49 protein-coding genes, 1 tRNA gene and 1 pseudogene (2 of these 51 running past the window's edge) are annotated in these 57671 nt (G+C 55.7%); 24 read left to right on the plus strand and 27 right to left on the minus strand.

The window, feature by feature from the left end:
* The 3 genes from N8E88_RS19350 to N8E88_RS19360 form a co-directional block, all read right to left on the minus strand.
* On the minus strand, positions 1 to 1341 hold the 5' portion of the coding sequence (locus N8E88_RS19350) for an ArnT family glycosyltransferase (protein ID WP_262295097.1). It extends 126 nt beyond the left edge of the window; the window shows 1341 of its 1467 coding nt (coding positions 1-1341); its start codon is at positions 1339 to 1341; the stop codon falls past the left edge of the window.
* A gap of 147 nt (positions 1342 to 1488) precedes the next feature.
* Complete coding sequence (locus tag N8E88_RS19355; RefSeq protein WP_027231091.1) at positions 1489 to 1653, minus strand: DUF1328 domain-containing protein; 165 nt, start codon at positions 1651 to 1653, stop codon at positions 1489 to 1491.
* A 76-nt stretch (positions 1654 to 1729) separates the two neighbouring features.
* On the minus strand, positions 1730 to 2524 hold the full coding sequence (locus N8E88_RS19360) for a response regulator (protein WP_262295098.1): 795 nt from the start codon (positions 2522 to 2524) through the stop codon (positions 1730 to 1732).
* Positions 2525 to 2707: 183 nt separating this feature from the next.
* Here N8E88_RS19360 and N8E88_RS19365 point away from each other — a divergent pair, with 183 nt between their 5' ends.
* The 3 genes from N8E88_RS19365 (at position 2708) to N8E88_RS19375 (ending at position 5076) form a co-directional block, all read left to right on the plus strand.
* Positions 2708 to 2911, plus strand: a complete 204-nt coding sequence (locus N8E88_RS19365) for a NepR family anti-sigma factor (RefSeq protein ID WP_112532194.1) — start codon at positions 2708 to 2710, stop codon at positions 2909 to 2911.
* 11 nt (positions 2912 to 2922) lie between these two features.
* Positions 2923 to 3474: an RNA polymerase sigma factor gene (locus N8E88_RS19370; protein ID WP_112532195.1), complete on the plus strand. Its 552-nt coding sequence runs from the start codon at positions 2923 to 2925 to the stop codon at positions 3472 to 3474.
* A 210-nt stretch (positions 3475 to 3684) separates the two neighbouring features.
* The gene (locus tag N8E88_RS19375) at positions 3685 to 5076 is read left to right on the plus strand and encodes a sensor histidine kinase (protein WP_262295099.1); all 1392 of its coding nucleotides are present in this window, start codon (positions 3685 to 3687) and stop codon (positions 5074 to 5076) included.
* A gap of 8 nt (positions 5077 to 5084) precedes the next feature.
* Here the strand turns inward: N8E88_RS19375 and N8E88_RS19380 are convergent, their stop codons facing one another.
* A complete protein-coding gene (locus tag N8E88_RS19380) occupies positions 5085 to 5306 on the minus strand; it encodes a hypothetical protein (protein WP_114431719.1) in 222 nt (73 codons plus the stop codon).
* 283 nt (positions 5307 to 5589) lie between these two features.
* Here N8E88_RS19380 and N8E88_RS19385 point away from each other — a divergent pair, with 283 nt between their 5' ends.
* The gene (locus tag N8E88_RS19385) at positions 5590 to 6975 is read left to right on the plus strand and encodes an HWE histidine kinase domain-containing protein (RefSeq protein WP_262295100.1); all 1386 of its coding nucleotides are present in this window, start codon (positions 5590 to 5592) and stop codon (positions 6973 to 6975) included.
* On the opposite strand, the gene N8E88_RS19390 is transcribed toward N8E88_RS19385, so the two are convergent.
* The 3 genes from N8E88_RS19390 to N8E88_RS19400 form a co-directional block, all read right to left on the minus strand.
* Entirely contained in the window at positions 6952 to 7371 is a 420-nt protein-coding gene (locus tag N8E88_RS19390; protein ID WP_262295101.1) for a hypothetical protein, read from the minus strand. The genes N8E88_RS19385 and N8E88_RS19390 overlap by 24 nt on opposite strands.
* Before the next feature lie 58 nt (positions 7372 to 7429).
* Positions 7430 to 7768, minus strand: coding sequence for an ElaB/YgaM/YqjD family protein (locus N8E88_RS19395; protein ID WP_262295102.1), 339 nt, complete (start codon positions 7766 to 7768; stop codon positions 7430 to 7432).
* Between the two features lie 247 nt (positions 7769 to 8015).
* Positions 8016 to 8174 (minus strand): DUF3309 family protein, encoded by a 159-nt coding sequence (locus N8E88_RS19400; protein WP_114431723.1) that lies wholly within the window; start codon positions 8172 to 8174, stop codon positions 8016 to 8018.
* Positions 8175 to 8356: 182 nt separating this feature from the next.
* Between N8E88_RS19400 and N8E88_RS19405 the strand changes: the two genes are divergently transcribed.
* The 4 genes and pseudogenes from N8E88_RS19405 to N8E88_RS19420 all read left to right on the plus strand — a co-directional run bounded on the left by N8E88_RS19405 (position 8357) and on the right by N8E88_RS19420 (position 12099).
* Positions 8357 to 10324, plus strand: coding sequence for an AI-2E family transporter (locus N8E88_RS19405; protein WP_262295103.1), 1968 nt, complete (start codon positions 8357 to 8359; stop codon positions 10322 to 10324).
* A 428-nt stretch (positions 10325 to 10752) separates the two neighbouring features.
* Positions 10753 to 10851: a hypothetical protein gene (locus N8E88_RS31875; RefSeq protein WP_410010664.1), complete on the plus strand. Its 99-nt coding sequence runs from the start codon at positions 10753 to 10755 to the stop codon at positions 10849 to 10851.
* Positions 10852 to 10974: 123 nt separating this feature from the next.
* Positions 10975 to 11780: pseudogene (locus N8E88_RS19415) on the plus strand (transglutaminase-like domain-containing protein).
* Between the two features lie 76 nt (positions 11781 to 11856).
* Positions 11857 to 12099: a DUF768 domain-containing protein gene (locus N8E88_RS19420; protein WP_262295104.1), complete on the plus strand. Its 243-nt coding sequence runs from the start codon at positions 11857 to 11859 to the stop codon at positions 12097 to 12099.
* Between the two features lie 4 nt (positions 12100 to 12103).
* On the opposite strand, the gene N8E88_RS19425 is transcribed toward N8E88_RS19420, so the two are convergent.
* The 4 genes from N8E88_RS19425 to N8E88_RS19440 all read right to left on the minus strand — a co-directional run bounded on the left by N8E88_RS19425 (position 12104) and on the right by N8E88_RS19440 (position 18114).
* Positions 12104 to 15349 (minus strand): error-prone DNA polymerase, encoded by a 3246-nt coding sequence (locus N8E88_RS19425; RefSeq protein ID WP_262295105.1) that lies wholly within the window; start codon positions 15347 to 15349, stop codon positions 12104 to 12106.
* The gene (locus N8E88_RS19430; protein WP_262295534.1) at positions 15349 to 16794 is read right to left on the minus strand and encodes a Y-family DNA polymerase; all 1446 of its coding nucleotides are present in this window, start codon (positions 16792 to 16794) and stop codon (positions 15349 to 15351) included. Before N8E88_RS19430 ends, N8E88_RS19425 begins: the two co-directional genes overlap by 1 nt.
* A gap of 13 nt (positions 16795 to 16807) precedes the next feature.
* Positions 16808 to 17593, minus strand: a complete 786-nt coding sequence (locus N8E88_RS19435) for an ImuA family protein (RefSeq protein WP_262295106.1) — start codon at positions 17591 to 17593, stop codon at positions 16808 to 16810.
* Positions 17594 to 17685: 92 nt separating this feature from the next.
* Positions 17686 to 18114 (minus strand): Lrp/AsnC family transcriptional regulator, encoded by a 429-nt coding sequence (locus tag N8E88_RS19440; protein WP_262295535.1) that lies wholly within the window; start codon positions 18112 to 18114, stop codon positions 17686 to 17688.
* 120 nt (positions 18115 to 18234) lie between these two features.
* Between N8E88_RS19440 and N8E88_RS19445 the strand changes: the two genes are divergently transcribed.
* A complete protein-coding gene (locus N8E88_RS19445; RefSeq protein ID WP_262295107.1) occupies positions 18235 to 19338 on the plus strand; it encodes a saccharopine dehydrogenase family protein in 1104 nt (367 codons plus the stop codon).
* Between the two features lie 55 nt (positions 19339 to 19393).
* Here the strand turns inward: N8E88_RS19445 and N8E88_RS19450 are convergent, their stop codons facing one another.
* The 3 genes from N8E88_RS19450 to N8E88_RS19460 form a co-directional block, all read right to left on the minus strand.
* Positions 19394 to 20644: an aminopeptidase gene (locus N8E88_RS19450; protein ID WP_262295108.1), complete on the minus strand. Its 1251-nt coding sequence runs from the start codon at positions 20642 to 20644 to the stop codon at positions 19394 to 19396.
* Positions 20645 to 20784: 140 nt separating this feature from the next.
* Complete coding sequence (locus N8E88_RS19455; RefSeq protein ID WP_262295109.1) at positions 20785 to 21630, minus strand: SDR family NAD(P)-dependent oxidoreductase; 846 nt, start codon at positions 21628 to 21630, stop codon at positions 20785 to 20787.
* A gap of 72 nt (positions 21631 to 21702) precedes the next feature.
* Positions 21703 to 22122 (minus strand): hypothetical protein, encoded by a 420-nt coding sequence (locus N8E88_RS19460; RefSeq protein ID WP_262295110.1) that lies wholly within the window; start codon positions 22120 to 22122, stop codon positions 21703 to 21705.
* A 254-nt stretch (positions 22123 to 22376) separates the two neighbouring features.
* Between N8E88_RS19460 and N8E88_RS19465 the strand changes: the two genes are divergently transcribed.
* On the plus strand, positions 22377 to 22667 hold the full coding sequence (locus N8E88_RS19465; protein ID WP_262295111.1) for a DUF6074 family protein: 291 nt from the start codon (positions 22377 to 22379) through the stop codon (positions 22665 to 22667).
* Positions 22668 to 22731: 64 nt separating this feature from the next.
* On the opposite strand, the gene N8E88_RS19470 is transcribed toward N8E88_RS19465, so the two are convergent.
* The 7 genes from N8E88_RS19470 to N8E88_RS19500 form a co-directional block, all read right to left on the minus strand.
* The gene (locus N8E88_RS19470; protein WP_262295112.1) at positions 22732 to 23046 is read right to left on the minus strand and encodes a PepSY domain-containing protein; all 315 of its coding nucleotides are present in this window, start codon (positions 23044 to 23046) and stop codon (positions 22732 to 22734) included.
* Between the two features lie 137 nt (positions 23047 to 23183).
* The gene (locus N8E88_RS19475) at positions 23184 to 24152 is read right to left on the minus strand and encodes a hypothetical protein (RefSeq protein WP_262295113.1); all 969 of its coding nucleotides are present in this window, start codon (positions 24150 to 24152) and stop codon (positions 23184 to 23186) included.
* A 224-nt stretch (positions 24153 to 24376) separates the two neighbouring features.
* Positions 24377 to 25303 (minus strand): Gfo/Idh/MocA family protein, encoded by a 927-nt coding sequence (locus N8E88_RS19480; protein ID WP_262295114.1) that lies wholly within the window; start codon positions 25301 to 25303, stop codon positions 24377 to 24379.
* A 107-nt stretch (positions 25304 to 25410) separates the two neighbouring features.
* Positions 25411 to 26748 carry an HlyD family type I secretion periplasmic adaptor subunit gene (locus N8E88_RS19485; protein WP_262295115.1) on the minus strand — a complete coding sequence of 446 codons (1338 nt, stop codon included), beginning with the start codon at positions 26746 to 26748 and terminating at the stop codon, positions 25411 to 25413.
* A 37-nt stretch (positions 26749 to 26785) separates the two neighbouring features.
* On the minus strand, positions 26786 to 29464 hold the full coding sequence (locus N8E88_RS19490; protein WP_262295116.1) for a calcium-binding protein: 2679 nt from the start codon (positions 29462 to 29464) through the stop codon (positions 26786 to 26788).
* Positions 29461 to 31227, minus strand: a complete 1767-nt coding sequence (locus tag N8E88_RS19495; RefSeq protein ID WP_262295117.1) for a type I secretion system permease/ATPase — start codon at positions 31225 to 31227, stop codon at positions 29461 to 29463. The genes N8E88_RS19490 and N8E88_RS19495 overlap by 4 nt, the downstream gene beginning before the upstream one ends.
* Before the next feature lie 437 nt (positions 31228 to 31664).
* Positions 31665 to 38966 carry a peroxidase family protein gene (locus N8E88_RS19500; protein ID WP_262295118.1) on the minus strand — a complete coding sequence of 2434 codons (7302 nt, stop codon included), beginning with the start codon at positions 38964 to 38966 and terminating at the stop codon, positions 31665 to 31667.
* 252 nt (positions 38967 to 39218) lie between these two features.
* Between N8E88_RS19500 and N8E88_RS19505 the strand changes: the two genes are divergently transcribed.
* Positions 39219 to 40679, plus strand: a complete 1461-nt coding sequence (locus tag N8E88_RS19505; RefSeq protein WP_262295119.1) for a sensor histidine kinase — start codon at positions 39219 to 39221, stop codon at positions 40677 to 40679.
* Between the two features lie 7 nt (positions 40680 to 40686).
* Here N8E88_RS19505 and N8E88_RS19510 read toward each other — a convergent pair whose 3' ends face one another.
* The 3 genes from N8E88_RS19510 to N8E88_RS19520 all read right to left on the minus strand — a co-directional run bounded on the left by N8E88_RS19510 (position 40687) and on the right by N8E88_RS19520 (position 43118).
* Positions 40687 to 41355, minus strand: a complete 669-nt coding sequence (locus N8E88_RS19510) for a response regulator (RefSeq protein WP_262295120.1) — start codon at positions 41353 to 41355, stop codon at positions 40687 to 40689.
* A 209-nt stretch (positions 41356 to 41564) separates the two neighbouring features.
* Positions 41565 to 42974 carry an adenylate/guanylate cyclase domain-containing protein gene (locus tag N8E88_RS19515; protein WP_262295121.1) on the minus strand — a complete coding sequence of 470 codons (1410 nt, stop codon included), beginning with the start codon at positions 42972 to 42974 and terminating at the stop codon, positions 41565 to 41567.
* 54 nt (positions 42975 to 43028) lie between these two features.
* Positions 43029 to 43118, minus strand: a tRNA-Ser gene (locus tag N8E88_RS19520).
* 342 nt (positions 43119 to 43460) lie between these two features.
* Here N8E88_RS19520 and rplU point away from each other — a divergent pair.
* From rplU to N8E88_RS19575, 11 genes are all read left to right on the plus strand, one after another.
* On the plus strand, positions 43461 to 43940 hold the full coding sequence (rplU, locus tag N8E88_RS19525; protein ID WP_262295122.1) for a 50S ribosomal protein L21: 480 nt from the start codon (positions 43461 to 43463) through the stop codon (positions 43938 to 43940).
* 25 nt (positions 43941 to 43965) lie between these two features.
* Entirely contained in the window at positions 43966 to 44238 is a 273-nt protein-coding gene (gene rpmA / locus N8E88_RS19530) for a 50S ribosomal protein L27 (RefSeq protein WP_112531041.1), read from the plus strand.
* Between the two features lie 117 nt (positions 44239 to 44355).
* Entirely contained in the window at positions 44356 to 44976 is a 621-nt protein-coding gene (locus N8E88_RS19535) for a GNAT family N-acetyltransferase (protein ID WP_262295123.1), read from the plus strand.
* 93 nt (positions 44977 to 45069) lie between these two features.
* Complete coding sequence (gene obgE, locus N8E88_RS19540) at positions 45070 to 46104, plus strand: GTPase ObgE (RefSeq protein ID WP_262295124.1); 1035 nt, start codon at positions 45070 to 45072, stop codon at positions 46102 to 46104.
* A gap of 50 nt (positions 46105 to 46154) precedes the next feature.
* Entirely contained in the window at positions 46155 to 47303 is a 1149-nt protein-coding gene (gene proB / locus N8E88_RS19545; protein WP_410010665.1) for a glutamate 5-kinase, read from the plus strand.
* 3 nt (positions 47304 to 47306) lie between these two features.
* Complete coding sequence (locus N8E88_RS19550) at positions 47307 to 48590, plus strand: glutamate-5-semialdehyde dehydrogenase (protein ID WP_262295126.1); 1284 nt, start codon at positions 47307 to 47309, stop codon at positions 48588 to 48590.
* A gap of 56 nt (positions 48591 to 48646) precedes the next feature.
* Positions 48647 to 49243 carry a nicotinate-nucleotide adenylyltransferase gene (locus tag N8E88_RS19555; RefSeq protein WP_262295536.1) on the plus strand — a complete coding sequence of 199 codons (597 nt, stop codon included), beginning with the start codon at positions 48647 to 48649 and terminating at the stop codon, positions 49241 to 49243.
* A 211-nt stretch (positions 49244 to 49454) separates the two neighbouring features.
* A complete protein-coding gene (rsfS, locus tag N8E88_RS19560) occupies positions 49455 to 49817 on the plus strand; it encodes a ribosome silencing factor (protein ID WP_112531036.1) in 363 nt (120 codons plus the stop codon).
* Positions 49818 to 49932: 115 nt separating this feature from the next.
* Positions 49933 to 50415: a 23S rRNA (pseudouridine(1915)-N(3))-methyltransferase RlmH gene (gene rlmH, locus N8E88_RS19565; RefSeq protein ID WP_262295127.1), complete on the plus strand. Its 483-nt coding sequence runs from the start codon at positions 49933 to 49935 to the stop codon at positions 50413 to 50415.
* Between the two features lie 165 nt (positions 50416 to 50580).
* Complete coding sequence (locus N8E88_RS19570; protein WP_262295128.1) at positions 50581 to 51870, plus strand: efflux RND transporter periplasmic adaptor subunit; 1290 nt, start codon at positions 50581 to 50583, stop codon at positions 51868 to 51870.
* 2 nt (positions 51871 to 51872) lie between these two features.
* Entirely contained in the window at positions 51873 to 53816 is a 1944-nt protein-coding gene (locus tag N8E88_RS19575; RefSeq protein WP_262295129.1) for a MacB family efflux pump subunit, read from the plus strand.
* Between the two features lie 4 nt (positions 53817 to 53820).
* Here N8E88_RS19575 and N8E88_RS31880 read toward each other — a convergent pair whose 3' ends face one another.
* Entirely contained in the window at positions 53821 to 54264 is a 444-nt protein-coding gene (locus tag N8E88_RS31880) for a DUF3011 domain-containing protein (RefSeq protein WP_410010666.1), read from the minus strand.
* Positions 54265 to 54291: 27 nt separating this feature from the next.
* Entirely contained in the window at positions 54292 to 55173 is an 882-nt protein-coding gene (locus N8E88_RS19580; RefSeq protein ID WP_262295130.1) for a LysR family transcriptional regulator, read from the minus strand.
* 129 nt (positions 55174 to 55302) lie between these two features.
* Here N8E88_RS19580 and N8E88_RS19585 point away from each other — a divergent pair, with 129 nt between their 5' ends.
* A complete protein-coding gene (locus N8E88_RS19585) occupies positions 55303 to 56799 on the plus strand; it encodes a CoA-acylating methylmalonate-semialdehyde dehydrogenase (RefSeq protein ID WP_262295131.1) in 1497 nt (498 codons plus the stop codon).
* Between the two features lie 37 nt (positions 56800 to 56836).
* On the opposite strand, the gene N8E88_RS19590 is transcribed toward N8E88_RS19585, so the two are convergent.
* Entirely contained in the window at positions 56837 to 57490 is a 654-nt protein-coding gene (locus tag N8E88_RS19590; protein WP_262295132.1) for a GntR family transcriptional regulator, read from the minus strand.
* Positions 57491 to 57563: 73 nt separating this feature from the next.
* Here N8E88_RS19590 and N8E88_RS19595 point away from each other — a divergent pair, with 73 nt between their 5' ends.
* Positions 57564 to 57671 carry the beginning of a dihydrodipicolinate synthase family protein gene (locus N8E88_RS19595; RefSeq protein WP_262295133.1) on the plus strand. It continues 786 nt past the right edge of the window, so the window shows 108 of its 894 coding nt (coding positions 1-108); its start codon is at positions 57564 to 57566; its stop codon lies beyond the right edge, outside the window.

Below are 57671 nucleotides of genomic sequence, written 5' to 3' on the forward strand. Positions count from 1 at the left end.
CGCGTCAGTCGGTAATCGCGCCAAGGCTTCTTCACCGGCGTCATCATCGCCCTGCCAGACCAGAACAATATCCGAAGCTTCGCCCCTTTCAGGCGGCCAGTGCAGGAGGGCTGCCACATTGCCCGCATCGTCCTGACGGTTGGAGGTGATCCTGGCAGGCGTGGGGTTCTGGGCGCGAATGGCGTCGGCAACGCCGTCGAAAGGAAAGTTGAATCGGGGCGTTCCGAACAGGGCAATGATTGCGACTGCCAGCGGGGCAAGGATGTACATTGCGCCTGAGATAACGAGCACATTGCGTGCGCCGAGTACCTGCGGCAAAGAAAGCGCCAAAAGGATCGCAGTCGGTGCCAGAATCGGGGCCATATAGCGCTCTGCGACGGAATGGTAGTCGGCGATGAAAACCAGCGCGGCGAAGGCGGCGAGGCCAATCAGTATTGTGCGAAGCAGGAGCTTGCGGACATCCGCGGCGCCATCCGGCGGGGGACGTGGATGATCGCGACTCCGACCAATCCAGAAGATTATGAGGGCAAGGCCGGCCCACAGGAAAGTTGAAATCAGGAGACTGGCTAGCCCGTCGATTCCTACCCGCGGAAGATCAAATGATTCCAGGTAGCCGATCGCCTGAGCAAGCTTGTGCATTCTGCCGGCGGTAGCCGCCAAGGGTGCATTGAGGGAGGCGACAATGACAGGTGTAAAAGCGGCAATGAAAATAGCAATCGAGATCCAGATCCGCCGCTGGAACAATTGACGGCGAATGGGTGGCGTCATCGCCGCGGCGATGAGAAAGCTGACCAGAAAAATGAAGAAGTTGTACTTGGCCAGAGCCCCGATTGCGGCCCAGATACCAAACCAGACATATGCGCGCGCGCCCTTTCCCTCACGCAACAGAGCAAAGGCGTGGACGATGCCGATTGATGCGGAAATAACGAGAATAGTATGTGCTGTAGTCTGGATGGACATCCAAACTATCTGCGGCAGAAACGCCGACGCGGTTAACGCCAGTACGCCTGCGCGGTCACCACCCAGCCTACGAGCGGTATCGAAACTAAGCCAGTGATAGAGCCCAAGCAGGGAAAGGCGCACCAGAGCGACAGCAAGAACCCAGTTCCAACCAGTCAGTTCGAGCGCGAGTCGCACCAGCCAATTGTACATTGGCGGATGCGAGTTGCCATAGTTCCAAGCGAACGCAACTTCGCCAACGAATTGCGCCTCATCGATTTCCATGAACCGTGAAAGAAAGAGGCGCAGTATTAAAATGGCAAGGATGTATAGAACGATTGCACGCGGGGCGAGGCGCGCAAGCTTTGACCAATCGATTGGTGGGCCATCAAGTGAGGCCATGCTGAAATTTCGCCAGAACACCCTTGGCTCCACGCTTCATTCAGCGTGACCTACTACAAAAAATGAGTGTGCCGCAATCCCAGGCAGGTGTTATAAAAACACAAAAACCGCCAGTACGAAACCGGCGGTTTTTGTGATTTGCCGCAGCTAAGCGCGGCGTATAATACTGGCGATCAATGAGATCAGCAGCAGCGCCAGGAACACATAGAAAATGATCTGGGCGATGCCCGCCGAGGCACCGGCAATACCGCCGAACCCTAACGCTCCTGCCACAAGTGCTATGATCAGAAAAATTACAGCATAATAAAGCATTTATCATCTCCCTGTCTTGTCGGATTCAAAACGGGCAAGACGCCGTTTTGTTCCCGAGGCAGGAGGTTAACCCGCTCTATGCTTTGGCTTTGCTGCTTTCTTTGAAGAACAGTGCCTGGGTGATTAATGCCTTCACCATATCAGGGTTGAACGGTTTGGTAACAAGGAATGTGGGTTCCGGCCGTTCTCCTGTCAGCAACCTTTCGGGGAAGGCGGTGATGAAAATAACAGGAACCGCATCCTGGCTGAGAATGTTGTTCACCGCGTCGATACCGGAGCTTCCGTCTGCAAGCTGGATATCTGCCAGAATCATGCTCGGATGGGTGGCGGAGTAAATCTTGAGCGCCTCGTCGCGCGTGCGCGCAATGCCGACTACGCGGTGCCCGAGCGTCTGGACCATGTGCTCGATATCCATGGCGATCAGAGGTTCGTCCTCAATGATCAGAATGTCGGTTGCGATCTGTTTTGAAATGCCGACGGATGCTTCATCCAACAGCCCGTAAAGTTCGCTATCCGTCACTTCTAGAATTTCCATCGTCTCTGACTGGCTGAAACCTTCAAGGCTGATCAGCAAGAAGGCCTGGCGGGCTTTCGGCGCGATGGCAGTAAGGTTGGCCGCTGCGTGTCGCTCCCAGCCGAACTCGGATTTCAGTTCGAGAGGGCGAACATTGACGGAGTTGAAATGTTTGATCAGCAGCTTGTAGAGGCTGGCACGATCGGATCCTGTTTGAGGGAAAAGGGAAACGTCAGTGATGAGAATTTCAAGCGTCGCCGCGACATAGGCGTCGCCGGAAGATTGCGAGCCGGTGATAGCGCGAGCGAAACGGCGAAGATATGGCAGATGAGGGGCTATCCGGGTGGACAATGACATTATAGTGATTTCCCTGTTTCGGGTGGGGTATGAGGCGTGGTGAGTTCCTTCCTGAAACACTTTCGCAAAAAAAAGTTCCCTGTAACGGAACTTTCTTCTTTGTCAGGAATTGTCATCATTAATGTGCCTTGGGTACAGGCTCTATTCATACTACAGCGACGAACCACCAGCAAAGATCAGACAATGAACGCCAAAAAGAACTCTATTGACGCTCCTGAAAAGGTGCGAGTTCGCCGCCGCGACATCAAGAATGCTGAAACAGAAATTGGTCTGAAGTTACGCGCGCTTTACGCATCGGTGCAGGAGGAAGAAATACCGGCTCGTTTTCTCGATCTTCTTGAAAAGCTTGATGAGGCTGAACGCAATCATACGCAATCATCCAAATAACAGGCTGTTGAATGGTACATGAATCTGCCGACTTCAAGAGAGATTTGATTGCTGCCTTGCCGAAACTGCGAGCATTTGCAGTGTCACTGATCGGTAATCCGGACAGGGCGGATGACCTTGTGCAGGATACGATTATGAAAGCATGGGCCAAACAGGATTCGTTCGAGCCCGGCACCAATATCAAGGCTTGGCTGTTTACGATCTTACGCAACGAATTCTACAGTCAGATGCGCAAGCGCGGGCGTGAGGTCCAAGATTCCGATGGGATATTTACGGAGCAGTTGTCCGTTCATCCGGCACAATATGGCTCGCTTGACCTGCAGGATTTTCGCAAGGCGCTCGAAAAACTACCCGACGATCAGCGTGAAGCGATCATACTGGTCGGAGCTTCGGGCTTTTCCTACGAGGAGGCTGCCGAAATCTGCGAGTGCGCCGTCGGAACGATCAAAAGCCGCGTGAGCCGCGCCAGAACTCGTCTGCAAGAATTGCTCGAGATTCAGGGAGAGGTGGACTACGGTCCTGATTCGATTGCGACGCAAGTCACCTCAAACAAGTTCGCCTGAGCACGACCCTTGCATTTGCGTCAGTCGACAGGCTTAGGCACCGTCGGCAGATCAAACGGCTCACCCCACCAAGAACCACCCAACGGATGCAAATTCCTGATGCAGGACAATTCTGGATCGCCGGGTTTGCCGGGCACGCTCCGACCATATATCAAAGGTATCTCGAACATACGGAGGGTACATGGTTTGTCGTGGTGGCGCAGAATTGTCATGAGCTTTTCACAGAGGCCGCTGAGAGGCTTGGCGATCGTACTTTCACTCGGCATGATTATCGGTTCGGCCGGCTCAACGATTATCCTCGCGCGCAGTGTCAACAATCAGATCGACGATATCCTCGCGACCTACAGGGTGCGCGAACAGGCGTATGTTTCGCTGTCACTGATGGCCGAGGCTCACAACAGTCAACGCGGGTTCATCTTGACGCAGAGTGCCCCGCTACTCGATCAATATCGGAACGTAACCGCCCGGCTCGACGAGAGCCTCAACACGCTTACGGAAATGACCAAGGGAAATCCGCGGCAGCAGGCTACGGCGACTCGAATCCGTGATCTGGCGAAAGCAAAACAGAGAAACGTGGATGCGGCAATTTCGTTGGCACTTGCAGGGATGAATACGCAAGCTGCCCGTGCGTCCCTCGGATCAAACTTCGGCGTTGGTCAACTCGATGAAATCAACAAAACTGTCGACAGCTTTCTCGCAGAAGAAGATCGAAGGCTGATTGAACGAAACATTGCTGTGGATCGAATGAGAAGCTGGCTAACTATCGCCGCGCTCTCGTCCCTTGGGGGTGCCTTGATTCTGGCTGTCATTCTTGCGAACCGCACCAGGCGTTATGTACGGAAGCTGACCGAGGGACAGTCATTGCTTCTTTCAGAAAAAACGATTCTGGAAAGCATGGTCCAGGACCGGACGGCGGAACTTGAAAAAGCCATGCTCTTGGCAAAACGGGAGCGGGCACGCGTGGAAACACTGCTGCAGGATTCCGACCATCGTATAGGAAATTCGCTTGCGACGGTCTCGTCGCTACTCGGTATCCAGATGCGGGACGTATCATCGGAGGAAATACGCGCAGCACTTGGAGCTGCGCGCGACAGAATTCAGACCATTTCGTCCGCGCACAGGCGTCTGCGGCTTGGCAAGGATCATGAGACCGTCCGCGCTGATGAATATTTGCCGGACGTTATCGCTGACATCAAGCAGTCGACCGCCCATGACCGGGATATCAGGATTGCTGCGCAGCTCGGCCCAATAAACCTCAGCTCTCGCGATGCCACCACTTTGGGAATCATCATCGGCGAGTTGACGATGAACGCTATAAAGCACGCTTTTCCGGGCAACAGGCCGGGAGAAATAAGAATTGATCTTGTGCGCGATGAAGGTGATGTCCTGCGACTGGAGATTGCCGATACGGGGATCGGCATGCAGAAGAGGTCAAAAAAACGCTCGCCTGGACTTGGGTCGCTTATCGTCGATCAGCTTTGCCAGCAGTTCGGTGGATCCGTTTCTTACTCTGTCAATCCGGGCGGAGGCACCTTGGTGAAGGTGGCGCTACCGGGCCTCATGGAGGTAAAGCCACAGGAGGCCACCGAAAAAGATGAGTGAGGCCTTGGTCACAGCGTTGCCGCACCTGTTTCCGGTTTTTCGGCGTTCAACTGGTCAAGGGCAAGTTCGATATCCCGCAAATTTCGTGTCACACCATCATCGGGATCCATACCACTTTCTGTGGCTGCTCGCTGTAGTCCCCGAGCCTCGCTCAACAGTTCTTCCAGTTTGGCGATCTTCTGCACCCTGCTCAGGCTTTCGTCAGAAAGAATGTCATTCGCTTCAAGCATTTCGGCCTCCTTCGATAGCCTAGTGAAAACGAAGGTGCTGCATAAATGTTCCGATCAAGGAACAAAGGCCAAAGGGTTGCGTTCTTGAGGGAGCTGAATAGGTGGGTATGAGTAGGGTGGCCATGCGTGCCATCATGTGGATATGAGATCGGAAAACATTTCAGAAAGCACGTTAGAATTTCTGTCGGGGTCGTCGCGTCGTGATGTTCTTTCGACTTTGAGAACGCTTGAAATTCGCGAACGTGACAGCGAATTTCATTGTTTGACGGAACTCGCACTGTCGATGTCCAACAGCAGAGGCGCACAGATCACGCTTGTGGATGAGAAAAGAAGCCGTGTCCTGTCCTCTGCCGGCCGTCTTGGTATAGCCAACATCTGGGCTATTGAAGCCAGTTCACTGGCGGCACCTGACAGGAGTTGCCTGATCATACTGAACGCTGCCGAGGATGTGCGCTACTCCGAAATCGATGCTGTAACCCATGGGCCAAATCTCCGTTTCCTGGCCGTTGCACCGATCTGTGTCTCCGACGAATGCATTGGAGCCCTCAGTGTCCTGTCAGACGAGCCGCGAACGGAATTCGCTTCAATCCAGCAAGAGCAACTCATGCATCTGGCAAGACTTGCCGGTTCGTTTATCACGCTCAAACGTGAATTCCGCACAGGAACCGATGCCGTGGCAAGGTTGCATCAGGATGAAGATCGCAATTCCATGGCACTTGAGGTTGGCAATGTCGGCAGTTGGGTATGGGATCTGCGCACGGGCAGGTTCACCGGCAACAGGATGGCCTATTCAATGCTTGACCTTAGTCCCGATCAACCTGTCAGCGGCGAAGACGTGTTCAGAGCAATGCACCCAGACGATTTTCCAAGGATGAAATCGGCCTTCACACGCGCACTCGTCAACAATCAGGATTATGTCGGAGAATTCCGCGCTGCGTCATCGGGTCAATGGCTTCTAGGGCGCGGCCGTATTTTCGAACGCGATGCCCAGGGGAGACCGGTGGTTGCCGTTGGCGTCAATATTGATATTACGGACACAAAGAAGGCTGCCGAAAAGACGCGGCTTCTGCTACGCGAGTTGAACCACCGTGTTAAAAACACCTTGGCGATGTTGCAATCACTGGCACGGCAGACGCTCAATCGAACGTCCGATCCAGCCGAGTTCATGGAAGCGTTTTCGGGACGCCTTCGGGCCATTTCGGAAGCACACACATTGCTTTCTGATCGGGAATGGAGCGGCATCAGCCTAGTCGATCTAATTGCCAAGCAAGTGGAGCCTTATGCGGGTTTTGATCCTCGGCAAATCGAACTCTCAGGAGAGGACATGGTACTGCCGCCGGACCACGCGCTCGGGCTTGGCATTGCGCTGCACGAGCTTGCGACCAATGCAGCGCGACATGGGGCCCTTTCCGTCGCCGACGGTCGCGTGCGGGTGTCATGGCAGATAGAGCCCGGTCTCGATGAGTCCCGCGTTACAATCCATTGGGTCGAATCCAACGGTCCAAGAGTGCTGCCTCCCGAAGTGCGAGGGCTCGGTGAAAGACTGATCGAACGCAGCCTTGATAAGGTTCTGTCGAGCAGCGTCAGGTTGAGCTATCCCGAAACTGGCATGGAGGCGTTGATTTCCATGCCAATCCGCGATCACTCAAATATCCTTGCCCAGAGATGACGTGTCTTCAGGACGCCGACTTTTCTTCTTCTTTGGTTTCGTCAGAAGCGACAGACCTCCGAAAGCCACGAGAGGAACTGCCAGCATCATGAGCGCGCGCGATCGCAGAACAACCGGTGCTGCAGCTAGAGCTGCCACTGTGAGAAGAGCGGACGTGTCAACCTTTGCACGTTCGCGCTGGCGATTTCGCGCGGCGCGTTCGACAATCTTCATGACGATGTAAGTAATGATAGCCAAGCCGAATGCGCTACCGGCGAGGATCAACGATGCGCGCATTTCGCCGTAGCGCTCGGCAAGGGTGATATAGGCAGCCACAACCAGGAAAATCACTCCGATAGTTGCCAGCACCGCGATAATGCCAGTGAAGACAGCGTTGCGCTTCAGTCTGCTTATCACGAGGCCAACTTCACCCGCGGCGACGCTGGTAAAAAGTGGAGCTAATAGTTTGAGCATGTCAGCGGCGGGCGATCAGGGCGAGAAGAAAACCGACACCGGCGGCGACCGCAATCGTGGTCAAGGGGTGTTCACGAACAGTCTCGGTGAGCTGGTCTTCGAGCTCGCGAGCCTGCAAACGAAGGTCTTCCAACGTTTCCTCACTGCGGACTTTTGCAGTTTCGTAAGAACTTGCTGCGCTGCGCGTGGCGTCCTTGGCAGAACTCTTCCCTATCTTGGCAAGGGTTGCTGCAATATTCGCGATATCCTCCTTCAGAGCCGTAACCTGGGCTTGCAAATCCGAATTGCTATCGGTCGCGTCGTCAACCGCTTTGCGAATTTTTGAAGAAACCGTAGCCATGGAAAAACTCCTTGAGAAAACTTCGGGATATCAGTCGAGAACTGTGGTCTGCAGTATTTGTTCCACGCATTGGAGACCGCTGCAAGCGGTCAACCTTTTTCAAGCTTATGAGAGATAGCCCATAAACCACAAAATCAGGATGATCGGAAGTGGCAGACCAATAAGCCAAAGCAAGACACCGCGTAACATTGTAAAACTCCTTTTAAGCTGTCGGACGATCGCTCGTAATGAGAGTCTAAAAACTGCGTCAAATTCTGCCCATCAGAAGCAAAATCAACAGAACGACCAGAACTAATCCGACGAGTCCGGAGGGACCGTAGCCCCAATTCCTGGCGTGAGGCCAAGTTGGAAACACACCGATAAGCGCCAAGATGAGAATTATGATCAGAATTGTCGTTAGGGACATTCCTTCCTCCCTCGCCTCGAAAACTGCACAGCTCCGAAACACACGAACGAGGATTTGGTTCCCACGTGATCAGCTTGAACCAGGGCCAGGAAGGAAAATGCAACCAAATTGAGCCGACTTCGTTCCTGTCGCGGGGTTTCAACGGAGATGGATTTTTATGGATGTCATACCGGTAGGTTTTTATGCCTTCTGAAGAAGCCGGGGGGACATCGCGTGCCGTCGAACGGGTAACCCAACGATCGATCTATACGCCTGTTTCGGCGAATGCGGCGAATCGGTTTCCACCAGTTATTGTCGCGATTGCCGTTGTCGCAGCGCTTTATTTTGCCCGCGACATTTTCGTGCCATTGGCATTGGCGTTGCTTTTGACCTTTGCGCTGTCACCGCTGGTCACCCGCCTGCACCGTTCGGGTGTGCCGAAGGGTGTTGCTGTATTGAGTGTTGTGACAACGGCGTTTCTTGTGATCTTCATTTTCGTCAGCATTGTTGCGAGTCAGCTCACTGTGCTGGCGCAAAACCTGCCAAGCTATCAATACAATATCGAGACGAAGATCCGCACGATCAAGGACGCGCAGTCGGGCAACAGTATTTTTGATCGGGGAGCACGCATGTTCAAACGCTTCAGCGAGGAAATTGGCCGATCGGACGAAGTGCAACGCTTTGAAAGCGACAACCGAGCAGCGCCCAAACCAGACCCGGCGCGACAACCTCCCCAAAATGTTGCACCGCCTGCCCCTCTACCACCCTTGCGCGGAACAGATCCTGACAAACCCGTACCTGTGGAAATCCGCAATCCACCACCAGATCCCTTAAGCCTGCTACAGACCTTTGCCGGACCGTTGATCCAGCCCTTGGCGACAATCGGCATTGTCATTGTGGTGGTCATTTTCATGCTTATGCGGCGTGAAGATTTGCGCGACCGTTTCATCAAGCTGGTGGGAGCAAGCGATATTCACCGAACGACAACTGCTCTGCATGATGCCGGCAAGCGCGTCGGTCAATATTTGCTGATGCAGCTGATCATCAATATCAGCTTCGGTGTGCCCATCGGGATCGGGCTATGGTTCATTGGTATTCCCAACCCGATGCTATGGGGCATGCTGGCGATCGTTCTCCGTTTTGTGCCCTACATAGGGCCAATCATTGCAGCTGCGTTTCCACTTATACTGTCGCTGGCGGTCGATCCGGGTTGGATGACGCTCTTCTGGACGGCCGCCTTGTTCATCATACTGGAGCTCCTCAGCAACAATATCATGGAGCCGCTTCTCTACGGTTCCAAGACCGGTCTGTCCCCCGTTGCCATCTTGATGGCCGCCATTGTCTGGACCTGGATCTGGGGACCGATCGGATTGATCCTGTCGACACCGCTCACCGTGTGTCTTGTCGTTCTTGGAAGACATGTGCCGAAGTTCGAGTTTCTCGATGTTCTTCTCGGAAATGAGCCGGTGCTCCTTCCGCCGCAGCAGCTATATCAACGGCTGTTATCTGGCGATCCGGATGAAGCAACAGAGAAAGCAGAGGAATATTTGCAGTCAGCGACCGTTATGGATTACTACGCTTCGGTGGCCATTCCTGCGCTGCTGCTCGCCGAACACGATCGAGGCCGGGGTGTGCTTGACGAGCCAAGGCGCAATCGTGTGGCGCAAAGCATGATCCTACTCGTCGAAAACCTTTCAGAATACCATGATGTTGAAGACGAAGGAGTGAAGGAAGCCGAGGCGGAGGCCAAAGTCAAGAAGGCCGACGCTGACGGAAAACAGTCCAAAATTGAAAAGTCGAAAACGATTGTCTCTGCAGGTGGACGCGGCGACCTCGATGATGCCGCAGCCGTTGTTCTTGGTGATATTCTAGAGCGCAAGGATTTTGATATTCGAGATATCTCCCATGACGAGCTTGAGGCGGTCAATATAGGCAAGCTTGATCTTAGTGACGTCAGCACCATCTGCATAAGCTATCTCAACACGTCTTCGGTCGCTCACGCACGCTATCTCGTCCGCCGCCTTCGGCGGCGGAACGCGCGTATACAGATCGTTATCGGATTCTGGGCGGAAAACGCGGATGACATCGACGGTGAGAAGATCGTTGGATCAACACGCAACTGTTTTTTTGTTTCGTCGATTGAAGCGATGATTCAAGAGATTTGCGAGTGAGCGCCTCCGGGAATTTTTCGAACCGATCCCAGGTCGTACTCATAAAATCTGACGGAATGTCGAACGGTTCGGTCGTGGGGAAGACCCGCCTTCACGGTTCTCCTTGAATCGTCTTGCCGTTTCAGGCGCCTACGAGTTTACGACCAAGCTTTCGCGGAACCAACAGCGAGCTGTCTACGTTTCCATCCAGCTGATCGAGCTTCGATCGGTAACTGGAGACCCGGTGCCTGTTCCCCCGTGGGCGCCGGGTCGTTTGCTACCGCAATAAAATGATTAATTTTCAAATGCTTGTAAAGTTTGAACCAGCGGAACAAACGCAAAACCCGGCCGTTTAATGGGTAGTACCAGCGACAAACTTTCCGGCGCAGCCAAACAAGGCTGCTGGCCATGTCAGGCAGGCTGCCGGTAAGGCGACCGGATCGAAGGAAATGCAGGCGAAGGGCAAAATGCAGGCAATGAAAGGCGAAGCACAGCAAGCCAAGGGGCGAACCAAGGATGCTGTGAAAAAGGTTGTCAATAAGGCCTGATCGCCTTTGTCACCTCGAATTTTAGCCGGTCCCTTGTCGGGGCCGGTTGCTTTTCGTTTGATAGTCTGTCGTGCTGTGTTTTTATGTTGAAATCAGACTTTCAAGCTTTAAGGAAAACGGCCGATGAGGATTAATGTGGGGTGTGAACTGACGTTCGAGTTTACGCAGGAAACGCCTCTGATTGCCATTTTGAATGTGCATCATTCGCGTTTTGCCGATCTGGAAGGCATCGAGACGTTCCAGACCACATTTGGCGCCAGGGTCGACGGCTATCACGACCAGTTCGGCAACTGGTGTAATCGTATTCTCGCTGCACCGGGCACTTTTTTTGCTCCACAAATGCCGTCGTCAACGACAGCGGCATGCCAGATCCTGTGGTTCTCGATGCTGTTCAGCACCGGGTGCAAGATCTTCCGGATGAAACGCTGGTCTACCTTATGGGCAGCCGCTATTGCGAGACCGATTTGTTGAGCGAGGAGGCGTGGCGCCTGTTCGGCCACGTACCGGAAGGCTGGCAGCGTGTTCAGGCAGTGTGTGATTTCGTGCACAATCACATTGTGTTTGGCTATGAACATTCGAACCCTACCCGCACGGCATCCTCGGCGTATTTCGAAGGCCGCGGTGTGTGCCGTGATTTCACGCATCTTGCAGTTGCCTTTTCCCGCTGCCTGAATATTCCGACGCGCTATTGCACTGGATATATAACCGATATCGGCATACCATCACCACACGCGGAAATGGACTTTTGTGCGTGGATGGAGGTTTACCTCGGGGGTCAGTGGCACGCTTTTGATCCCCGTAACAATCAGCCCCGAATAGGCCGGATCAAGGTGGCGCATGGGCGCGACGCGGCAGATGTGCCCCTGACGAATATTTTCGGGCCGAATGTTCTGACGAAATTCAAGGTTTGGGCCGGCGAAGCTGTTTAATCCGTGTTTTTCGCAACCTTCTGCGCTTCCCGCAGTTTTGTACGGGAGACATTGGCGACGCCAAGGAGGAAAATGCATGAGCCAAAGAGCGATCGATTTCGTTAATAATTGGATCGACATCAATGTCGATGCCAACAAACCGGCAGATATGGCACATCACGATCGTCGACCCAAACAGCTGGCCGAGAAATGTGCCGCTGATGCGGAAGCTGCGGGTATTTCCGAATCCGAGATCAAGGATGGTCTGGGTGACCTGGAAATTTGCATGATCACTGCGATAGACCGGGCTGCACTGGCCAAGGAAAGCAAGCAGGCTTGAACGGTCAGTGAAAATCTCTTGATCTTGGTAAAATACGCACCTTGCGTGGATGGCTGGCCCGTGGTCGATCCGGGACCGGATGTATCACTTCGTCGCTATGGGACACAGGTAGGATGGTTCGTTGTTCGGAGAGACGATAGAGATCTCCGGTCCGATCGAACAGTTTTCTGGCAACAATGTGGACGACATTGTCGGCGCTCTGAACAGTTCCTTCGATCATGATCAAGCGTGATCCCATGACTTCCTTGCGATATTTTTCCAGTAGTTTTGCCCAGACAACGATATTGGCTATGCCGGTTTCATCCTCAATTGTCATAAAGACAACTTTGCCATTGCCGGGCCTTTGCCGGACAGTGATCACGCCGGCAAGTTTGACGCGTCGATTATTGTTCAGAGTGTTTGCCTGCTTGCATGTTACAATGTTTTCAGCCGCCAACACTTCACGCAGGAACTGCATAGGATGGCCTTTGAGCGAGAGCCGCGTCGATTCATAGTCGGCAATGACATGTTCGGACATTTTCATTTGCGGTAGCCTGGTCTCGGCTTCCCTTGCCAATTCATTTGTTTCAGCAGCCTGGAATAGTGGCAGTGTTTCATTGTTGGGGAAACGACGGACCGCCCAGAGTGCTTCACGGCGATCGATTTCCAGCGAACGGAACGCATCGGCATCAGCAAGGAGAATAAAGGCTCGTCTTTCCAGTCGCGTCAGACGGCGCAATTCTTCAATGTCACTGTAGTGGCGCTTGCGTTTTGCACAAATCTCGTCCGCCCAGGCTTTCGAAAAGCCTTCGACTTGTCGAAAGCCCAAACGCAAGGCAAGATTATTCTTGTCGATGCGTTCCAGCGTGTTGTCCCACTCGCTGAAGTTTATATCGACGGGACGTACCTCGACATCATGCTCGCGTGCATCGCGGATGATCTGTGCGGGAGCATAAAAACCCATCGGTTGTGAGTTCAAAAGTGCCGCAGCGAATGTCGCTGGATGGTGGCATTTGATCCAGGAGGAAATATAAACGAGGATCGCAAAACTTGCCGCATGGCTTTCTGGGAAACCATACTCACCAAAGCCCTTGATCTGGTTGAAGCAGTTTTCGGCAAAGCTTCGCTCATAACCACGGCGAACCATACCTTCCACCATTTGTTTCTCCATCTCATGGATCGTGCCGACATTGCGGAATGTGGCCATGGAACGGCGCAATTTATTGGCTTCGTCGGGGGTGAATTTTGCCGCCTCGATGGCAATGCGCATGGCTTGTTCTTGGAATAGAGGTACACCAAGGGTTTTTTCAAGGACATTGCGTAGTTCATCCTTATCGCCCTCGTCAGGGGAAGGAGATGGATAGTGGACTCTCTCTATTTTACTGCGCCGGCGCAGATAGGGATGGACCATATCGCCCTGGATTGGACCAGGACGAACGATGGCAACTTCGATTACCAGATCATAGAATTTTCTAGGCTGAAGACGCGGCAGCATATTCATTTGTGCGCGGCTTTCCACCTGGAACACACCAAGGGAATCGGCATTGCAGAGCATGTCGTAAACGGCGGAGTCTTCCTGGGGGATCGTTGCCAGTTCGTAACGGTTGCCCCCATGAAGATGAATGAGATCAAAAGCCTTGCGAATGCAGGTCAGCATACCAAGTGACAGCACATCCACCTTCATGATGTTCAGTTCGTCGATGTCATCCTTATCCCACTCTATGAATGTACGGTCTTTCATGGCCGCAGGACCGACAGGGACGGTTTCGTCCAAACGCTCCTGCGTCAGTACAAATCCGCCCACATGCTGGGAAAGGTGGCGTGGAAAACCAATCAATTCGGTCGCCAGCCGGACGGCACGCCGTATCATGACATTATCGGGATCCAGTCCAGCTTGCCGAACCTCGTTCTTTTCAACCGCCGTACCCCAACTGCCCCAGACCATATTGGCCAGCGCAGCAGTAACGTCTTCTGTCAGTCCCAAAGCCTTGCCCACATCACGGATAGCGCTGCGCGGTCGGTAACTGATGACAGTGGCCACGATAGCCGCACGATTGCGGCCGTAACGCTTATAAACCCATTGCATCACTTCTTCGCGACGTTCATGCTCGAAATCGACATCGATATCCGGTGGTTCTTTCCGCTCCGCCGAGAGGAACCGTTCGAACAAGACGTCCGTGTGTTTTGGATCAACTGCTGTGATAGCAAGACAATAACAGACTGCGGAATTGGCAGCGGAGCCGCGGCCCTGGCAAAGAATATTCTGCGAGCGGGCATATTTGACGATGTCATAAACCGTAAGGAAATAGGGCGCATATTCAAGCCCTTCGATTATCGCCAGCTCCTTCCGTAGAATCGCACATACCTTTTCCGGAATGCCTTCAGGATAGCGCATTGCAGCACCTTTCCACGTTTCCTCGGATAGATATTGTTGCGGTGTCTTGCCTGGTGGCACAGGTTCGTCAGGATAGTCATATTTCAGCTGATCGAGCGAAAAGAAGATCGGCTCAACGAAACGCTGCGTTTCCTGAAGTGCTCGGGGGAAATGCCGGAAAAGTCGCTGCATTTCATCAGGCGATTTCAAATGACGTTCCGCATTCTTTTCCAGCTTGCGTCCGGCCGTATCGATCGTGACGTGCTCGCGAATGCAGGTCAGCACATCCTGCAACGGCCGCCGTGCAGCGGTGTGATAAAGCACATTATTGATCGCCAGCAAGGGAACTTTGACCTCAGCTGCAATACGCGCCAGCTTTTCACCATACCGCCGGTCTGCACCTTGATGCGGCATGGCAAGACCAAGCCAGACTGAGTCTGGTGCTGCCATTGAAATTATCTTGAGGAAATCAGCAAATTTCCTATCAGAGTGATCTGGAGGAATGACCGCTATTTGGAAGCCCCCTGCACGGAAGATAAAATCCGCAAATACCAGATGGCACTCACCCTTGATTTTCGCCCGTTCCTTGCCTTCACTCAAAAGACGGCAGAGCTGACCATAGGCGGCGCGGTCGCGTGGGTAGACGAGCAGATCTGGCGTGTCGTCGATAAAGACCAACCTGCATCCAATAAAGAGATTCAATCGTATTCCTGCTTTTTCCTTGAGCTCATTATGAGCCTTATAGGCCCGCACCACACCTGCCAGTGTGTTGCGGTCAGCGATGCCTATACCATCGAGCCCGAGTATGGCTGCAGCCTGCACCAGTTCATGCGGTTGCGAGGCGCCCTCAAGAAAGGAAAAATTACTGGTGACAGCAAGTTCCGTGTAAGGTGGCATCAGGCGAAAATCCCGTGCAGAAACCAGCGCGGTGTGGGATCGCCACGCTCGTACAAGCCTTCGCGAAACACCCAGAAACGACGGCCTCTATTGTCTTCGAGGCGGTAATAATCCCGCGTCAGCGCGCCGGCATGTTCGCGCCACCACTCGGGGGCGATGCGTTCCGGTCCCTCTGCCAAGATGATAATATGCTGAACCAGGCGCCAGGTGAATCGTGCCGGGGCGGCATCAGGGACTTCAAACGTCGCATCAATCCGCTCGGGTGGCTGAAACAATCGGATTGGCCGCTCTGGAGGATTGCCAGGATTATGTTCTGATGCCCGTTCAAATACTACGTCCTGTCTTGAGGAAGCGGCAGATTCCAGTGAAACCGCCCGTTCGGGAATATATGTGTCGACAGGCAGCGGGCGCAGCACACGGGAATTGCCAAGACGGATGGAAAGCCGATCGACAAGCGTGTTGATCTCTTCTGTTTCCTGCGCCCTGTTGTCGAGGCTTTTTTGGATCGCTTGGCTCTGTTCCACACGAATAGCGGCAAGCCGGATGATATCAAAACCATAACCGGCATCGAGCGGATCGCTAAGTGTGGAAAGCCGCTCTTTCAATAGTCGAAACATGCTTTTTGTTTCGGTAATGGGGTGTCCGGCGTGAATACTGATGCGGCGTACATTGCCATCGGCGCGAAAGAAGCTGGCTTCGATCTCGCGGGCACCCTCAACTCTTTGTTGCAGGCGACGGAAAAGTTCGTCGCTCAAAGACAGAAGAACGTGTTCCACGGATTCCATGGCGATGAGGGATTCCGCCATACGCCGCTCGACCATGCAGACAGGGACGATACGGCGAGGGGTAATAGGTTCGTCCTGACGACCGAACAATGCATCGAGACGACTGACAAGATTTGCGCCAAAACGCGCCGTGAGTGCAGCTCGGGGCAAGACATCGATATCACCCACGCTGCGTAAGCCTGCACGCTTGAGACCGGCGAGATGTTTCTCTTCGATATCGAGACTGATAAGAGGCAAGGCGTATAATCGGCGCGTCTCGTCATTCCGGTCGACGATGCCGCCGGGCGAGTGCCGCGCAAGAGCACGTGCTGCAGCGGGATTGCTTGCAAGCGCAGTCCGGACGATCACGCCATTGCGCTGAAGACGCTTATGGATATCTTCAATAAGCTGGCTTTCATCGCCAAAAAGATGAATGCAGCCGGTCAGGTCGAGAAGGAGGCCATGAGGCTCATCAAGTGCCACAAGCGGTGTATAGCGATCACACCAATCGGCCAGTTTTTCAAGCAGGGCAACATCCTTGCGCGGTGAGGCGAAAGCGATATCCAGCTTTTCAAATTGCGCGCGTGCATCTGTCAGAGCCATGCCCTTGTAGAGCCCCGCCTTGGCTGCCTTTTCATCGACAGCCGTCAGCCGCAAGGCATTGGCAAGTTTGTCCACCACGATCTGGTGTTGATCAGTATGGGCGCGTCCCGGATTTTCGCGTTTGAGGCGGTCGGTAGGAAGGTGCGGAAACCATAGTGCCAGAAACCGGCTCGATCTGTCTGAAAACATGATCATCACTTTCCCATTGCAGGATCCAATGGCCTGTCATTCCCTGTCTGTTGCGTATGAGCGTGGCGTCGAAAACCGGATGGCCTGGTGCATTGGCGCCACTTGATTGTGAAGGTGCGGCCCTGATCAACCAGCGTGTGATGGCAGCATTTTCGCTGGGGTATGCACCCAATCGTAGAAGAAAAGCCGGCACATCGGTTTGTTGCGCAGTCAGCAGCAGTTTGCGTGAGGCGGTCAGATCCAGACACTTCGGGTTGCTCCAAGGCGCAATAATGACGGCACCCGTGCCACGAATACCGAGACTGTCCGAAGCAGCTTTCAAAACATCCTGCGGGGAGGCGCATCGCACGATAATGAGGCGTTGCGGATCAAGCCCGATATTTTGCAAGCCGGGAGCATATGGGAAGCCATTCTCTTGCGCTGCAAAATCTTCTTCCAACCATAGAATAGGGCTTTGATCCGGGGAAGCGCGCAGGACAAGGGCAATGGCGAAACCGGTCGCCGCACCTGCGTCGCCAGCTTCTTCTGCGAAGATTTCATGCACGGCACCACGCTGCATACCCTCGTGGAATACGCGGTCGATTTCATTGTCCCCAAGGTCAAAGGTGGAGCGCTGCGCAGCATGCGCATTCCTTTCTCCAAGAGAGGCTATGTCGCGTCTCAACGCCGTAAGATCGACGGTTGTCACTACGGTAGCCTTTCAATGTTCATGATATGTTCTATTATGGAATCCGATGACAGCAAGAGTCAAGCGGCATGTGTCAGGTTGTGGGTGCGCCATTATCGATCGATACGGGTGGAGAGAATAATCGACGACATGGTGCGTTCGACACCTTCAAGAGCGCCGATCTCGTCGAGCAATTTGTCCAGTTCCTGTATCGAAGGTGCTTCAACGATAACGATCATATCGAATTGACCGCTAACAGAATGAAGCGTTCTGACCCAGGCGATTTTCCGCAAGGCCGCCTCAACCTTCACAGCCAGTTTCGGCAAGGCCGTCACCAGCACATGCGCCTTGACCAGGTTCTGTTCGTATTCGGGGGAAAGCTGAACGCTATACCGCCTTATCATACCGCGTTTTTCCAACCGCTCGATGCGGCTTTGCACAGTGGTGCGTGATACGCGCAGCTTGCGGGCAAGCTCGGCAGTCGAGGCTCTCGCATTCTCGCGCAGCAATGAAAGCAGGGCATGATCGGCTTCTGACAGCATATTGACAAATCCCATCGGCATATCGCCAAAATTATGGCGTTGTTTCGTCAGTTTACAGACTTCATTTCGCCGAGCAATATGCGAAATTCATATAAAGTTTTTATATGCGAGGGGAATCACATGAAAGAGATCGTTGTCGTTGGAGCAGGGAAAATCGGCGGGACCATCGCCAATCTTCTGGCTGGTACGGGAGATTATCGCGTAACGGTCGTCGACCGGTCACACGCCCAGCTTGATGCTTTGGACGTATCGCCGCTCGTTGAAACCGCCTGCATCGAGATTGCTGAAGCCGGAGCGCTTGAAAGCGTTCTCAATGGCAAATTCGCCGTGCTGAGTGCAGCCCCGTTCCATCTGACCACGCGCATAGCAGAAGCTGCCGCCAAATCGGGCGTGCATTATCTCGATCTGACCGAAGACGTGGCCAGCACGCGCATCGTCAAGCAGCTGGCAATGACTGCCAAGACCGCTTTCATTCCCCAATGCGGCCTTGCTCCGGGTTTCATCTCGATTGTAGCCAACGATCTGGCTAAGCGCTTCGATACGCTGGAAAGCGTGCGCATGCGCGTCGGCGCACTGCCGCAATATCCATCCAATGCGCTGAACTACAATCTGACATGGAGCACGGACGGGGTCATCAACGAGTATTGCGAACCGTGCGAAGCGATTGTCGATGGCGAGTTGACTGAGGTGCCGCCGCTTGAAGAGCGCGAGGAATTCTCGCTCGACGGGGTGACCTATGAGGCGTTCAATACGTCAGGCGGCCTTGGCACATTGTGCGAAACGCTCCTCGGCAAGGTGCGAACACTCAACTATCGCACCATCCGCTATCCGGGGCACGCGGCCATCATGAAGGCGCTGCTCAACGACCTTGGACTGCGTGACCGCCGTGACGTTTTCAAGGATATCCTTGAAAACGCCTTGCCATCTACCCTCCAGGATGTCGTCGTGATTTTCGTTACGGTCAGCGGCCGCAAGAAGGGCCGCCTTCTTCAGGAAACCTATGCCAACAAGGTCTATAGCGGCCATATCGGGTCGCAGCTATATAGCGGGATACAGATCACGACGGCGTCGGCCATTTGCGCCGTGCTTGACATGCTTGCGAACGGCGCCTTGCCGCAGCAAGGCTTCCTCAAGCAGGAAGATATTGCGCTCGACGCGTTTCTCGCAAATCGTTTCGGTAAGGCCTATGCGCAGGCGGAATCAGCTGGACGGCTGGTTGCCTAACCCAGAAACAAAAAGGCCACCTTGGGTGGCCTTTTTGCTATTATGAACTCAATGATCAGACCCATTCGCCCTTGCGCATCACGGGGATAGCCGAACCGTCCTTGTTGATGCCGTCCACGTCGATCTCGCCAGAGCCTATCATCCAGTCGATGTGAATGAGGCTCTTGTTGCCACCTCGCTCCGCAACTTCTTCGGGCGTCAGGTTGCCGCCATTGATGAAGCATTTCGAATAGCATTGGCCGAGCGCGATGTGGCTTGCAGCGTTTTCATCGAAAAGAGTGTTGAAGAACAACAGGCCCGATGCTGAAATCGGAGAGGAATGAGGGACAAGCGCGACTTCGCCGAGACGGCGCGCACCCTCGTCAGTGCCAAGCACCTTGTTGAAGACTTCCTCGCCTCGCGTCGCCTTGGCTTCGACAATCCTGCCACCCTCGAAGCGAACCTGGATATTTTCGATGAGCGTCCCCTGGTGAGAAAGTGGCTTGGTGCTCGAAACATGGCCATCGACCCGCAGTGCGTGGGGTGTCGTGAAAACTTCTTCGGTGGGAATGTTCGGGTTGCAGGTTATGCCGTTCTTTGCGATCGAAGCACCACCGTGCCATTCATGTTCATCGGCCAGCCCGACAGTGAGATCCGCGCCTGGTCCCTTGAAATGCAGTGCCGAGAAGGTGCGCTCATTTAGCCATTTTGTCCGCTTATGCAAGGCGGCATTGTGATCACGCCAAGCGCTGACAGGATCGTCCAGATCGACGCGTGATGCTGCAAAAATTGCGTCGGCGAGCATGGTTATGGCTACTTCAGGGTCCTGGTCTGGAAATACCTGCTTTGCCCAGGATGGATTCGGGTACGAAACGATGTTCCAGTTGACTTCGAAATTGGTGATCTTTTCCAGCGCGGGCTGGTAAGCGCGGGATTGCGCCCGGTTCGCACGAGAGACCTTCTCCGGATCCTCCGACGAGAGCAGCATCGGATTGTCGCCGGCAACTGCAAGCCGGGCTGTATTGGCAGAAAAGGCTTTCGCCATGCCCTCAAACAGCCAGCCTGTGGCGCGATCGAAACTTTCGTCTGGCGCGTTGCGATAGCGCATAAGAGTGGCTTCTTCGTCGCTGTATAGCGATGTCACGAGACCCGCTCCCGCCTTGTAGGCATGTTCTGTTATCCGCCGCACCAGAGGCACAGCGGCAAGCGGGGCGGTGATCAGGAGATCCTGTCCAGGCTGCAACTGCAAGCCAATTTTGATAGCTACTTCTGCCAGGCGATCGAGCTTGACGCGATCGACGGCGGGGATTTTGGGAGATGAGGTCATTATGGATCCAACCTGGTCAATGAAAGGTTCTCGTCAGCATAGAACCGGATCAGTCCCGGTATCAAGCGACCGATCTGGAAATTGCTCTTTCGCATTTGATGGGTCCACAATATCCGAAACTGTGTCCCAGAATTAGCGTGTCAGATATCCTGATTGAGAAAATCAGCGAATTCGCTCTGATAGTCTGGATGCCAGCGCGACAAAGGTGGACGGTTCTTGATAATATCGTTGGCTGCCCAGAGGATGCGCCGCTCATCGAGGCTACGGGCTACATCGTTGTCCGGGCAAAGGATATAAAAATCGCCGGCTGACACACGCTCCAGCATGAAATCGACCGTTTGTTCCGGCGTCCATGCGCCAGCTGGCTTTTCTGTGCGATCTCCTGCAGTCAAGGGCGTATAGACAAAACCAGGAATAAAGAGATGAGCCGTTACGTGGCAGTCCTTTGTGTTACGTAATTCATGTTGCAAGGCTTCAGTGAAGGTCTTTACGCCCGATTTCGAGACATTGTAAGCAGGATCGCCTGGCGGAGTGGTTATGCCCTGCTTGGAGCCGGTATTGATGATGAGGCCCGGTTTGCCTTGCCGGATCATGTCCGGGCCAAAAACCTGGCTGCCACGGATGATGCCGAAAAGGTTTACGGCGATGATCCTGTCCCAATTGTCTGGCTCGAAAATACTGCTGCCAGGCTGGATGCCTGCATTGTTCAAGAGGACGTCAACGCCGCCGAATCCGTCATTGACCGTCTGCTGTAGTTTGCGCAGCTCCTCGACATTGGTTACGTCCGTGGCGACGGCCACCACATCGCCAGTGTTGGCGAGTTCAGATACCGCCGCATAGGCATGGTCGAGTTTTTCACCGGCAAGATCAGCAATGGCAACCTTTAAACCCATCGTGGCGAAGCGCTTTGCAGCCGCAAGGCCGATGCCAGACGCGCCTCCTGTGACTACGGCTACATGGGAAGGTGAAAAGGCAGGATGTGCCATGGAATTCGTCCTTTATCGTTAGGTAGCGCTAGCGCGCCAAGCTAACGAAACATGAGAACAGAAGTGTAACAATTAGCCGAAATTTGGAACACGCAGATAATGCGCAAGCGGCGTCACCTGTTCCTTGTCGCGTAAGTCTGCCTTTCGCTCGGCGGAAGCATCCTTTTGCCGGCGCGCCTCGAGAATTTCCTTTTCGGAACTTTCGCCCATACAGAGAGCCTTGAGCAGGACCATTCGCGCGCTGTCGGCGATACCCGAGCGATTTTCGTTGAGAGCAATATCGAGAATGACCCTGCGGAAATCCGTCGGCCCGACAAGTGTTACGGCACGTTCGCGCCGGACATTTTCAGCGTCGATCAGCGCATATAGTTTGTCACGAAGGTTAGCGCCGACATTCTCGTACTGCATGGAGAGATCCGGTGCAGCCACAGCAAGCTTTTGCTTCTGCCGTTCGCGGTGCCGTCTCTGCCGTTCTGCATTACTCAGTGCCATGGTCGATGCCGTAATGAATGCGAATCACTTTACATGAAGTTGAATAGGCATGCGTGCCGTAGCGGGCAACATTATGGTTTTGTTACACACAATCTGTTCGCTGGCTTGTTACATAACTTGTTACGTAACCAATCATAGGGAGTTCGCACGGCATGACGGGCCGCACAGCTGAACACATTGTTAGGAACCTTCGCCTTATCGTTGAGCGAATCAATTGTAAGCGCGGCGTTGCCGAACTTGGGAAGAGTATGAGTATGTTCGAAGCTGAATCCCCGATCTCCTGCCAGATCATTGCGTTCCCACTGACGAAGCGTATGGCGAAAATACGCGACGTGGCGGCGAAGCTCATGGAAAAGACTACGGATCGGCAGGCGGAAGCCTATCGTAACCAAATTGCCGATACCCTGTTTCGGCACCTTGAGCGGATTGGCGTTCCGGAGGACGAGCAGGATGAACAGGTTGGAGCATTCTTCACTGCAGTCGAGCTGGAACTGTCGCGTCTATATGATCTCACTGAAGACTATGGCGATACATCAGCCTACTGAGCGACTGACTGTAGAATATGGCAAAGCCCGCCACTTGCGGCGGCGGGCTCTCGTTATGTTCAGCTTATTGCACAGAAATAACGTCGCCAGTACGGCGATCCACACTGACGCGGATATCGTTTCCGCGCCGATCTATACCCTCAACGACAAATCTTGACCTCGTGCGTCTTACGTCGTCAACGTCGCGAAGACCTTCGCTTCTGGCGATACGCACCGCTTCGCGCTCACTGATGTCCGAAAAACGGCGATAATCCCGTTCCGGCCGTGGCTCTTGCAGCCGAACACCGTCAGGGCCAATCTGAATGGACTGAGCAAAGGAAGGAGCCGATGTCATGGCGGCTAGCGCTGTTGCTCCTACTATAAGCAGTTTTTTCAACATAACAGTGTTCCTTTTTTCAAATCAAATATCCCGCCCATTTGATAAGGTTAACGTTCACCAAGGGGCGGAGTTCCAACTTTTGGGAAAATGCAGGATTGCGCCCAAGCCACAATACGAGGCGTGATTGCTAACCAGACTTATCTGCAGCGTTTCAAGCGAAAGCTGTCGCCGCTTTCGAGCGAATACCAGGTGAGGTTTCTTTTTGTCACATCCCGGAGCTCGAAGGCATAGCCGTCGCTCAGTTCCACCCGGTAGCTGTTGCCATTTCGTTGGACATTCCTGATAGGCGTTCCGTCATATGTCCTTGTATTGAAATCCCAGAGTCTGCCTCGGCAGCTACCGTCAATCTGATCCCACCTGCCGACGAAAGTCATCTCCACTGCGGGTTTGACCGCTGGCTTGATGGCAGGCTTTGCCATGTTCGCTGCAACTTCGGCAGCTCTTTTCGCGTCGGCGTCCGCGGCCGTTGCCTTTGCATCGGCGGCTTGCTTCTGCTTTGCGTCGTCAGCGGTTTTTTGGTCCGCGCGCAGTTTTTCGATGCGCGCGTCAACCTTGGCAATATTATCGACACCAAGCACGTCGGCACAGTCAAGGAGCGCCATCCGTTTGGATACCAGGTCCTCAAGGCCGGCAGCGTCGGCGCTCGACTGCAGATCGTGGCAAGTAGCGGACCGCTTTTCGGCCTGCGCAGCCTTTTCCTCGGCCGCCTTCGCATCGGCGAACGTCTGCTTGATGGCCGCCATGTGCTGTTTTGAGTCCTCAATCGTCGCTACTACACCATCGACGAATGTAGCGGCCGGCGCGCAGGCTGATTGATCGACTTTCAAATGTTCCGCTGCAGAGCGATCGGCGTCTGCGATAATATCCGTAGCTTGTTCGTTCCCATTCATTTCCTGGCGGAATTCCGCCTCTTGCGTGGCGGCATCGGCGAGGGGCCGAGTGGCAAATGGATGATCGGCAAAGCAATACTGGTCGATGGCTTTGGCATAGGCGTTTGCCTTCGTAAATTTAAGCGCCTGAATGGCATCCCGCGTTTTGTCATCAACGGCATATGCTGCACTTGAAAAGGCGGCACAGATAATGGCTGCGGTAACGAATTTCTTCATGGTTGCCAATCCTTGCTCGGCGCCTGTTCGCCAGGTACGAATTGAAATGCGCTGACCATGAAAATGTTCATGGGCTGAATGATAAAATCCCGCTGAAATATGGTTTGATTTTGTTCGCGCCGCATGAGAGCAGCAACGATCGCTCAAGGCCCTCGCATTTGCCACGCGTAATCGGTTGCTGCGTGGATCAGCTCCACGCGGTATTGGACAAATTGCGTCTGATGCTAATCGTGGAAGGGTGCAACGAAGACACGTTTGCCGAGCATGAAAGAGTCGGCGACATGCCGAAGCGGCGCAAGATCGACATCGGATTCCCCATTTTTGATCAGACTGGCGAATTGACGGTAAAGTGCTGCGTATTCCGTCTCCGACGAAACTGGAACAACCGTGTCGTTGATCGTGAGCTTTGAACCACCTTCAGCCAGCACCATCTTTCCGGCAGACGTTTCGGCAATAATGTCCCACGTTTGTTCACCGAGTTGCCGCCAATCGAATTCCGCGTGAACAGGAATATTGTCACTGTTCGTGAAATTAAGGTCGGCTGCGATAGGCGCATGCTTGTTTTCCGGAAATTCCAACGTCGCATTCCTGAGAAAAATGCCCGTCGGCAAGATATGCGTTATAATCGATAGCGCATTTATGCCGGGGTCGAAGACGCCGAGACCGCCGGCTTGCCATATCCAATCCTGATTGGGATGCCAGTGGCGGACATCTTCTTTCCAGATGACGTGGACGCTTTGGACATTCGTTGATGCCAGAAAAGACTTTGCAGCTTCAACGGCAGCAGCATATCGGGAATGCCAGCTGGCGAAAAGTGAGATCCCCTTCTCAATGGCAAGAGCTTCGAGGTCAGTGACCTCGCTCAGCGTTGCCCCAGGCGGCTTTTCGAGAAATACATGCTTGCCTGCGCAGATCGCCTTGTAGGCAGCATCGTAGCGGGCCTGAGGAGGCATGCATAACGAAACTGCGTCGATGAAGGGGACTGCGGCCAGCATCGCCTCTATCGTCGGAAAATTCGGAATACCGTCGACCGCGCTGTTACGGCTCGTCGTAGCGACAAGCTGCAAGTCTGTATTGCCGGCAATTGAAGGCAGGTGCTGATCGCGGGCAATTTTACCAACGCCGACAATTGCTAGGTTGATTGGTGGCATAGTGAATCCCTTTTTGAAGGGGTTTAGCAATCGAATATGCCGTTAACAAGAGGCGCCCGCGATGGAAAAACGGATCTCGCGAATGCCACCTGAATCACCAGGCCTCATCATTGCTCACGGAAGGCCCGGTTAAACTGATCGGCGAGCGGCTTGGACAGGAAGGACATCGCTGTACGCTCTTCTGTCGAAACAAAGACTTCCACGGGCATACCAGGCAAAAGCTTGCTGTCACCGAGCTTTTCAAGCTCGTCTGATGGCACGACGACGTCGGCCAGATAATAGACCTGACCGGTCGACGGATCGCTGCTGGTCGCCGCGGAAACATAGGCGATTCGGCCATGCAGTTCCGGTGTTGTGCGCTGGTTGAAGGCCGAAAAGCGCAGTTTGGCCGGCTGTCCGACGAAAACCTGGTCGATATCGGTCGGTGACAGTTTCGCCTCTATCTTCAGCGCGGCATCTGCGGGGACAAGCGTCACCAGCTTCTCCGCGGGGGTAATCACGCCACCGATGGTGTGAACTGCGAGTTCGTTTACAGTACCCGACAACGGTGCGCGGATATCGGCGCGCGCCAGCCGGTCCTCGATCGCCACCCGGCGTTCCTTGAGTTCGGAGAGCTTTGGCTCGATTGCGCTCAGTTCACGCTGTGCTTCGGTGCGTGCGGTTTCATCGATGGCTATAATCTGCAGGCGGATTTCGCCCATGCGGGCTTTGGCGCGCGCGATATTGGCTTCAACCTCGCCCCGTTCGCCGAGGAGCTTCGCCATTTCGCGGTCTATTATATATTTGCGCGAGGTCTCGATGAGGCGTTTGTCTGTCAAGCCCTTGATCTTGCCGTGTTCGGTCTTGACCAACGCAATCTCGTCGATCTTGGCGTCGCGCTGCGATTCAAGCCCCTTGATTTCCTCGCCGAGCTGGTCGATGCCGAGGACCAACTGCTCCTTCTGACTCTCCCGATTCTGGCGATTGCCGTCAAACATGCGCTTTTCACCAAAGAACACATGTGGAAAGTCCCCGGTTCGCGCGCTCAGTTCCGCCGACATCATGATGGCGTCGAGATTGTCGCGCTCGGCCATCAGCCGGGCCTGTTTCGCCATTAGTTCGACCAGCTGCGTGCGAACAATCGAAAGTTCCGCGCGCGTTTCGGCGTCATCCAACCGCAGCATGATTTGACCCTTCGTGACAAAGTCACCTTCCCTGACCGCAATCTCGCTGATGATCCCGCCGTCGCGGTGCTGGATCGACTTCAGGTTCTGATCGACCTTGACCATGCCGGGTGCGATGATCGCCCCTGTCAGCTGTGCGGTTGCCGCCCAGCCGCCCGCACCGACGAAAAGCATCAATCCAAGAGTAACGCCCGCAAAGACCCGAGGGCCCACGGCGAAACTGTTTCCAGCATCGATCTGAGGTCCCTGGCCTATGTCTTTTTGTTTTTGTCGCCCGAACATCTTTTACTCCCCACTCGCGTCACAACGACGTCTTTACTCAAGGGTTTTCGACGATCATCAACATGTGATGACCAGTCAGATTGATAGTCATTTCATAGTATTCATCGCGGTCCATATCGACCTCTATCAGCGTTTTTTGCAGTTCATCCGTCCCTTCGTGACGAACGCGGATCGGTAAGGGTTGCGCGTCGGCCTCCGCGCCGTAGGTATCCTCGAATCGATCTTCCAGACTGTCGATGACATCTTCGAAGATCTCATACCTGGACATCTCGATGCGATCGCCAACCATGAAGTCGAGAATCTGGTGAATGACTTCGGCACTGGAACTCCCTTCCGGGATATGGAATTCAAAAGTGTCGGCGCCACCGCCGCCCTCAAGCACCATGGCGGTGGTTCCGACGATCACCTGATCGTTGCCTGTGCTCCCGACCACCTGTTCGAAGCCGGAAATCACATCGTGCCCGATATCGAAGCCTGTCGCCGCGCCCGAATCCAGATCGATGAGCACGCCTTGCGCCGACTGCGAGTAGTCGAGCGTGTCGGATCCAGCCTGACCTGAGTAGATGTCATTGCTGCCATCAGCCGCCGCTTGTACTATATCGTCGCCGGTGCCAGCCAACACGCAATCCGCCCCTTCGCCGTCTGCGATCACGTCGTTGCCAGCACCACCCGATAAGGTATCATTACCGCTTCCTCCAGAAATCATATCGTCGCCTGCGTTTCCGAAGATGCTTTCGCTGGCCGTGCTGCCGTTGATTTCGTCGGCTCCCGCACCCGCATTGATCACCTCAAAATTGGTAATGCTGTCCGTACCGATTTCCGCGCCGCTGGCGTTGGCGGCAACGACATCGATGACCACGGTCATCAGGGCGGCCGAATAATCGAGCGTGTCGATGCCTTCCCCGCCGTCATAGGCATCATCGACTATATCCAGGGCGGCTGTGACCGTGTCATTACCGGCACCGCCGCTTACAGAGTCTTGCCCCGCGCCATCAGACAGGTGATCATTGCCCTTGCCGCCAGACACAATGTCGGCGCCACCCCGGCCATCGATCACATCATCGCCACCATTGCCGTGGATCTCCTCGGCCGCATCGCTGCCTTGGATGTCATCCTGTCCCGCCCCAGCCAGCAAAACCTCGAAGTTCGAAATCGTGTCCTCACCAATCTCGGCGCTGGATGCAGTACCTTCGTCGACATCGATCGTGCTTCCGTACAGGACTGCGGTATAATCGAGCGTATCGACGCCAGGGCCGCCGTCATAAACGTCGGGCACCTGATCGGTATCAACCAAGACGGTATCGTTGCCATCGTCGCCGCGCACAATGTCCTTGCCAGGGCCACCACTGAGAACATCATCGTCGAGGCCACCGTCAAGAACGTCGGCACCGGCCTGGCCAAAAATGTTATCATTGCCGCCGCCGCCATCCAGGCGGTCATCGCCTGCATCGCCATGGATCGTATCGCGGCCGAGATCACCGGCAACGCTGTCATTGCCCTCACCACCAAACAGCAGGTCGTCATCCTCTCCGCCGCTGATCGTATCATCGCCACTTTCGCCGAAGATGGTGTCGCGACCTTCCTCGCCGAACAGCCGGTCGTTGCCGCTGCCGCCGAAGACCTGATCGTCACCGAGGCCGGCCAAAACGATGTCGTCGCCAGCGCCTGCAAAGATGAGATCATTACCGCTGCCGGTGATGATATGGTCATTGCCATTGCCGCCATTGACCGTGTCGTTGCCGCCCCGGCTGTCTATATTGTCATTGCCGTCACGCCCGTCGATGTCGTCAGCGCAGCTTGTTCCGATGAGGATATCGTCGCCTTGGGTACCGATAATGGGCGGTGCCTTCAGCACGGAGAACTGGGCCGTCTGCAGAATCGACACCTTGCCGTCGCTGATCTGATAGGTGACGGTCACGGGACCGAGCATCGCCGCATCGAAATACCAGCCGCTCGGCGTTTGCGTCAGTGTCCCCGACGACACGGAAACATTCTCGATGCGGAGCGCATCGCCATCCGGATCAGATGCACCGCGCAGGAGATCGGAAAGCCCGATCAGGGCGACGGCACAACCAAAGACATCCGCCAGATAGACCGGCCCGTTGACCTTGGGCGCGCGATTGACCGCTTTCTCCTCGTCCGTATCGTCATCCTCGTCTTCATCGATATCCTCGTAAGGATCGACGTCGTGCACCGGCGCAACCTGAACGTTTGCGCCACCCCCACCCACACCGCCGCTGCCAATATTTGATACCCGGCCACCGCGCCAGGCATTGTCGTTTGCCGCATGGAAGGAGAACGATACCCCGCCGAACTTCTTCAAGAGAGCCGAGTTTGGCAGGTTGAGCTTTTGAAACTCGATCATCGGGGAATCGGAAAGCTCATAGCGCCAGTCTCCGCTACCGAACAATCGGCCACCGGAACCTGGCTTCTCCTTTGCTGGTTCTTCGACTTCCGTCATCACTTCGGGAGCGCCAGCTGCTGAAACCTCAGGCGACCCGGACTGCTCGGGTGCTTGAGATTTAGCTTCTTCTTGCGTGTCGCCACTTCCGAGCCGCGGGAACGCGCTTTTCAGGTAAAGTGCAAGCCCGGTGAGAAACACCGTAAAGAACAGCGGTGCATTGGACCGTTTGTCCTGGTTCTTCAGGGCATAATGTTCATGTGACTCGTCCGTTTCCGGCTTGGTTGTTTTGGTACCTTTGACATCGATTATCATGCTGAAACCCTCGATGTGACGCGCGGCGCATTTTGTGCGGCAGGCGCGGGTCGGTTGACTGTTTCTGCGGGTGCGGATGATTTGAGAATCTCGTCTTTTGGTCCGAAAGCCACCATCTTGCCGTTCTGTATGACGGCGACCATGTCGACTGCGGCCAAAGCGCTTGGCCGGTGCGCTATAACGACGGCTATGCCGCCGCGTTCGCGTATGGCCTTGATCGTCTGGGTCAAGGCCATTTCGCCTTCACCATCAAGATTGGAATTTGGCTCGTCCATGACCACGATGAAAGGATTGCGGTAGAGGGCACGTGCCAAGCCGATGCGCTGCCGCTGGCCAGCGGAAAGTGAAGCGCCCTGCGGACCAAGTGCCGTACGATAGCCGTCCGGCATGCGCACGATCATCTCATGAATCCCGGTGATCTGGGCCGCTTCGACGATCGCCCGTGCATCCACCTTGGGTTCCAGGCGCGAGATATTCTCTTCGACGGTGGCATCCAGCAAGGCTACATCCTGCGGAAGATAGCCCATGTATTGGCCAAGCTTGCTGTCCGACCACTGGGTCAGTTCGGCGTCATCCAGTCGCACGCTGCCGCGTAGCGTCGGCCAGATACCGGTCAAAGCCCGGGCAAGCGTCGTCTTGCCGCCGCCGCTCGGTCCGATGATGCCTAGCGCCTGGCCCGCATTGATCTCAAAGCTCACATCGCTCAGAAGCACGCGGCCAGACCCGGGTGCGGCTACCGTGATCTTTTCAACCTTCAACGATCTAATAGGAGCCGGCAGGTCCATCGGTGCCTCGATAGAAGATAGTGCGACGACGGTTTCCTTGAGCCTGCCAAATGCCGTGCGCGCAGCGACGACACTCTTCCAGTTACCAATCGCGAGATCGACGGGCGCGAGAGCGCGGGCTGAAGCAACCGACGCGGCGATAATTGCGCCAGCGGACAACTCACCCTGGATCGTGAGCCACGCGCCCAGGCCAAGCACTGCAGATTGCAGGATCATGCGAAGTACACGAGAGATCGCTCCAAATGTTCCAGTGATGTCGTTTGTGCGTGTCTGAAGTTCGAGGTGATCCTGATTGGCTTGATTGAAGCGATCAACCGCCCTTCCGGCAAAACCCATCGCCTTCAGAATATCGGCGTTGCGGGCGTTTGAATCGGCGATCCCGTTGCGGGCAATGGCGGCCTGATGGGTTGCGCTTGCCAAGCGGCGTGTCATCAGCTCGGTAGCAATTGTCAGCATCGACAGGACGAAGGCTCCGGCAAAGGTGAGAGCGCCGAGATAGGGATGAAGCATGTAAACAAAAATTAGGTAGAGCGGCATCCACGGCAGGTCGAACAGCGCAACCGGACCCTGGCTGCCGAGGAAGCCGCGTACCGTATCGACATCGCGGCCACGCTCCAGTGCCTCGGCCGTGGAAAAACCAAAGCGGGGCATATCGATAGCCACTTGATGCGCCATCGGAGCGATCCTGCTGTCGAGACGTGCGCCAATACGCACCAGCACCTGCGAGCGGATAATATCGAACATGCCCTGGAACAGATAAAGACCGATGGCCAGAGCCGACAAGGCGAGAAGCGTTGGAACGCTGCCGCTCGTCAGGGCGCGATCGTAAATCTGCAGCATGTAGAAGGAGCCGGTCAGGGCGAGAATGTTGATGACGCCGGAGGTGGTGAAGAGAAACACGAATATCCCGCGAAAGCCTTGCGTCAGCTTCTCGGCATTTTTCCGCTTGGTGCCAGTCAATGGGGTTTTCGAGCGCATTTTTTCTTACCGTTTCTTGTTGAGGCTTTAGGCGGAGCGGCCATGGGTGGACCGCGCTCGCCAGTTCAAATCCAATATGCTGGGCCTGCCTGTCGTTTGACGCCCCGCCACTTCTTGGACGCCCTAGTCGCGAGGCGCCTCATCAATACTTCCGCAGCAATCGTTATGACCGCCATGACCAACGCAGCAATCGGGCCAAGAACTGACGGGTACGCACAGACTGCGAGGAGATAGAGAGGGAGCCAGGGCAGATGCAGCGTCTTTATCAGGCTAGCCGCGCCCAGAACGCCGGCATTGCGATGCTTGAACGGCCTATGGCGAGCCACGTTGCTCGCAGGGTTGGCAAAATCAGATCTTGAACGCATTCTCGTGACCCCCCTTTTGTTATTTGTATAGGGCGGCGAGCCGGTTATTGCGGCTCGCCGTCAGTTCACGGACTACAGATGGAAGTCCGAGTTGGTCAGGTCGTGGTTGCCCTTAATGCTCAAACGCAACTCTGCCCCGCTATCGCCATCGACGCTGCCCTGGACGATCGTATATTCGCCGTCCTCGCGGGTTTCATGCGTGACAACTAGTTGTGCGGCACCGCTTAACGTCGAGCCTGCAACCAGCGTGAAGGACTGGTTCCCGCCGGCGCCGCCATTGGCATCGATACCGCCAAGATCGAGCTTGTCTCCTGGTTGGAAGCCCGCGATCGTATCTCCGTCTGCATCACCTGCGGAGAGGAAGCGGAAGGTGTCATTGCCTGCGCCGCCGTCGATGACATTGACGGCACTGCTTGCAGTGATCGTATCGTTGCCGGACCCGGTCACGACATTTTCGACATTCCACAGTGTGTCATTGCCCGATTGACTGCCCAATGCGCTTCCCCGGCCGGCAAAGCCCGTTCCGAGGTCGACTGTGAGGTTGGCTGTGATCGCTGCCATGTCGAGCGTATCGCTGCCGGCATCGCCGTAGTAGTTGTCATTCCCGTCGCTGGCTTCAGCGACGAACATGTCGTTGCCATCTCCACCATGCGCGGTGTCGTTGCCGGAACCGGTATTGATCAGATCGTTTCCAGCATCGCCGAAGATGCGGTCTGATCCGGCATCGCCGTAGAGCATATCGTTGCCAGCCCCGCCGAGAACATCATCGCTGCCAGCACCGCCGAAAGCCATGTCATCCCCGTCCTGTGCACTGATGAAGTCGTCACCTTCATCGCCGCGGATGACATCTGCTCCCGCACCACCCATTACTGTGTCGGTGCCGCCAAGCGCGATGATCGTTTCGCCATTGGCAGTGCCAAGCAGAACGTCCGCATTGGCTGTACCTACAACCGGAGCACCTGGTGAGTCCGAACCTGGAGCTGGAACATCGTCATCATCATCCACCGGATCCCCGCCGATCTGGGGCATGCCATCGGGCGCAGTGAACTTGATGGTTTGTTCACTGCTGGTCAGTGTCGTGACGCCATCTTCTATCGTTGCTTCATAGTCTGCGATGGTCGCCCCGTTTGGCAGTTCGATCACGTCCTGAGGACGGAGGTTGCCGACGATCGTGTCGTTGCCTCCGTTGGACCTGAAGACGATGCGGTGTGCCGAACTCAAGGCCGAGATGTCGACCGTGTCATCGCCTGTGTTCCCATCGATGGTGATGGTGCTGAAGTTCAGGCTCGTAAACGGCGTATTGAAGTTGCCGATAACCTGGATCGTGTCGCCGTTGTTCACCCCTCCATCCGGCGTATTCGGATTGTTGCCGTTGTTGGCAGTGGTATTGAGGGTGTTCACGGAGATTTCTTCGATATTATCGAGTTCGGCAATGATGGTCGTCGTTAGCCCGACGGTGCGGGTAATGATGATCTCAGTGTTGGCTCCGGACACCGCGATACCGGCCAAGATAGCTTCGGCCCTTGCGTAGATCCGGAATGTCTCGGCCGTTCCGACCACCCCGTTCACGATAAAGGTGTCGATGCCACCGGCTTCGCCGTTGACCATGTCGAAGCCATCGGTAGCACCCGCCGCATTCCAGATGATGGTATCGTTACCGGTGCCAGCGAGGATGATGTCGTCGCCCGTGCCGCCGCTGATCGTATCGCCGCCGTCACCGGCATTGATGTTATCGTTGCCACCACCGCCATTGATGGTCGTCCCATTGAGGTCACCGACGATGATTTCGCTGCCGGCGCCGCCATTGATGGTGCCCGTCACCTGAGTGACCGTTACCGTCGTTGTCGGATCGGTCAGCGCACCATCACTGGCTACGTAGTTGAAACTGCCTCCGGGTCCGCCGGTATTGGAAACCGTCACCGCAGTAGCTCCAAGTGTGGGCGCGTTGAGACCGTTCTGGCCGCCCACGGACGTGATTGTCACCGGAGAACCTTCGGGGTCCGTGTCATTGGCGAGAAGCGCCGACAGGGCGATGGAAAAATTCCCGGCAGCGACATTGGTAATAACAGTGTCGTTGTTTCCGACCGGCGCATCGTTCGTGGCGGTGACGGTGACCGTCGCCGTGGCGACGTTGCTGTTCAATAGCCCGTCATTGACTGTAACCTGAATAATTCTAGCGCCAGGAGTCGGGTTATCCGAAGAGTTCGCATACCGTACTTGCTGGATCGCCGTCCGGTAGTTGGCGATGGAGGCTGTACCCGAGAGGTTCAGAGTGATCTGACCTGGTACGGATGAGTCCACCGATGAGGTAATGCCACCCGGAAGGCCGCCGAGCACCGACAGGACATCACCAGCACTGGCATTGGTCAGAACGACCTGGGCCGAAGCCATAGTCGTACCGTCATCGGTGATCAGTGCGCCAGCTGCGATGGCGACGCCGAGCCCGTTTTCCGCGTAGCTCGCTTGGTAGTTGTTACCCGGAGTGCCGGGGACGGTCGTGGTTGTGCTTGTGGTAGTTGCTATATTGAAGTTGTTGATCCGAACTTCTTCGCCCACCGTGTTGATCGCAGAGGAAACAAATCGGATGGCCGAGTTCGCCCCCGCTCCCGTGAGATTCAGGTTCAAACTGCTCGATCCCGCACCGGTGAATGGATTCCCGGAGTTGCTGCCTATCGTTTGCAGCACCGTGAAATTTCCAGGCGCAAACGACCCTGATGCTGAGAACTGCACCTCAATCGTCTCGCCGGCGTCGATACTGTTACCGTTGTTCAGCCGATCATAGTCAAACGATAGTGTCGCAGTCGTCAGGCCGCTGAGATTGACCGTTCGTGCAATCGACGCCCCGTCGCCGCTGAGGAAGCGCAGTTCGTTAGAACCGCCAAATGCACCGGCATCCAACTGGATCTGGCCGGCAGTCACGCCGCCACTGTCATCAGCCTCCACCCAAGGCGTTCCCGCCCAGTTCACGGTGCCGTTGCTGTTGTTGAAGGCTGCTGTATCGAAGAAATCACGATATGCATTAGGAACGGATACGGTTGTCGTCGTGGTGACATCGCCGTGAAGATCCAGCGTCGGTGCTTGTAGCGAGATGTCCTGATCGGTGAAGTCCAGAATCTCGACATTACGGATGGTATCGGTGCCGTCGGTCGCAAGACCGCCGGTATGGGCCACCGTGATGGTTCCATCGGTATTGAAGTCGATATCGTATTCGTCTCTCGCGCCAGAAAACACCGCACGATCGACATCGGCAATGCCGTCGCTGTCGGGATCGTCATTACTGTTCTTGATCATTCGAACGATGCCCAGCTGGCCCGGATTGATCGAGCCGTTGAACATGCTGGCGGCAAGTGTCGTCATCGACTTGTGCAGAGCGATCGGCGTACCCGCGTGCTCGGTATCGCCGGCGGCGTAGACGGCGATCTGGACGTCGAGATACTTGTCGCCGTCGATGATGTCGTCGCCGGCATTGCCGGTGATGGCATCGCTGCCGTCACCGCCGAGGATGATGTCGCCACCATCAAAGGTCGTCACGCCGGCGCCGAGAACCTCCTGCAGGCCCTGGATAAGGGCGATGCCCTCTGCATCCAGCACACTGCCGCGATAACCCGTGGTGCCGCCGTTAGCCAGCGGTGCACGATCCGCGGCCACGTCTTGCGTGCCCTTCAGTACGTCATTGAACCTCGTGCCGGAGAGTCCTTCCATCGACTCGTACTCGTCCAGCGCCGCGTTCTGTGGGAGGGTCGGTGCTTCGTCAAAGATGATCGGGATGGACAGGTCGGCGTTCACCCCGACCAGATTATCCTTGTAGGTCGCCCAATCGAAGCCGGACATGCCCACCATCTTGCCGCGGCCGGCGCTGCCGACCATGACGTCGTCGCCACCCTCGCCGATATACTCGTCGAAGCCGCCATCGCCGAGGAACACGTCGTTCCCATCGATGCCGTCATGGGCGAAAATCTCGTCGAAGTTGTCGCCGGGGGCACCATCGAAGGTGCCGGTTTCGATCCAGTCGTCCCCCTCGTTGCCGAGGATGCGTTCGGCATTCTTGTTGCCGTAGATGAAGTCGTTGCCGGTGCCAGCGAACACTTCCGAGCCCGCATCGGTCCCAAGGAAGATAAAGTCCTGGCCGTCATTACCCATCACCAGGTCGAGGCCTGGCCCGGCGTGCACCACGTCATTTCCCTTGCCGGCCTTGATGTTGTCGTCGCCGCCGGAGTCCTTGATGATGTCGTCGCCATCGCCACCATTGATGATGTCGTTTCCGAAGCCACCGTCCATGTTGTCATTGCCGCCATCGCCGAACAACGTGTCGTCGCCGATGCCTGCAATCAAGAAATCTGCCCCGTCAGTGCCACCAAGCACCACATGGTCGTCGCCGGTGTAGCGGAGGTAGTTGGTGTCGGCTCCGGGCGTAGCCGGGTTGTTCCGGATGACGAGCTGCGTGAGGATGCCACTGCCGACCGGGTCGAGGCCACGGTTGTCGGCGCTTTCATCCACCGCCGTGCCGGGGTCGTCCTGCAATATGCCGTCGAGACCTGCGTCCTCGCCAAGGTCAGGATTGTATTGCTTGGTCCGGTCAACCTCAAGGATGAGGCCTGGCGTCGAGAATACGTCCGAAGGCAGATGCGTCGCGTCGGTATTGCGCATGATCATGGCGGCGAAGGAGTTGTTCTCCATCTCACCGAACAGATGCAGGCCATCTAGCCGCTGCAGGTAGTAGAAGCGGTCACCGCTCTGCAGGTTCTCCATCTGCACTTCGAAGACGAAGTTGAAGGTCGAGCCAAGCATGCCGCCGAACGGCATGGTCTCTTCGGCCAGGCCACCGATCCAGAGATCGACATTGTTGAGGCCGCCGAGCGAGCCACCGGCATAGGCGCCTGTGGCGTTGAGGAAATCGAGAGCGTCAGCGGGAACCGCCATGCCGCCGACTGACACGCCGGTGATGATGGTAAGCGCTGCGTCGCGCTTCTCCTGGAGCGTGTCGGCGGTTGTAATCAGCGTATGCGTGCCGTAAGAGGCGATGAAGTTAATGATCGAGGCTTCATTCTTGAGGTGCCCGGCAAAATCGACCCAGCTCTCATAGGGCTTGAGCAGGACGTTCTGGTTGCTTGCCTCGTAGAATTCAGCGCGGGCAGTATTCAGCGACGGTACGCCGGTATCACGGCCGCGTGCCAGATTGATAGTCGCGAGGTCGAGCGGCAGCCCGAGCAGGTTGTTGCGCAACGCGCTGGTGACGAACTCGTCGATCTGGTTGCCGACCTGGCGGGTCATGCCGCGGATGATCGAGCCGGCAGCGACCCCGTCGTCGATCGTGCCCCCCGGCCCGTTAAACGCGGTCGGGTTAAGGAAGCCCTGGATCAGACTGATGTGATCGGGCGTGAAGGTCGGGTCGAACTGGTCGATCGACTCGGTCAGCATCGAGTGGCCGAAGCGGTAGACCACGTGGGCGAATTCGGCCACGATCGACGGATTGAGCGTGGTGTCGAAGCCATCCGGAACCAGGAAGACGTTGATATTGGGCTGGATCTTGCGGGCGAATTCTTCGAACACGAGGTGCTGGTACTGCATCTCGGTGCCAAACTTGGCAGCCTGGAACAGGCGTGCGCCATCCCAAATCAGTCCAGTTGCGTCTGCCGGAACACTCGTCACATCGACTGCAAGCCATTCGTTGAGGAAGGCCACTGCCTCGGCCTCCGACCCGCCGCCATCGAGAATGGCCTGGGCGTCGGCAAGGGTAACTTCTTTGGTATGTTCGACCAGCCGGTTGTGCTCGGCATGGAAGACATGGTGGACGGCGGTCAGGCCGATATTTTCGTTGACGCGGCCGTCGCCGGCGATGAAGTGCGCGTCGAGCAGTTCGTTGTCGTACTCCCCGTCGATAGGAATGTTGCCGCCGATTTCGGTATCGCCATCGGCAAGGCCTTCCGGCGCCGCGCCGTGAGCGATATCGGCAAGGAACGCGTGATTCGTGCGAATGGCGGTTGCCAAGCTGACCGGAGCGGCCGGCGTACCCGAGATCACGATGTCATCCGAGGTATTAGGAATTCCGTCAGCTCCGATGCCGGTGATCACCTGCGCGAAGCCTGTTGCCGGATCGGGAATGAAGTTGCCGTATTGATCGGTCCTGAGCAGCGGAACGCTGCCGACATCGGCGTCAGTCAAGTCGATGCCGAGCATTGTGCGCGCCTGGGCCTTGACTTCGGCCCAGGTAGCCATGCCGCCATTGCCGCCCTCGATCAGGTTGCCAGTCGCAACCGTCCGTCCGGTCGCGGCGCTGGTTTCATATTGCCGGATGAACACCTGATGCGAGGAATGCGACGTATAGGTCTGGTTCTGGTCGACATAGGAGGTAGTCGTATTGACGGGACGGCCGTCGTCGAGGCTCTCGTCCACGCCGACGGTCGCAGGGTTGTCACCGAGGAAACCGTCAGCTCCGGGTGAGGTCGTGGCGCGCGTTAGAATCATGAAGTTCGGCGGATTCGGGTTCTCCGCAGTCGGTGTCACATAGAGCGGGTCGTCCGGCTGCAACGGGATCATCACCGCGCCGTTGCCGCCCTTGTTGACAAGGTCGAGACCGTGATCGAAGAACTGGCCGAATAGTGTGAACCAGGAGTTGAATGGAGCCGATAGACCCTCGTCCGGCGCAATATTGGGAAGATGGACGTTGGCGCCGTCCAACTCGATGCCATTGGCTGCGAGCAGTTCGTACAGCCCACCGGTCCCGCCGGCTGCGGCATCGAGGGTTGCCTGCGCAGCCGCGAGCGCTGCGGCCGCGTCGGCGGCCGCCGTCTGCAACCCAGTATTCCCGGGGTTAGCGGCTGCAGCGGCCGCTGCGGCGGCTTCAACGCGCTGGGCATCGGCAACTGCCCTGAATTCGTCTTGAAGGGGAGCATAGGCCGCCGAGATCGTCGCGGTGATTACCATGCCGGGATCATTGTTGCCGGCGCGCTGAAGCGCCGTCAGGATCGCCGCAGGATTGCCGAGCGTCTGGTCGACTATCAGGTTGGAGATCGTGCGAACTTCAGGATCGATGACGTCGCCCGGATCGGCAAATGTTCCCGGACCATCGACATCGTTGCCCGGGGTATAGGTGATAGGAATTGGTCCCGATGGTCCCGCGCCATCAGGATCGACCATCACGGTCCGGTATTGCGGGGCAAGCAGCTCGAGGAACTCCTGGTCGGCGGCACCCCACTGTTCCTGACCCGGCAACAGATGGTTGTAGCTGCCGTCGACGGTCCGCAGTCCCCAGGCCAGATTATAGGTGGGGATCAGGCCGCCTGGGCCGTACAGCGGTGTCCCCGCAGCATGGGCCTCTGCAATTTTGATCTGCGCCAGGATGAAATCCAGATCCGAACGAATATAGCTGACCATGTTACTCTCCCATTAGACACAAGAAATCGCCGCGTCGGGCGATGTTTCCGCTTTACGTCTGCTCATGCCGACGCATTTACTTTGACCCTCAACTTGGTTTCTCTTGACCGTTCGCAGAACAATGGAACAAACTGGTTCAAAATAACTTCGGCACGAGTTTCGATAGTCGGATGATGTCAAGGGGGAGGCAAACTTGATAGTTCGGAAGGTCCAGTCAAAAACACAGACTTTCGTCGGCGGAAAGGTGGGACTTTGGGCCCGAGTCAAAATGTGACCTATGGCCCCAAGGATGAAGGTAGTCCTTCAAAATCCAACACCCTGTTCCGATATTGGCACAGCCTGGGTTTGACAGCACAATTTCTTATTGTGGCGGCGCTCATCGTCTGTGGATCGATGGCGGTACTGGGTGAGTGGCTAAGCTCGCAGATCGCCGCGAGCCAGCTTCGAAGCCGGGCAGAAGCGGGTGCTCTCTACGTAGAAGGCTTCCTTGCCCGCCATGTGGAAGAGGGTCCCGCTGGATTAAATGTATCCTCAGATCGCCAAAAGGAACTCGATGACTTGCTGATCGGGACAGAGCTGGCCAAGCGTGTCGAAGGTTTCAGGATCTGGCGTCAGGACGGCACAATTATCTACAGCACAGACAAATCGCTTATGGGAAAGCGGCTACCATCGGCCGACATCGACAAGGCGTTTGCCGGGACAGTCGTTTCGCAACTCGAAGTTGGACACAATGATGCGGGAGATATTGAGCACAGCGGTGATCGCTCGTTGATCGAGATCTACGCTCCCATTTATCGCGCAGGCTCACGCGAGGTGATTGCAGTAGGGGAACTCTATGAAGAAGCTGAAGAGTTTATTGTTCAGCGCAACCGGGCTCAGCGCCATACCTGGGCTATTGTCGGTGCGACTACCCTCGCAATCATGGGTCTGCTTTTTCTCATAGTCAGGCGCGCGAGCAATGTCATCGAAAGCCAGCGAATAACGCTGAAGTCCCAGTTGGCCAACGCGCAAGCATTGGCTGAACAGAACACAAAACTTCGAAAGGCTGCCGACCACGCCCGTATGGACGCGACCAAATCCAATGAGACGCTACTCAACCGCATTGGCTCTGATCTGCACGACGGACCGGTTCAACTGCTCAGTCTTTTGATCCTCAGGCTTGGAGGCAGTTCTTCCGGCCCGGGGAAAGGTTCGGATTTGCCGAAAAGTACGCCTCAGGAACTTCATCCCTCACGGCTGGCGAGCCAAGTGCTTATGGAGCTGCGCGAACTCTCGACGGGACTTGTTCTGCCAGAGATCGAGAATATGCCGCTCGAAGCGGCGCTTCGTGTTGCTGTGGAACGTCACGAGTATACGACCGGTTCCGTCGTCAGCGCGAGCTATGATGGCCTGCCTGAAAACGTCGCGCATCCATTGAAGATTTGCCTCTACCGTGTTGTTCAGGAGGGGCTGAATAACGCGTTCCGGCATGCTGGGGCACGTGAACAGCGTGTAACTGCTTCGGCCGAGGACAATGTAATTACCGTTATTGTCAGTGATGCGGGACCAAGTGCAAAACAAGATATCAAGACAATGGGACGCAGACATCCTCTGGGGCTTCAGGGTATTCGTAACCGCGTGGAAGCTTTTGGCGGTTCGGTGCAGTTCCAGCAGCGCGGCGGTGATGGCACGCAGTTGATCGTATCTGTCCCGCTGGAAAGCAACTCGGCCTAAGAACGTTCTAGTGGCGCGACATTGGTTCCCTTTGGCCGCCGACCTCGAGCTTCTGGGCGGCAATGAGAACTTCCAGCCGATTTCGGGCATGCAGTTTCTGCATCAGAATTGTCATGTAATTCTTGACGGTCTTCTCTCCGATGCCCAGCCCAACGGCAATTTCGCGATTTGTAAACCCTCGCAGCAGTAGGCGAACGATCTGCTCCTCACGTATGCTCAACTTGATGGGACCCGCAGACATCCGTCGCAAAGAAGCAATTCTCAAGGCCTCGACGACCTTGCAGGCAAAACTTGGAGTGATGTAGGTTTCGCCACTATGGGCCGCCCTTACGCCTTGAATGAGTTCTTCGGCGCTGCTGCCCTTCAAGATATAACCGCTGGCACCGGCGTTGAGAGCCCGCACTGCATAGTCGCTTGCAGTCATGGCGGTGAACGCCACCACTTTCGTGCCGCCTGATTTCGTGACGATCTCGGTAATTACATCAAAGACGTTGCCGGGCATGAACAGGTCGAGGACCATAACGTCCGGACGCAGCTTTTTGTTTATTTGAAGCGCATCATCGGCAGTTGCCCCCTTGGCGACGACCGTAAAATCGTCATTCACTTCAAAGAGATTGACCACGCCTGCCAGCAACAGCGGATGGTCGTCGACCAACGCGATCGATATTGAACCCATGATTATGCCCTCACTTTGCCTTTGCGGCTTTTGTGGCTGTATTAGGCACTTATTTGGCCGTTCTGTCCTTAAACAATTGGGACTAACCAAAATCGATGGCCTGAAAGCATTGAAATAAGGAGGTGGCGGGAACTGACAGGGATTGCGTCAAATCTTCCTATGTCGTCGCCCACAGCCGGTGACATGGCAAGCGGATATGAGCATTGGGTTCAGGGAATCGTAAAGATACTGATCTGATCCGTGATGCCGCGAAGAGTAACGGTTTGCGACATCGGCTTGAGACCACGATCCATAAGGACATGGGAAACACGCGGATCGTTGAGAACCGAACCAGTGGCGAATATCTCGTGCGAGGTTGCAAGGTGCTGGACCCGCGAAGCAATGTTAACAGTTTGCCCGAAATAATCCTGGCGCTCGTTGAGGCTGACAGCTATGCACGGCCCTTCGTGAATGCCGATTTTCAAGAGCAGGTCTTCGCTGTCACGTTCCTTGTTTAGTCGCAGCATGGCATCGCGCATCCGCATCGCCGCTACCAATGCCCGGTCGGGTGTTGGAAAGGTCGCCATTACGGCGTCGCCGATCGTCTTTACAACAGCACCTGCCTCTGCGCCGACAATCTCGTTGAGTACGCCAAAATGGGCCTTCACAAGATCGAAGGCAGCCAGGTCGCCCACCCTCTCATAGAGCTCGGTCGAACCGCGAAGATCTGTGAAAAGGAACGTCAGGCTGGTAATACGAAGCTTCTGGTCGACGTCGATGGTATCGGTGCGATAAATATCGCGGAATGTCTGATTCGAAAGTAGAGACTTGGCGGTAAGGAAGGGGCGGCGTTTGCCCAGCATTGTGTGAAGAGCATCATTGGCCAGGCACACCGATGGGAGCGTGCGAACGTCGGTATGATTCTCGACTGATATCCGCAAGGGGCCCGGCCGCAAGGTGATGGTCTCGCTGTGACGATGCGCGCGGTCAAATACCAGCGATACGGTCTGCCGCTCTTTGGTCGGTTCGCCCGTCAAGTCCAAAAATTGAGCGGCGTGGGTTACCGGTTCAAAGACGATAATGAAGGCTCGTGGCAAATGCAGCGATATAACCGCCTTTTCTCCGGGGGGCAGCTCAAGCGACTCAACAATGAACTCGTCGACTTTTTCCTCAAAATCGTCGTCCGGTAAATCGACTCCCGAGCCCCAGTACACCTGACGGAAATATTCTACGACGGGCAGTTGGTGGGGATTGTGGGCCTCGATATGGCGTATACGCGGCGTTACGGTGAAGGTAACTTCTACCATTTCGTCGAGCGTCGGCTCGTAGCCTGCAGCACAGAGCGCACAGGTGTATTCATCGCTTTGCACGGTCTTGAGCGAGGTATTTGCATCAAGAACGCCGCCGCAGCCAGGGCAAAGAACATTCCACGACATTTCGAACAGGCCGAGACGTGATGCCTGCAGGAAGGCGCTGATCGTCTGCTCTTCGTCAAGTTGTTCGCTGGCTGCGAAGGCCAGCGCATTGATGCGGCTTAGCTTGCGATCCGGCGCTTCGCGCACGAGCCGTTCCAGGGCATCGACAACGCGGGGCGTGGCCGATTGACGGAGCATTGCGAACAAAGGCTGAGCTTCACTCATAGAAAGTATTCTACACCGAAATCGGTGGGCGGACAGCGAATTCGTGGCAAGTGATGGCGGAGAGGGAGGGATTTGAACCCCCGATGGAGTTGCCCCCATGCCGCATTTCGAGTGCGGTGCTTTCAACCACTCAGCCACCTCTCCGCGTGAGGGATATGATATCCCCGATCCATTTGCCGGATGTGGAACCCGGCTGATGCCGCGATGCCCCGAAGGGCTCGGCTTGAGCGTGCGACCGGCTAGATAGCGGGCAAAGCTTCAGGATACAAGAGTAATTTGCGTTAAATTTCTTGACTCAGCGCCGAACCTGATCCTATAAGCGCCCGTCAACTGGCGTGGGGGATTCTCCGCGCCGTTTGTTTTTGAATTCGGGCGCCTTTATTCGTATGCGTAAGAGTGCCTTTCGATCAATCTGTCACGACTGACAAAAAGACGGTTATTGCCGAAAAACGGCACTAAACCGAACCGAACTCCGAAAGGGAAAAAATGTTCGCAGTCATCAAGACCGGTGGTAAGCAGTATCGCGTTGCCGCCAATGACCTGTTGAAGGTCGAGAAAGTTGCCGGCAACGCCGGTGATATCGTTGAATTCGCCGAAGTTCTGATGGTTGGCATCGGAGCTGATGCAACTATCGGTGCTCCTGTTGTCGGTGGTGCGCTGGTTACAGCCGAAGTCGTCGAGCAGGGCCGCGCACGCAAGGTCATCGCCTTCAAGAAGCGTCGTCGCCAGAATTCCAAGCGTACGCGCGGTCATCGTCAGGAGTTGACGACGATCCGTATCTCGGAAATCCTGACCGATGGCGCGAAGCCTTCCAAGAAAGCTGCTGAAAAGCCGGCGAAGAAGGAAGCTGCTCCGAAGGCTGAAGCTGCTGCTGCGGACGCAAACGAGACGAAAGCCGCCCCAAAGGCCAAAGCTGCGCCGAAGAAGGCTGCTGCCAAGACTGAGAAGCCCGCATCGGGCGAATAAGAACAAGATTTAGAGGAGCAATCCGATGGCACATAAAAAAGCTGGTGGTTCGTCACGCAACGGTCGTGATTCCGAATCCAAGCGCCTTGGCGTGAAGAAGTTTGGTGGCGAGAAGGTTCTTGCTGGCAACATTCTCGTGCGTCAACGCGGAACCAAATGGCATCCCGGCGTCAACGTTGGCCTGGGCAAGGATCACACCCTGTTTGCACTTGAAGCAGGCACTGTTTCCTTCCGCACCAAAGCCAACGGCCGTAGCTACGTGTCGATCGTCAACCCGATCGCCGAAGCAGCAGAATAGCCGGTCCTGCTTGAAGCACCGGCGTCCCATCGGACCCGGTGTATGGCAACTGCCAAAAGATCAAAGGGGAGATGGGATAACCACCCATCTCCCCTTTCGTGTCTGGAGGATAGACAAATGGTTGCTGAAATACTGGAAGACGATGAGGAACGGCTGGATCTGATAGACTGTCCCGTTCTCGTTACGGAACGTCTCGTTCTGCGAGCGCCACGTAACGAGGACGTCGATGCAATTGCCCGTCTCGCCGATAATCTTCACGTAGCCGAAATGCTTTCCCGCATGCCGCACCCCTACACGAAGGAACATGCGGTAGATTTCGTACGGCGCGCCAATGCGGGCGAGATCGGCAAATGCGTCTATGCCATTACATTGGCGCAATCGGGCACGTTCATTGGTTGCTGCGGTATAAATTATCGTCGCAACAAGGATGAACATGCGCCTTACCGCAAGGAAGAGTTGGAGATCGGCTACTGGCTGGGCGAATCCTACTGGGGCAAGGGTTATGCAACCGAAGCCGCGCATGCGCTGGTCGATCTGGTGTTCAGGGCAACACAGGTCGAAAAGCTCTATGCGTCCTGCCGCGTCTCCAATATAGCATCACGCCGGGTAATCTATAAAAGTGGTTTCCAGTATACCAACACGGGTATGATGGATTCGATTACTGCCGGGAACGTTCCTGTCGAGCGTTATATGCTTGACCGGAGGACGTGGATTGGTCTGCGCAGCTGGACATCATGATTTCTTACTGGTCGTCTCCAACATCGAGACGACCAGTTTTCATTTCGAGGATTTTACTGTAATGCCTCGGAGCATCAAAAGGACTGAACTTTCATGAAATTCCTTGATCAGGCGAAAGTCTATATCCGTTCCGGCGACGGTGGTGCCGGTTCGGTGTCGTTTCGGCGCGAGAAGTTTCTCGAGTTCGGCGGTCCCGACGGTGGCGATGGCGGACGTGGTGGCGATGTCTGGGCAGAAGCAGTCGATGGCCTCAACACGTTGATAGATTATCGCTATCAGCAGCACTTCAAGGCCAAAACCGGCATGCACGGCATGGGGCGCAACATGACCGGCGGCAAAGGTGCCGATGTTGTTCTGAAGGTACCGGTTGGAACGCAAATATTCGAAAACGACAACGAAACTCTGATCTGCGATTTCACTATTGTCGGCCAGCGATTTCGTCTTGCAAAGGGTGGCAATGGCGGCTTCGGCAACGCGCATTTCAAGACATCGACCAACCAGGCGCCTCGCCGCGCCAATCCCGGCCTCGAAGGCGAGGAGCGCAATCTTTGGCTTAGGTTGAAGCTGATCGCCGATGCCGGGCTTCTTGGCAAGCCCAATGCCGGGAAATCAACGTTCTTGGCCAGCGTCACTGCTGCCAAACCAAAGATTGCCGATTATCCGTTTACAACGCTCCATCCCAATCTGGGCGTTGCGCGCATCGATGCCAGAGAATTTGTCATCGCAGATATTCCTGGCCTGATCGAGGGCGCTCATGAAGGGGTGGGGATTGGTGACCGGTTCCTTGGGCATGTCGAGCGTACTCGCGTCCTTCTACACCTTGTTTCGGCACAAGAAGAGAATGTCGCGGAAGCCTATAATACCGTCCGGACGGAACTCGAAGCCTATGGAGCGGGACTAGCCGACAAGCTGGAGATCGTGGCGCTCAGTCAGATCGATACGCTTGACACTGCGGCGCGCAAGAAAAAGGTTGCAGCGCTCAAGAAGGCGGCCGGCCGAGAGCCGATGCTGTTGTCATCCGTCAGTCGCGAGGGCGTTGAACCAGTGATGCGCGCGCTGTCTGCAATCATTCTTGAATCGCGTCAGTCGGAAACTCCTGTCGAGGCCGATAACCGCTTCAAATATTGAGTCGTAAAATGTCCGTGGAATCAGTCCAACTTCGAGATGGCGAAGAGCAAGTGAATTCACTACCGAAGCTTGCGTCCTATCGCCGGATAGTTGTCAAGATTGGCTCGGCCTTGCTCGTTGATCGTGTCACCGGCCTCAAGCGTGATTGGCTTGAGAGCCTTGGCACCGACGTTGCGGCGTTAAGCGCATCGGGCGTCGAGATGCTGATTGTATCCTCCGGTGCGATCGCGCTTGGCCGGACGGTGCTAGGGTTGCCCAAGGGCGCATTGCGGCTCGAAGAAAGCCAGGCCGCAGCTGCCGCCGGCCAGATCGAATTGGCCAAAGCTTATGCCGAGGTCTTGAGCCACCACAAATTGCGTGCCGGCCAGATTCTCTTAACCCTTGCCGATACTGAAGAACGCCGCCGCTATCTCAATGCGCGCGCGACAGTAGGGACTTTGTTGCGATTGAAGGCAGTTCCTGTCATCAACGAAAATGACACGGTTGCGACCACCGAAATCCGCTATGGCGACAACGACCGGCTTGCTGCACGGGTTGCGACCATGATGGGCGCGGACCTCCTGATCCTGCTTTCAGATATCGATGGGCTCTATACTGCGCCACCGCACCAGGATCCGCATGCGCAATTTTTACCTGTCGTCGAGGCGATTACGCCCGATGTCGAAGCGATGGCTGGTGCAGCTGCATCGGAATATTCGCGCGGCGGCATGAAAACCAAGCTGGATGCGGGCAAGATCGCGAATGCCGCGGGAACGGCCATGATCATCGCATCGGGCACGCGGCTAAACCCGCTGGCCGCCATCGACCGAGGTGAACGGTCAACGATGTTCAAAGCCAGCTTGACGCCGGTCAATGCCTGGAAAACCTGGATATCCGGCAATCTTGAACCATCCGGGCGGCTGGTGATCGACGAGGGTGCGCTTGTCGCTCTCAAATCCGGCAAGTCATTGCTTGCTGCCGGTGTTCGCGAAGTTGCGGGCCAGTTCACACGGGGCGATACAGTCGCTGTGTTCGGACCCGATGGTCGTGAGGCTGCTCGCGGACTTGTTGCCTACGACGCTGCCGATGCCGTAAAGATTGCGGGGCGCAAGACCAATGAGATTGGCACGATTCTCGGTTATGATGCCCGTTCCGCGATGATCCATCGCGATGATCTGGTGGTGCGTGCCGCAAAGCGCGCTGCGACGGCCAAGGAGTAAGAGATGTTGCGACGAGTGGATAAAGACCTGCCGGTTGCCGAATTGATGGCCGAAATCGGCCGCAAGGCACGCGCCGCCGCGCAATCTCTTGCCACTGCGTCTCCTGACAAGAAGACCGAAGCGCTCGCAGCAATGGCAAACGCAGTTGATAGGCGTGCGACCGGTATTCTCGAAGCCAATGACCGCGATATCGAGAACGGCAAAAAAGCGGGCATGTCATCGGCGTTATTGGACCGGCTCAAGCTTGACCATAGCCGGGTTGCCGGGATTTCCGCGAGCATTCGTGCAATAGCCGGTCTCAGGGATCCGGTTGGAGACGTCATTGCCGAATGGGATCGCCCGAATGGCCTGCATATCGAACGCGTCCGCACTCCCCTCGGCGTTATTGGCGTGATCTACGAGAGCCGACCGAATGTAACTGCGGATGCAGGTGCGCTATGCCTCAAATCCGGTAACGCTGTTATCTTGCGCGGCGGGTCGGATTCCGCGCATTCATCAAAGGCTATCCATGAAGCCTTGCTCGAAGGACTAGCAGCTGCTGGCCTTCCGGAGGCTGCGGTCCAATTGGTGCCGACCACCGATCGTGCTGCCGTTGGCGAAATGCTCAAAGGTCTCGATGGAAATCTCGACGTGATCATTCCGCGCGGCGGCAAAAGCCTGGTTGCCCGGGTGCAAGCTGAAGCGCGCGTGCCGGTGTTTGCCCATCTTGAGGGACTTTGCCATCTCTACATCGATGCCTCTGCTGATTTGGCAATGGCGCGCAAGATTGTCATCAACGCCAAGATGCGCCGTACCGGTGTATGTGGTTCGGCCGAGACGCTGCTTGTCGACAGGCTTGTTGCACCAACCCATCTAGTGCCACTGTTGGAAGATCTACAAACTGCGGGCTGCGAAGTGCGCGGAGATGGTGCTGTCAGAAAGTTTTTTGCCAATGTAAAGCTTGCGACCGAAGAAGATTGGTCCACGGAATATCTCGATGCCATCATTTCGGTGAAGCTGGTTGATGGTGTGGACGGCGCGATACAGCATATCAATCGTTACTCCTCGCATCATACCGAAGCTGTCGTTGCCGAAGACCCTCGCGTCGTGGAGCGGTTTTTCAACGAGATCGACTCGGCCATTCTTTTGCATAATGCCTCTACGCAGTTTGCTGACGGTGGTGAATTCGGCATGGGCGCCGAAATCGGAATTGCAACCGGCAAGATGCATGCCAGAGGTCCAGTGGGGGTCGAGCAATTGACCTCGTTCAAATACCGTGTGCGCGGTAACGGCCAGATTCGTTCGTGACAATAAAGGCAAGCTTGCAAAAGACCTTTCCAGGCGTCAGTGAAGCGCATCTGCGCATGCCGTTCGTTGAAAAGGGTATGACGGTGGGGCTGTTTGGCGGTTCCTTCAATCCGCCACACGCAGGTCACGCGCTGGTGACTGAAATTGCACTGCGCCGCCTGAAGCTCGACCAGCTCTGGTGGATTGTCACGCCGGGCAATCCGTTGAAGGATACGCGCCATCTGGCGCCATTGGCAGAGCGCCTGGAACGCTGTGAAGAACTGATCCACGACTCCCGCGTCAAAATTACGGCATTCGAAGCCGCCCACAATATCCGCTACACGGCCGACGCGCTGGCTATGATCAAAGGTCGCAACGCCGGCGTGCATTTTGTCTGGATCATGGGCGCGGACAATCTTGCGGACTTCCACCTCTGGCAGCGCTGGCAAAAGATCGCTTTGACATTTCCGATTGCGGTTATCGATCGTCCGGGATCCACTTTGGCTTTCCTTTCATCCCGTGTGGCCAAAACGTTCGGTTATGCCCGTATTGATGAAGATGATGCGTCGATCCTGGCCCGTTCACACGCGCCAGCATGGACTTTCATTCATGGGCCGAGGTCACTGCTATCATCGACGGCCATTCGCAACGGCGTGATGAAACCAAAGACGTGAAGCAACGTTTCAGCGATGTGGCCCTAATTTGGAGCATGACAGTAGCAGCGAGTTAGTTCGATATGACGTCTTGAAACTGTCATGCGACTCTGCCTATCTTATTGGTGTGCAGTATGGGTACAAAACTGCGTTGCGTTGTTCTTAAGGGAAAGGAAATACACTGAGAACAGCATTTCAGAAGAAGGATGCTTTGGCACCTTCACCGGCAGAGATGAACGGTATCAATTCCGTATCTCTTGCCCTTCAATCGGTCCTTGCCAGTCTTGAAGACGCAAAGGCTGAAAATATTATCCCCATCGACCTTCGAGGCAAGTCCGTCATTGCTGATCATATGATCATCGCATCGGGACGTTCGCATCGTCATGTAGCGGCGGTTGCAGACCAACTTTTGCGTGCTCTGAAAGAGAGCGGGCATGGCAACAATGCCAAAATCGAAGGTCTTTCTGGCGGCGATTGGGTGTTGATCGACACAGGCGACATCATCATCCATATTTTCCGTCCCGAAGTACGTGAGTTCTACAATCTCGAAAAGATGTGGCAGGCTCCCGAACTCGACGGAGAGACCGTTCACTAGCAGGCGGATCGGAGTGTCGACCAACACGACGCTCTGAACGGTTGATAGACATCACCGGTCGCAGACCGGAGGAGTGCTTTCGGCCCAACTATAGGCCTGAAGGCAGGAGTGTATAATGCGAATTACTGTCTTTGCCGTGGGCCGGATGAAGTCTGGCCCCGAACGGGAGTTGGCAGATCGCTATTTGGACCGCTTGAAAAAGACGGGTGTTCCGCTCGGGCTGGAATTCACATCCGTTGTCGAAGTTGCCGAAAGCAGAGCGCCGCAGGCGGAACTGCGCAAGCAGGAAGAGTCTGCGAAAGTTCTGGAGGCACTCGACCAAGGCGGCGTCCTCATTCTGCTGGACGAGCGCGGGAAGACGATGCCCTCAGAGGCCTTTGCGGCATCGGTTGCGCGGTTTCGTGATGATGGCAAGCGCCAGCTCCTCGTGGCGATTGGCGGTCCTGACGGACACGACGCTTCACTGAGGGATCGTGCCGATATCGTTTTGGCACTTGGCGCGATGACGTGGCCGCACCAGATCGTTCGCATTCTTGTCGCAGAACAACTTTACCGGGCAACGACAATCCTCGCGGGTCATCCCTACCATCGCATCTGAAACCCATTCAGCTCGCATTCATGCCCACAACTCATAATGGCGCTCCAGTGATCATTACGAAAATATAATGATCTCAATACTTTTCAGGCGAACCGCTCATCTCCATTTCTTGCTAAGATGGATCGGGAAAAGTGTCGTTCGTCGGCGCAACAAGGTGGACGGTTGATGAGCAAAATAGCCAAGCAAGGCAAGGCATCTCCTGCCGAGTCGAACGTGACCTTCATTCCGGCCACTCTAAAGCCGGATCGAAAAAAGAAGCCGTCCCGCCTGTGGATATGGCTGCCTGTTGTCCTCGCCATTGCGGGGACAGGTTACTACGCGTGGGCAAACTACAGCGCATCAACGGCGAGTACTGGCGTTATCACGCAAGCGGTCGTACGGGGTGACATCGAGAATGCAGTCACCGCCGTCGGCACGCTCGATTCAATCAAGTCGGTCGATGCCGGCGCTCAGGTGTCCGGACAGCTCAAGGTGCTGCACGTCGAGATTGGCGATACGGTCACCCAAAATCAGCTTATTGGCGAGATCGATCCTGCCACCATACAAAACAGGATTGAAATCGATCAGGCGGAGCTAGCCAATCTGCAGGCGCAGCTGATTTCGAAGAACGCGCAGCTGGTGCTGAAGCAGGCCAATATCGAGCGCCAGCGCAATCTGGTGGCGACCCGCAGCGTTTCACAATCTACGCTGGATCAAGCTATCGCCGACCTCGCGGCGGCCGAGGCGGATGTGAATGCCCTGGCAGCACAGATACGCAAACAGCAGGCGACATTGGCAGGCGATCAGGTCGATCTCGGTTACACGAAGATATATGCGCCCATGGCTGGCACGATCGCTGCTGTCCCGGTTAAAGAGGGCCAGACTCTGAATGCTAGCCAAACTGCGCCGACGATCGCAACGATTGCGGATTTGTCGACGATGACGGTGAAGGCTCAAGTCTCGGAGGCTGATGTCAGCAAGCTCAAGATCGGCATGGACGCCTACTTCACTTTGCTGGGCCAGCCAGGCAAGCGTTACAAGGGAAAATTGCGGCAGATCCAGCCGACCCCGGATATCCAGAACAATGTCGTGCTCTACTATGCTTTGTTTGATGTTCCGAACCCTGATGGCGATCTTATGATTTCAATGAGTGCGCAGGTATTTTTTGTGCAGTCGGCCGCAAACAACGTGCTTGTGGTGCCAAGTTCGGCAGTTAGTCCTTCCGAAGGATCGCGTCGTGCGGGAAACAGTGACGAGCGCAAGGCTGAGATTACGGTCGTGACGAGCTCAGGCACCCAGGAAACTCGCGAGGTAGAGGTAGGTGTCCGCAACCGCGTCATTGCCGAGATCAAGAGCGGGCTGAGGGAAGGGGAACTTGTGGTCGTCGGCCAGGGAGGCGAAAGCAACGGCGCAAGCACGAGCCGTAATTCCGGCAATCGCTCGCAGCGCGGCATGCGTATGCCGCCGATGTTCTGACGATGACCGCCCTCATCTCGCTGAGAGACATCAGCAAAACATATCACAATGGCGACCTTGCCGTTGAGGTTCTTCATGGTATATCGCTTGATATCGAGGCGGGCGAGTTTGTCGCAATCATTGGCCAATCCGGTTCGGGCAAGTCGACGCTGATGAATATTCTCGGCTGTCTCGACCAGCCTACGAGCGGTGATTATCTGCTCGATGGCGAACACGTTTCTGGCTTTGAACCTGATGAACTTGCCGGATTGCGCAGGCGCACGTTTGGCTTTGTCTTCCAAAGTTATAATCTTATCCCGACCGCCAGTGCGCAGGAGAACGTCGAAGTCCCAGCGGTCTATGCAGGCGCGTCAGCTCGCGACAGGCATGACCGGGCAGAGGCACTGCTTAGCTCACTGAAGCTTGGCGACCGGCTCGATCACCGTCCGAACCAGCTTTCCGGCGGTCAGCAGCAACGTGTCTCTATCGCCCGGGCTTTGATGAATGGCGGTCGGGTCATCCTTGCGGACGAACCGACCGGCGCGCTCGACAGCCAGAGCGGCGACGAAGTCATGGCGCTGCTTCGTAGCATGAACGAGAGTGGTCACACGATCATCGTCATTACCCATTCACGCGAAGTTGCAGAACAGGCCGACCGACTTATCGAATTGCGCGACGGCCGTATTATCTCGGACCGGACCAAAAAGGGTCGCAGCAATCCCGAGGCCGCAACAGGACTCAAGCAAAGGGCTTTTGAGGGTGTTGCCGCAATCGCCGATATTTCCGAAGCTATCAAAATGGCCTTCCGTGCATTGCGGGCCAACCTGTTCCGCACGATTCTCACATTGCTCGGGATCGTCATCGGCGTCGGTTCTGTTGTGGCCATGCTCGCTATCGGCACGGGTGCGCAGAACTCTGTACTCGACCGGATTTCCTCGATGGGATCTGATCTTTTGGTGATCCGCCCGAACATGACTAATTTCCGCGGTGGTACGGGTGGTAGCGTCGTAACCCTGATTCCGGCCGATGCGGATGCCATCCTCGAACAGCCAAATGTTGCTTTCGCTGTTCCGGAAATGACGAGCACGGTGACGGTACGTTATGGGAATGTCGATTATCAGACGACGGCCAATGGTACGGTTCCGCAGTTTACGCAGGCGAAATCCTGGACTGTGGGTAAGGGCGAGTTCATCAATCAGGATGACATGACCAATTACGCCCCGGTAGCAGTGCTTGGTCAAACCGTGGTCAAGACGCTCTTTGCCGATGGCACGGACCCGATTGGCAAGTATGTGCTCGTCAACAAAATTCCATTCCAGATCATCGGCGTGATGAGCGAAATGGGCGCAGGCATGGGCGGCAACGATCAGGACGATACGGTTCTGGTTCCCCTGACGACTGGAAGCATGCGGCTTTTCGGCCAGCGCAACGTGCGGACGATTACGGTGCAGGTAAAGGACGGCTCGGCGATCGACGCCACGCAGGAGACGATCCAGTCGCTTTTGGACAAGCGTCACCAGAGACAGGACACCCTCATTACCAATATGGCGTCCATTCGCGAAGCCGTCACCGAGACATCAAATACGCTGAAGCTGTTTCTTGGCGCTGTTGCGGCAATTTCGCTCCTCGTCGGCGGAATCGGGGTCATGAACATCATGTTAGTAAGTGTCACAGAGCGCACTCGCGAGATCGGCGTTCGCATGGCAACGGGTGCGCGGCGTCGCGATATTCTGCTGCAGTTCATAATAGAGGCACTTGTGGTTTCCGCGATCGGTGGGGCGATTGGCGTCGCGGCAGGCATCGGAACTGGGGTGCTGGCAAAGCTTCTCGGTGCGCCGATCAGCTTCACGATCGGGCCGGTGGCGCTAGCTTTTGCCTGTTCATTCTTGACGGGGCTCGTCTTCGGGTACCTGCCGGCCAGGAACGCCTCGCGGCTTCAGCCGGCAGTAGCACTCAGCTCAGAGTAAACGCCTAAAAGTCGAGTTCAAGTTCGACGCCATTGTCACGCCGGCGGCGAGGGTACCGGTCGTCGTATCGGTCATCTTCCCGGTACCTGTCTCGGCCGCGTCTGGAATCAGTGAAGACCGCAGCGCAACCCTTATCTACCCAGATAGCGCCGCGATTGTAGCCCCAGCTGTCGCCAGCTATACAAGGTCTCTTGGAAATCTGCTTTGCAATGCGCGGACGGCGCATGTCGGCATCGCATTCCCTGTATCTGAACTTACGCGATTCGCATCTGACGGAATCTTGCGCCTGTGCAGGCGACACAGGCAAGAATTGCGCGCCGCCAAAGACTACAGCAAACGCCAGGATATATCGGTACATTTTTCCCTCTCCGATACCGTTTCGACTCACCATTATGGTGTACGATTTTAAAGTCGAGTTGGCGACTTTTGTTCCGCGGTGGTTAATCATTATTTGATCGATGAAACTGTTCCTTGTTCAGGAGAAGCTCGCGTTTTCATGGTTCACCATATCGGAAATGAAATTGGAGACCGCAGCGATGCGGCGAAGCGTACGGACGGATTCGTGGTAGGCCAACCAATAAGATCGGTGAATGGTGCGTTCCGGCAGGACCGGCACGAGATCGTCGTGCTCGCGGGCAATGAACATGTGAAGTATTCCGATGCCTGCGCCAGCCCGCACCGCCTCGACCTGTCCAAGCGCGCTTGAAATTTCAAAGGCTGCTTTCCAGTCACGCGTGATTTCAGACGCGTAGTTCAGTGACGGACTGATGACGAGGTCATCGACGTATCCCACAAGGCGATGCGCCGAGAGTTCCTCCACCGTCTGCGGCGCCTTGCGCTCGGCCAGGTAGGAACGGCTGGCGTAGAGGCCGAGGCGGTAATCGACCAGCTTGCGCGCTACGAGGCGTCCCTGATCGGGGCGATCGACCGTGATTGCGATGTCGGCTTCGCGCCGGGAAAGCGAGAACGATCGGGGAACCGGCACCAACTGTATTTTCAGATCTGGATAGCGGGCTGTGAGCAACGCCAATCTCGGTGCCAGGAAGGTAACGCCAAACCCATCCGGCGCTCCAATCCGAACTGACCCGGAGATGGCGACGTCAGCATCGCCGAGTGAAGAGCGGACGGATAGCATTTCCGCTTCCATACGTTCTGCAGACAACAGAAACTCCTCGCCTGCGTGCGTGAGTTCACATCCATTGGTCCGCCGGGTGAGAAGCTTTGTATTAAGATCGTTCTCCAGTGCTGTCAGCCGGCGCGCAACTGTCGCGTGGTTAAGCCCTAGACGTTTTGCCGCCCCGAGAATCTGTCCGGACCGTGCAACAGCCAAGAAAATACGTACGTCGTCCCAATTCATAAAAGCCCCCCGCCTAGAGTCCTACTTCAATTTTTGCACAACGGATACGCTTTTGCTTGGCTTGCAATAAAGTTTTTGAAGCGCGATGATGGCTACAACAGAAATCAACTATTTGCAGGGAGGTTCGTTATGCGTGAGGTAGGACATTTTATCGGTGGCAAGCATGTCGCCGGAACCAGTGGTCGCACGACCGAGATTTTCCAACCAATGGATGGAACTGTTCAGGGCCGCGTTGCACTTGCGACACCGGCGGAAGTCCGCGCCGCCGTTGAGAATGCGAAAGCTGCGCAGCCCGCCTGGGCTGCAACCAACCCGCAGCGCCGGGTGCGTGTCATGCGCAAGTTCCTCGAATTGGTGGAAGCCGAATATGACTCTTTGGCCGAACTTCTGGCGCGCGAGCATGGCAAGACAATCCCTGATGCCAAGGGTGATATCCAGCGCGGTCTGGAAGTGGTCGAGGTGTGCCTCGGTGCGGCGCATATGCTAAAGGGCGAGTTTTCCGACAGCGCCGGAACCGGTATCGACGTCTATTCAATGCGACAGCCTCTCGGGGTAGTTGCCGGCATCACCCCGTTCAATTTTCCTGCAATGATCCCGCTATGGAAAGCTGGCCCCGCAATCGTGTCTGGTAACGCCTTTATTCTGAAGCCTTCGGAACGCGATCCGGGCGTACCTATGCGTCTTGCAGAGCTTTTCATCGAGGCGGGACTTCCCGCGGGCATCTTCAACGTCGTGAATGGCGACAAGGAAGCGGTCGATGCGATCCTTGACGACCCGGATATCAAGGCTGTGGGCTTTGTCGGCTCAACCCCGATTGCTCAGTACATTTACACTCGCGCGACGGCGAATGGCAAGCGCGCCCAGTGCTTTGGCGGCGCCAAGAATCACATGATCATTATGCCGGATGCCGATATGGACCAGACCGTCGATGCACTGATTGGTGCTGGATATGGTTCTGCCGGCGAGCGGTGTATGGCCATTTCCGTGGCGGTACCAGTTGGCAAGGACACGGCTGATCGCCTTGTCGAGCGGCTGATCCCGCGTGTGGAAAGCCTCAAGGTTGGCCCATCGACTGACACATCGGCCGATTATGGTCCGGTTGTCACCAAACAGGCGCTGGAGCGCATCCAGGGGTATGTGAATCTCGGCGTGGAAGAAGGTGCCAAACTCGTGGTCGATGGTCGTGGTTTCACGATGCAAGGCTATGAGAACGGTTTCTACATGGGCGGCTGCCTGTTCGATCACGTGACGCCAAACATGCGGATCTATAAAGAAGAAATCTTCGGGCCGGTTTTGGGTATCGTTCGAGCCGACACTTACGAGGACGCGATCCGTCTGCCAAACGAACATGAATACGGCAATGGCGTTGCAATTTTCACGCGTGATGGCGACGCGGCTCGCGACTTCGCCTCTCGGGTTCAGGTGGGAATGGTCGGTATCAATGTGCCGATCCCGGTTCCGATTGCCTATTATACCTTCGGCGGCTGGAAAGGCTCTGGTTTCGGCGATCTCAACCAGCACGGACCGGATGCGTTCCGCTTCTACACCAAGACCAAGACGGTCACGTCTCGCTGGCCTTCCGGCGTCAAGGACGGTGCCGAGTTCGTTATTCCTACGATGAAATGAAACAAGAATGCCGCCGGTCTCCGGCGGCATTTTTTGTCTAAGGTGCCAGGGTACGTAAATGGTCAATAAGTTTGGTGGCCTCTTCAGACGCTCGATCGGGTGCGCCGGCAATGATTGCTTCTATCAATGCCTTGTGAGCGCCTCCTGATTGCTGGAGGCTTCCGGGTCTCTGCAAACGGAACCAAAAACGCCGGCTATGGGTTTGAAGCGGTGATGCAAGCCGGGCAGCAAAAGGGTTTTCAGCTGCTTGGCCAAGCACAGTATCGAAAATTTTGTCTGCTATAAGGAATCGACCGACATCGTCAGATGCAAGAGCGGTGCTCATGGCGTCGGCGGCCTCCTTCAATCGCTTGTGGTGGAGAGCTGCACCATAGCGGGCGGCATCACGGGCGAGGACGCGTTCGACCCCCTCTCGGGTGTCCAATATTTTACCAAAATCCTGCAAATTGAGCGGGGCGATGGCGATGCCGGAACGGGGCCGGATTTCCATGAGGCCTTCCCAAGCAAGCTTTTGTACTGCCTCACGCACCGGAGTGCGACCCATCCCTGTGATATCCGTCAGCGCCCTTTCGTTGACGATCGAGCCGGGCTCCAATTTCAGTGTTACGATCATCTCTTCCAACTGGCGATAGGCGAGTTCCGCCAGGCTCTCGCCCGTTTGTGCAACCGTGTGGATGGTCGTTTGATACATAAGTCGTTCTCTCGGATTGACAGCCATAAAGGTTATAGATATATTTGTGATATATCAAGAAGGAGCAAGCGTCATGTGGTCAGGTGTATTTCCGGCAGTTACCAGCAAATTCACGGAGAATGATAGTCTCGATCATGGTGAAATGGAACGCTGCTTTGCACTACTGATGGATGCAGGCTGC

It is taken from the genome of Phyllobacterium zundukense (assembly GCF_025452195.1).
In the GTDB taxonomy this organism is placed as follows: domain Bacteria; phylum Pseudomonadota; class Alphaproteobacteria; order Rhizobiales; family Rhizobiaceae; genus Phyllobacterium; species Phyllobacterium zundukense_A.

Coding starts and splice junctions, on each gene's coding strand:
- rplU (WP_262295122.1), top strand. CDS start 43,461: ATGTTCGCAGTCATCAAGACCGGTGGTAAGCAGTATCGCGTTGCCGCC.
- N8E88_RS19535 (WP_262295123.1), top strand. CDS start 44,356: ATGGTTGCTGAAATACTGGAAGACGATGAGGAACGGCTGGATCTGATA.
- N8E88_RS19380 (WP_114431719.1), bottom strand. CDS start 5,306: ATGCTTGAAGCGAATGACATTCTTTCTGACGAAAGCCTGAGCAGGGTG.
- N8E88_RS19515 (WP_262295121.1), bottom strand. CDS start 42,974: ATGAGTGAAGCTCAGCCTTTGTTCGCAATGCTCCGTCAATCGGCCACG.
- rlmH (WP_262295127.1), top strand. CDS start 49,933: ATGCGAATTACTGTCTTTGCCGTGGGCCGGATGAAGTCTGGCCCCGAA.
- N8E88_RS19490 (WP_262295116.1), bottom strand. CDS start 29,464: ATGATAATCGATGTCAAAGGTACCAAAACAACCAAGCCGGAAACGGAC.
- N8E88_RS19365 (WP_112532194.1), top strand. CDS start 2,708: ATGAACGCCAAAAAGAACTCTATTGACGCTCCTGAAAAGGTGCGAGTT.
- N8E88_RS19375 (WP_262295099.1), top strand. CDS start 3,685: ATGAGCTTTTCACAGAGGCCGCTGAGAGGCTTGGCGATCGTACTTTCA.
- rsfS (WP_112531036.1), top strand. CDS start 49,455: ATGAACGGTATCAATTCCGTATCTCTTGCCCTTCAATCGGTCCTTGCC.
- N8E88_RS19570 (WP_262295128.1), top strand. CDS start 50,581: ATGAGCAAAATAGCCAAGCAAGGCAAGGCATCTCCTGCCGAGTCGAAC.
- N8E88_RS19360 (WP_262295098.1), bottom strand. CDS start 2,524: ATGTCATTGTCCACCCGGATAGCCCCTCATCTGCCATATCTTCGCCGT.
- N8E88_RS19400 (WP_114431723.1), bottom strand. CDS start 8,174: ATGTCCCTAACGACAATTCTGATCATAATTCTCATCTTGGCGCTTATC.
- rpmA (WP_112531041.1), top strand. CDS start 43,966: ATGGCACATAAAAAAGCTGGTGGTTCGTCACGCAACGGTCGTGATTCC.
- N8E88_RS19465 (WP_262295111.1), top strand. CDS start 22,377: ATGTTCGAAGCTGAATCCCCGATCTCCTGCCAGATCATTGCGTTCCCA.
- N8E88_RS19550 (WP_262295126.1), top strand. CDS start 47,307: ATGTTGCGACGAGTGGATAAAGACCTGCCGGTTGCCGAATTGATGGCC.
- N8E88_RS19475 (WP_262295113.1), bottom strand. CDS start 24,152: ATGAAGAAATTCGTTACCGCAGCCATTATCTGTGCCGCCTTTTCAAGT.
- N8E88_RS19425 (WP_262295105.1), bottom strand. CDS start 15,349: ATGCCACCTTACACGGAACTTGCTGTCACCAGTAATTTTTCCTTTCTT.
- N8E88_RS19555 (WP_262295536.1), top strand. CDS start 48,647: ATGCCGTTCGTTGAAAAGGGTATGACGGTGGGGCTGTTTGGCGGTTCC.
- N8E88_RS19580 (WP_262295130.1), bottom strand. CDS start 55,173: ATGAATTGGGACGACGTACGTATTTTCTTGGCTGTTGCACGGTCCGGA.
- N8E88_RS19575 (WP_262295129.1), top strand. CDS start 51,873: ATGACCGCCCTCATCTCGCTGAGAGACATCAGCAAAACATATCACAAT.
- N8E88_RS19590 (WP_262295132.1), bottom strand. CDS start 57,490: ATGTATCAAACGACCATCCACACGGTTGCACAAACGGGCGAGAGCCTG.
- N8E88_RS19420 (WP_262295104.1), top strand. CDS start 11,857: ATGAGCCAAAGAGCGATCGATTTCGTTAATAATTGGATCGACATCAAT.
- N8E88_RS19470 (WP_262295112.1), bottom strand. CDS start 23,046: ATGTTGAAAAAACTGCTTATAGTAGGAGCAACAGCGCTAGCCGCCATG.
- N8E88_RS19480 (WP_262295114.1), bottom strand. CDS start 25,303: ATGCCACCAATCAACCTAGCAATTGTCGGCGTTGGTAAAATTGCCCGC.
- N8E88_RS19495 (WP_262295117.1), bottom strand. CDS start 31,227: ATGCGCTCGAAAACCCCATTGACTGGCACCAAGCGGAAAAATGCCGAG.
- N8E88_RS19395 (WP_262295102.1), bottom strand. CDS start 7,768: ATGGCTACGGTTTCTTCAAAAATTCGCAAAGCGGTTGACGACGCGACC.
- N8E88_RS19500 (WP_262295118.1), bottom strand. CDS start 38,966: ATGGTCAGCTATATTCGTTCGGATCTGGATTTCATCCTGGCGCAGATC.
- N8E88_RS19460 (WP_262295110.1), bottom strand. CDS start 22,122: ATGGCACTGAGTAATGCAGAACGGCAGAGACGGCACCGCGAACGGCAG.
- N8E88_RS19355 (WP_027231091.1), bottom strand. CDS start 1,653: ATGCTTTATTATGCTGTAATTTTTCTGATCATAGCACTTGTGGCAGGA.
- N8E88_RS19585 (WP_262295131.1), top strand. CDS start 55,303: ATGCGTGAGGTAGGACATTTTATCGGTGGCAAGCATGTCGCCGGAACC.
- N8E88_RS31880 (WP_410010666.1), bottom strand. CDS start 54,264: ATGATTAACCACCGCGGAACAAAAGTCGCCAACTCGACTTTAAAATCG.
- N8E88_RS19510 (WP_262295120.1), bottom strand. CDS start 41,355: ATGGGTTCAATATCGATCGCGTTGGTCGACGACCATCCGCTGTTGCTG.
- obgE (WP_262295124.1), top strand. CDS start 45,070: ATGAAATTCCTTGATCAGGCGAAAGTCTATATCCGTTCCGGCGACGGT.
- N8E88_RS19440 (WP_262295535.1), bottom strand. CDS start 18,114: ATGCTGTCAGAAGCCGATCATGCCCTGCTTTCATTGCTGCGCGAGAAT.
- N8E88_RS31875 (WP_410010664.1), top strand. CDS start 10,753: ATGCAGGCGAAGGGCAAAATGCAGGCAATGAAAGGCGAAGCACAGCAA.
- N8E88_RS19405 (WP_262295103.1), top strand. CDS start 8,357: ATGCCTTCTGAAGAAGCCGGGGGGACATCGCGTGCCGTCGAACGGGTA.
- N8E88_RS19385 (WP_262295100.1), top strand. CDS start 5,590: ATGTCCAACAGCAGAGGCGCACAGATCACGCTTGTGGATGAGAAAAGA.
- N8E88_RS19445 (WP_262295107.1), top strand. CDS start 18,235: ATGAAAGAGATCGTTGTCGTTGGAGCAGGGAAAATCGGCGGGACCATC.
- N8E88_RS19450 (WP_262295108.1), bottom strand. CDS start 20,644: ATGACCTCATCTCCCAAAATCCCCGCCGTCGATCGCGTCAAGCTCGAT.
- N8E88_RS19485 (WP_262295115.1), bottom strand. CDS start 26,748: ATGTTCGGGCGACAAAAACAAAAAGACATAGGCCAGGGACCTCAGATC.
- N8E88_RS19370 (WP_112532195.1), top strand. CDS start 2,923: ATGGTACATGAATCTGCCGACTTCAAGAGAGATTTGATTGCTGCCTTG.
- N8E88_RS19455 (WP_262295109.1), bottom strand. CDS start 21,630: ATGGCACATCCTGCCTTTTCACCTTCCCATGTAGCCGTAGTCACAGGA.